The following is a 56,725-nucleotide window of genomic DNA, read 5'->3' as shown; positions in this document are numbered from 1 at the left end:
GGCGCACCGGCCAATGGCGGCTCACCGAGACCGGCTACCATGTCGACTGGATCGACGGCCCGAGCGCCGGATGGCAGATCGACGTCGAGCCGGGCCATATCGGCTACCTCGATGACGGCGGGGTCGAGCGCGGCCATGTCGCCCGCATCGTGCCCGGCGATGCCGCTGCCCTTGCCTAGTTCGAGGTCCGGCGTCCCAAGGGGCGCCGGACCCTTTGCCACGGATCGGGCGTTATGCAGCCCCAATCTCCCGAGTCGTTGCAAAAGAGGAAAATCATAATGGTCGAAAAGCTCGAGCCTGCGGCGCGCGAGGCTGCCCTTTTGAAGCTCAATGGCTGGATCTACGATCCGCAGGCCGACGCCATCAGCCACGACTTCAAGTTCAAGACGTTCTCGGAAGCCTTCTCGTTCATGACGCGGGTGGCACTCGCCGCCGAGAAGATGGACCACCATCCGGAATGGTCGAACGTTTACAACAAGGTCCGCATTACGCTGACCACCCACGCGGCCGGCGGCCTGACCGACAAGGACATGAGGCTCGCCGAAAAGATCGACCGGCTGATGGTCTGATTGGCGCCGGCAAGGGGGCCTTTGCCCGCGGACCGGCTTGTAACATGATAGTGCGAACGAGAGGGCATCGGGATGCGGGCAGTGCGGCTACAGGCGCCGGAACGGCTGATCATCGAAGACGTGCCGCGGCCGACACCCGGTCCGCATGACCTTCTGGTCCGCATCGAAGCCTGCGGCATCTGCGGTTCGGATCGCCATATGTTCCGCGGCGAGTTCCCGACCAGCAAGCCGGTGACGCTGGGGCACGAGTTCTCCGGCATTGTCGAAGAAGCCGGCGCGGCGGTCGAGGGCTTCCGCATCGGCACCCGGGTTACCGGCGATCCCAATATCTGCTGCGGCCACTGCGCCGATTGTCTCGGCGGACGGCCGAACCTTTGCGCCGGCCTCAGTGCCATCGGCGTCCATCGCGATGGCGGCTTTGCCGAATACGTGCTGCTGCCGGCCGGGCAGGCAGTGGCGCTGCCGCCTGGGCTCGATCCGCTGCATGGAGCATTCTGCGAGCCGGTGTCGTGTTGCCTCCATGCCATCGACGTGGCGCGCATCGCCCCCGGCGTCTCGGTGGTGATCCTCGGCGGCGGGGTGATCGGGCTGCTGATGGTCGAACTGGCGCTGCTCGCCGGGGCCGGCACGGTGGTGCTGTCGACGCGGCAGGAGCCGCGGCGTGCGCTGGCGCTCGAACTCGGCGCGCATCATGTGGTGGATGCCGGCGCCGATCCGGTCGCGGCGATCGCGACCCTGCTACCGCGCGGCGCCGATGTGGTGTTCGAGTGCGCCGGGGTCGGTGAGACCGTGCGGCAGTCCATCGCGATGGCGCGGCGCGGCGGCACCGTGGTGCTGTTCGGTGTGGTGCCCGAGGGCGAAGAGGTGGCGCTGGCGCCGTTCGAACTGCTCACCAAGGAGCTCAGGCTCGAGAGCGCCTGGCTCAACCCGCTGACGCATGAGCGCGCCGCCGAGCTGATCGCGGCGGGAGCGCTGTCGCTCGACCAGCTGATTACCCGCACCATCCGCCTCGACGAGGTGCCGGCGGCGATCGCGGGCGCCCCGGCATTTGGCGAGATCAAGCTGGTGATGGCGGGCTGAGCCTCGGCCCGCGTTCGCCGGGCGGCGGTGAAGCCGCGCTTTCGACGAAAGTCGGAGAGATTGTCCAGCACCCACATGATTTTGCCGCAGTTTTCCCGGTCTCATTGGGTTGCAGCGAGGCGGCCAATGCCGCATCTTCGAGGCTCTCACCGCTTTCAACCAGTTTTGGGGTAATTCCCGCCGGAGGTCCTGCCGATGCCGCACAGCACACCCCTGATCTCGACGATCGTTGCGGGTCTGGTGCTGGCATTCATTCTCGGCGCCATCGCCAATCGCCTACGCATGCCGCCGCTCGTCGGCTACCTGGTCGCCGGCGTGCTGGTCGGGCCGTTCACCCCCGGCTTCGTTGCCGACGCCGAGCTCGCCAACGAGCTCAGCGAAATCGGCGTGATCCTCCTGATGTTCGGCGTGGGCCTGCATTTCTCGCTCAAGGACCTGTTGAGCGTCAGGGCTGTCGCCATCCCCGGCGCCATCGTCCAGATCGGCGGTGCCACCATCATGGGGCTTGGCCTTGCGACCTTGCTCGGCTGGGGGCTCGGCGCCGGCCTGCTGTTCGGCCTGGCGCTGTCGGTCGCCTCCACCGTGGTGCTGCTCAAGGCGCTGCAGGACCGGCACATGGTCGACAGCGAAAAGGGCCGCATCGCCGTCGGCTGGCTCATCGTCGAGGATCTGGCGATGGTGCTCGCCCTGGTGCTGATCCCGGCCATTGCCTCGATCAACGGCGTTGAAGGCGCGGCGCTGCACGATCCGTTCGTCGACTTCGTCGAGAACATATTCGGCATCCATCTCGATGTCTTGGGCATCCTGGCAGTGACGGTGGTGAAACTCGCCGCGTTCGTCGGGTTCATGCTGGTGGTGGGGCGCCGGGTGATCCCGTTCATTCTCCACTACACTGCCCATACCGGCAGCCGCGAACTGTTCCGTCTCGCCGTGTTGGCCATCGCGCTGGGCGTCGCCGCTGGCGCCGCCTACCTGTTTGGCGTGTCGCTGGCGCTTGGCGCCTTCTTTGCCGGCATGATCCTTTCCGAAAGCGAGCTCAGCCACCGTGCGGCGCAGGAAAGCCTGCCGCTACGCGACGCTTTCGCGGTGCTGTTTTTCGTGGCCGTCGGCATGCTGTTCGATCCGATGATCCTCGTTACCGATCCGCTGCCGGTGCTGGCGACGGTGTTCATCATCATCTTCGGCAAATCGATCCTCGCCTTCCTGATCGTGCTGGCGTTCAAGCGCCCGGTGGGTACGGCGCTGACCATTTCGGCGAGCCTGGCGCAGATCGGCGAGTTCTCGTTCATCCTCGCGGCGCTCGGCGTCGGGCTCGGCATCCTGCCGGTAGAGGGGCGCGACCTGATCCTCGCCGGGTCGATTATCTCGATCATCCTCAACCCGCTGATCTTCTTCGTGCTCGACCTGCTGCGTCCCGCGCTGGAGAGCCGCTTTGGCCGGCCGGAGTTGGTGGCAGCCGCCGCGGAACGCACTGAGCCGGACCTCGTGGCCAGTGCGCCGCGCGCCGCCGCCCCCGACGTGCCGCAGGAGACCGAGGCGACGCAGGTGCCCACCGGGCAGTCGGGTCACGTCATCATTGTCGGTTTCGGCCGCGTCGGCTCGGTGGTGGGTGAAGCGCTGCTCGAAGCGAAGGGGCCGTTCCTTGTGGTCGAAGACGCCGAGGGACGCGTCAACGCTGCGCGGGCGCTCGGCATCGAGGTGGTGGTCGGCAATGCCGCGGCGTCCAAAGTGCTGACCCTCGCCAATGTCGCCGGAGCGACCACGGTGGTGATCGCCATCCCCAATGCTTTCGAGGCGGGGCAGGCGGTCGAGCAGGCGCGGAAGCAGAACGCCAAGGTGCTGATCGTAGCCCGCGCCCATTCCGACGAGGAAGAGACGCACCTCAAGACGCTCGGCGCCGACGTGGTGATCCTGGGCGAGCGCGAGATCGGCCTTGGCATGGTCGATGTCATCAACCGCGACAGCCAGGCGGTGGCCGAGATCACCGCATCGGACGCCGTCGCGTCGGTGCTGGCGCCGCTGGTCGCCGCAGCGGCCGCGACGACGCCAAAACTGCCATCCGACCCGAACCTGCTGGCCGAGGCGATCGAGGCGGCGCAGGCCCAGGTGCAGCACCCCGACAGCGGCCCTGCCGAACCGCCGGCCCTGGTCTCGGCTTATGGCGAGGAGCCCGACAAGGCTTTCGATGCCGAAGAGACGTTCGAGACACCGGCCGACCCCGACCCCGAGGCGGTGGAAGCCGAGGATATCGCCGAACTCGCAGCGCTCGATGCACCCGCCGAGGACGTTGTTACCGAGCTGCCGACGCTGCCTGAGCCGGTGCCGCCGCGCCCCGACAGGCCGGCCACCACGCCCGGCATGCCGTTCAACCCGGAAGTTCCTCCTCCCGTAGCCGAAGAAGAGAAGGCGTGACGCCACGTAGCAGGACGCAATGGTTTGTTCACGCCGGGAGCGCTATAGCCAACAGTAACGGTCGAGTTGGCGACCGTTCGGGATACGGCCCGCGATGATTTCGCAGAAGGCAAAATACGCTCTGAGGGCGCTGGTGGCCCTGACCAGGATCCCGGCCGGCGAGTCGCTGATGATCTCGGAGATTTCGCGTGGCCAGGCGATCCCCAAGAAGTTCCTCGAACAGATCCTGCTCGAGCTGAAGCGCGCCGGCATCGTGATGAGCCGCCGTGGCCGCCTCGGCGGCTATGTGCTGCTGCGCGCCCCCGAGCAGGTGACGTTCGGCGAAGTGCTGCGGCTGATCGACGGGCCGATCGCGCCGCTGCCTTGCCTGTCCAAGATCGCCTATCGCCGCTGCGTCGACTGCGCCGACGAAGCGAGCTGCGAAATCCGCCATGTCTTCGCCCGTGTCACCATCGCTACGCGTGAAGTGCTGGATCGCACGACGCTGGCCGACGCGGTCAACGCCAGGGACGAGCTGGTGTAGCGGGCACAGGCGCAGAGCCTTCCTCAGTCCATCCCCTATCATCGGCCGGTGGGTGCTGCTGCTAGCAGGCATGCGCCTGCAACCCAACCAGTCCCCCGCGCGCTTACTGCGGATGCCGTGACTGAACGCGGTTTCACTTCGCGCAAACTCATGCTCATCCAAAGGCGTTGAGTCCCGGTTTGCGCAATGGTGGTGCCACTAGCAGCCTTCCTGCAGAAAGGTTTTTCGCAGCGCTGCTCCACCGCAACCAGCGCCTTCCTTGAGAATGCCGACTAACCAGATAGAGTTATGGAAGTTGATCTTCACCAGGAGGACGTGATGAAGAGAACGGCCAGAATTCTTGCGCTCGGCGGCCTCGCCGCGGCGCTCGCCTTCACCGGTGCGATCACTGCCCGCGCCCAGGACCAGACGCTGCTCAACGTGTCGTACGATCCGACTCGCGAGCTTTATGCAGAGTTCAACGAGGCGTTCGCCAAGCACTGGAAGGCTACCACCGGCCGCAGCGTCACCATCGAGCAGAGCCATGGCGGTTCGGGCAAGCAGGCCCAGGCGGTGATCGACGGGCTCTCGGCCGACGTCGTTACGCTGGCGCTCGAAGGCGACATCAACGCCATCGCCGAGAAGTCGGGGCTGATCGACGCCAACTGGCGCAGCGAATTCCCGCACAACTCGACGCCCTACACCTCGACCATCGTGTTCCTCGTCCGCAAGGGTAACCCCAAGGGCATTGTCGACTGGGGCGACCTGATCAAGGACGGCGTCGAAGTCATTACCCCGAACCCCAAGACCTCGGGTGGGGCGCGCTGGAACTACCTGGCCGCCTGGGCCTATGCCAACAAGACGTTCCGCGGCGACGAGGCCAAGAACAGCGATTTCATCAAGCAGCTGTTTGCCCACGTGCCGGTGCTCGATACCGGGGCGCGCGGCTCGACCGTGACCTTCGCGCAGAAGGAACTGGGCGACGTGCTGCTGGCCTGGGAGAATGAGGCGTTCCTGGTGCTCGACGAATTCGGCGCGGACAATTTCGACGTCGTCTATCCGCCCAGCTCTATCCTCGCCGAGCCGCCGGTGGCCATCGTCGACAAGAATGTCGAGGCGCACGGCACTGCCGATCTCGCCAAAGCCTATATCGAATACCTCTACTCGCCCGAGGGCCAGACGCTGGCGGCCAAGAACCACTACCGCCCGTCCGACCCATCTATCGTCACCGAGCAGGCGCTGGTCGAAGCCTTCCCAAAGATCGATCTGATCTCCATTGACGATCCGCTTTTCGGCGGCTGGAAGACGGCGCAGCCCAAGCATTTCGGGGATGGGGGCATCTTTGACCAAGTCTACACCCCCGCGCAGTAATACGGTGGCAGGAGCGCCCCGCGGGACCTCCCGGAACCCATCCCACCCGGCGCGAGCGGGGTGGAGCTTTGTAAAGCCCAGCGTCATCCCTGGGTTCGGGCTGACTTTCGGCTACACCATCCTCTATCTCAGCCTGATCGTCCTAATCCCGATCGCCGGGCTGTTCCTCAAGGCGGCGACGACGCCCATCGATCAGATCATCAGGATCGCCACCTCGCCACGTACCCTCAAGGCGCTGGAGGTGAGCTTCGGCTCGTCGTTGATCGCGGCGCTGGTCAACGTGGGGTTCGGCATCATCGTCGCCTGGGTGCTGGTGCGCTACAGGTTCCCCGGCCGCCGACTACTCGACGCCATCGTCGACCTGCCGTTCGCGCTGCCGACGGCCGTGGCGGGCATTGCGCTGTCGACGCTTTACGCGCCCAAAGGCTGGGTCGGCTCGCTGTTTTCCGACAAGGGGCCGCTGTGGCAGTGGTGGCACGGCCAGACCTGGCTGCCATTCGGGCTCAGCGAGTTCTCGCTCAACTTCAAGATCGCCTATACCCCAACCGGCATCGTCATCGCGCTGATCTTCATCGGCCTGCCCTTCGTGGTGCGCACGGTGCAGCCGGTGCTCGAGGAGTTCGAGCAGGAGCTCGAGGAGGCCGCGGCAACGCTCGGCGCCAACCGCTGGCAAACCATTACTGCGGTGATCCTGCCACGGCTGACCCCGGCGCTGCTCACCGGCTTTGCGCTGGCCTTCGCCCGCGCCGTCGGCGAGTACGGCTCGGTGATCTTCATTGCCGGCAACCTGCCGAACATCTCGGAGATCGCGCCGGTGCTGATCGTCATCAAGCTCGAGGAGTTCGACCAGGCGGGAGCGGCGGTGATTGCCGGCATCATGCTGATCATCGCCTTCGTCATGCTGCTGGTGATCAACCTGATCCAGGCCTGGGCGCGGCGGAGGTTCGGCAATGTTTGAGCCCGATGTGATCTATGACAGCCGACGACTGATCCCGCCGGAGGAGCACACCCGCCCCACCACCGAGCGGGTGTGGATCCGGCGGCTGCTGATCGCCATCGCCTTGGTGTTCATGGCGATGGTGCTGGTGCTGCCGCTGGTGCTGGTGTTCACCGAAGCGTTCCGCAAAGGCGCCGACACCTATTTCGCGGCATTCGCCGACCGGCAGTCGCAGCAGGCAATCATCCTGACCCTGCTCGTCGCCGCCATCGCAGTGCCGCTCAACCTGGTGTTCGGTGTCGCCGCTGCCTGGTGTGTCGCCAAGTACGAGTTCTGGGGCAAGAGCTTCCTCACCACGCTGATCGACCTGCCGTTCTCGGTGTCGCCGGTGGTTTCGGGCATGGTCTATGTGCTGCTGTTCGGGGCGCAGAGCGTTCTGCATCCGCTGCTCAAGGCCTACAATATCGAGATCATCTTCGCGGTGCCGGGCATCGTACTGGCGACCATTTTCGTCACGTTCCCGTTCATCGCCCGCGAACTGATCCCGCTGATGCAGGACCAGGGCAACACCGACGAAGAAGCGGCTCTGTCGCTGGGCGCCACCGGGTGGCAGACCTTCACCCGGGTGACGCTCCCCAACATCAAGTGGGGGCTGCTCTACGGGGTGTTGCTCTGCAATGCCCGCGCCATGGGCGAGTTCGGGGCGGTGTCGGTGGTTTCAGGCCATATTCGCGGCAAGACCACCACCATGCCGCTCGATATCGAAATCCTCTACAACGAGTACAATTTCACCGCCGCCTTCGCCGTTGCCTCGCTGCTGGCCATGCTGGCGCTGGTGACGCTGGTGTTCAAAACCATCCTCGAGTACCGCTTAGGCGACGAACTCGCTGGCACCCGCCGACACTGAAAGGTCCACAGCTTGGATATCCGCGTCGATACCGTCCGCAAGGAATTCTCGCATTACCCGGCGCTCAACGATGTGTCGCTCGAGGTCAAGTCGAGCGAACTGATCGCGCTGCTCGGGCCCTCCGGCTCGGGCAAGACCACGCTGCTGCGGCTGATCGCGGGGCTGGAGATGCCGACGGCCGGCCGGATCTTTTTCGGCGACGAGGATGCCTCGTCCAAGACCGTGCAGGAACGCAATGTCGGCTTCGTGTTTCAGGCCTATGCGTTGTTCCGCAACATGACTGTGCTCGACAATGTCTCGTTCGGGCTGAAGGTACGGCCGCGCTCGAACCGCCCGCCCAAGGCGGAGATCCGTCGCCGGGCGATGGAATTGCTCGAGTTGGTGCAGCTCAATGGGCTCGAGACGCGTTTCCCGCAGCAGCTGTCGGGCGGCCAGCGGCAGCGCGTGGCGCTGGCCCGGGCGCTCGCCATCGAGCCGCGCGTGCTGCTGCTCGACGAGCCGTTCGGGGCGCTCGATGCGCAGGTGCGTAAGGAGCTGAGGAAGTGGCTGCGCGAAATCCATGACCGCACCGGCCACACCACGGTGTTCGTGACACACGACCAGGAAGAGGCGCTGGAGCTGGCCGACCGGCTGGTGGTGATGAGCCAGGGCAAGATCGAGCAGGTCGGCACGCCCGACGATGTCTACGACCGGCCCAACTCGCCGTTCGTCTTCTCGTTCATCGGCGAGTCGAGTTCGATGCCGGTGACAGTGGAGAACCATGAGCTGTGGGTCGGCGGCCGCGCCATCGGCTTGCCGGCGCCCAACGATGCGGCGGGTGAAGCCGGCCTGTTCTTCCGGCCGCACGATGTGGAGCTGGTCGAGGATGGGGTCGGCGCCGCGCTTGCCGGCGTGGTCGTCGCCTCGCGCCGCGTCGGCGGCACCCGCCGCGTCGAGCTCGAGATCGGCGGCAACCCCAACCGGGTGGAAATCGACCTGCCGTTCGACCACCCGGCCGGTGAGAAAACCCGCATCGCCTTCAGGCCGAAGCGCTGGCGAGTGTTTCCGGCCTCTGCCTGAGTGCTTGGCTGCCCCTCACCCCGACTCTCCCAGAGGGGCGAGGGGGCGTTGCGGCACAGCCGGTGCGTCTATCGTCCCCTCGCCCCTCCTAGGGGAGCGCAATAGCGCCCCCGGGGGGAGAGGGCTAGGGTGAGGGGCGCCCCGCGACGGGACTTCGCGCCGCGGCCGTCACCATCCAGATCCCCACGCTGACCAGCAGCAGCGCGGCGAGGTTCTTCCATTCGAAAATGCTCTCGCCGAGGAACAGGCCGGCAAGCAGCACGCCGAAGATCGGAATGGCGCAGTTGAAAATGGCGATCGAGCCGACCGGATTGTGCTTGAGCAGCACGCTCCACAACGCGAAGGCCGCCGCCGACAAAGCCGCGAGGTAGGCCAGCAGCAGCGCCGCCTCGAGGCCGAAGGCATTCAGTCTGCCACCGAGGGCGAAGCCGGCAATCGCGAGCATGGCGCCGCCAAGCAGCAGTTGCCAGCCGGTCATCACGCCCGCGTCCATATCGGCGCTCAGCCCCTTGCCGTAGACGCCACCCACCGAGAACAGCAGTGCGGCGATGACGATGAAACCTTCCCCGAGCAGGCTGACATTGAGGTCGATGCCGGTCGCAGCCAGGTTCACCGCCACAACGCCGGCAAAGCCGAGCAGGCAGCCGAGGATACGGCGCGGCGTGAGCTTGTCGTTGACATAGAGGAAATGCGCGATCAGCACCGAAAAGAACGTGCTGGTCGAGGTGGTGATCGACACCTTGACGCCGGTCGAGTGGGCCAGCCCGATGTAATAGAACAGGTACTGCCCGGCGGTACTGATCAGCCCGAGCAGCGCCAGCTGTCCCAGCCGCCGCGGCTGCTGCGCGACGGGCTTTCGTGCCAGCGCCGAGTAACCCAGCAGTATCAGGCCCGACAGGAAGAACCGCGCCCCGGCGAACAGCATCAGCGAGGGCGTGTCGGAGGGGGCGATGGCGAACAGCCCGTAACCGATCTTCACGGCTGGCACCGCACTGCCCCAGAGCAGGCAGCAGAACAGAGCGATGGCGACGACGATGCGACGGTCGGAGAAGGGGGAGGAGTGGTTCACCGCCGGGTTGTGAGGGATTTGCCGGGGTAGGGCAAGGGCGTCTGCTTCAGTCAGCGCCACTAAGCCGCCTTGGCAAACTCCTGGCGCGCTTCGCGGATCGCCGGGAAGTGCTCGAAGGCCCAGTCGACCATCGCCGAGAGCGGCACGAGGAAGCTGCGGCCCATCGGGCTCAGTTTGTACTCGACGCTGGGCGGGGTGGTCGGGAACACGGTGCGCTCGATCAGCCCGTCGGCCTGCAGGTCGCGCAGCGTCTGGGTCAGCATGCGCTGCGAAATGTCGCTGATCTCGCGCTTCAGCTCGCCGAAGCGGTAAGGGCGGTGGGCCAGCGCGCTGATGATCAGGACGCTCCATTTGTCACCGAGCTGGTCGAGCACGTTGCGCACCGGGCACTGCGAGGGATCGGAATACTCGGCCATCATCTGGCTCAGCGGGGCAATCGGGCTATCCGGCAATAGGTGGTTCCTTTGGGGTAACCAGGGGCGTTGAAACTGCCGTCTTGCGGCAATCGATGTAGTTCCTATTGTATACGTAGTCTCAAAAAGAGACAAGCTATCGGGACTATCGGAGTTTCCTCACATGACCACCTCACCCACCCTGTTCGTTGCCGGCGCCGGCGGCAAGCTGGGCCGTCGCGTCGTCGAGCTGCTGTTGGAGCGCGGCTATGCCGGCAAGATCATTGCCGGCTCGCGCCACCCGGAAAAACTGAACTTTGCCGGCGTCGAGACGCGGAAGGCCGACTACGGCGACGTGACCGGCTTCATCAAGGCGCTGGATGGCGTCGATCGGCTGCTGCTGATCTCGATCGACGTCCTCGGCCCCAGCCGCACCGCGCTGCAGACCAGCGCGGTCGCCGCGGCCAAGGCGGCCGGCGTCAAGCACATCGTCTACACCTCGATGCCGGCGCCCGAGCCCGCGTCGCCCATCCCCTTCGCGCCCGAGCATTTCGGCACCGAGGAAGCAATCAAGGCTTCCGGCGTCGGCTACACCATCCTCAGGATGAACTGGTACGCCGAGAACCTCTTGGGTTCACTCCCCTCGGCCCTCAAGTCGGGCAAGTGGTACACCTCGTCCGGCGCGGGCACGCTGGCGCATGTGTCGCGCGAAGACACGGCACGGGCCGCGGCCGGGGCACTGCTGTCGGGCGATGCAAGCCGGACGCTGACCGTCACCGGCCCGGCGGCGCTGACCACGCGCGAGATCGCGGCCATCGCCACGGAAGTCACCGGCAAGCCGATCGAGGTGGTCGATGTCACCGACGAGCAGTTGGCCGCCGGGGCCGTCGCGGCGGGGGTGCCTGAGCCGGTGGTGCACGGTTTCATTGTGCCGTTCGATGCCAATACCCGGCTCGGCCGCGTGGCGCTCACCACCAATGCGGTCGAGACGCTGTGGGGTGAGAGGCCGCAGGGGCTGAAGGCGTTTCTCGAGGCGAACAAGGCGGCGCTGACGCAGACGGCCTGATCCCAGAAGGCCCCCTCACCCGCCGCTCCGCGGCGACCTCTCCCCCAAAGGGAGAGGTGTGAGGGAGGCCAGATCGTGACACAGCTTCACCTCTCGCTTGGGGACGCGGTAGCGCCCCGGGGACGCGGTAGCGCCCCGAGGGGACGCGGTAGCGCCCAGGGGGGACGCGGTAGCGCCCCGGGGGGCGAGGTCCGCCTGCAGGGCCGGGTGAGGAGGCCTTACCGCCCTCAGCCGAACACCACCGTCTTCCTGCCGTTCAGCATCACCCGGTTCTCGAGGTGAAGTTTTACGGCCCGGGCCAGCACCCGGCTTTCAACATCGCGCCCGGCGGCCACCAGGTCGTCGGGGCTCAGGGCGTGGGTCACCCGCGCCGTTTCCTGCTCGATGATCGGGCCCTCGTCGAGCTCGGGCGTCACGTAATGCGCCGTGGCGCCGATGATCTTGACGCCGCGCTCGTGCGCCTGGTGGTAGGGCTTGGCACCCTTGAAGCTGGGCAGGAACGAGTGGTGGATGTTGATGATCTGCCCGTAGAGCCGGGTAGCGAACTTGTCGGACAGGATCTGCATGTAGCGGGCCAGCACCACGAGGTCGGCGCCGGTCTCCTTGAACAGGGCGATCACCTGCTCTTCCTGCGCCGCCTTGTTGTCCTTGCCGACCGGCAGCAGGTGGAACGGGATGCCCTCGTAGTCGGCGGTCTTGCGGCTGTCCTCGTGGTTGGAGACGATCGCCACCACCTCGGCATCGAGCCAGCCGACACGGATCTGGTAGAGCAGGTGAAGCAGGGTGTGGTCGAACTTCGAAACCATCACCAGGATCTTCTTCTTTCTCGCTTCATCGACCAGGGTGGTGCGCATGCCGAAGCGTTCGATCGCCGGCTTCAGCCCGCGCTCCAGCGCATCGCGATCGACGCTATCGGGGGTCGTGAAGGCCAGCCGCATGAAGAACTGGCCGGTTTCCTTGTCCCAGAACTGGTTGGATTCCGCGATGTTGCAACCGAGGCCCGCCAGTTCCGTGGTCACCGCGGCAACGATCCCCGGCCGATCGGCGCAGGAGAGGGTGAGGACGAAATTGGACGACATCTAGAGCGCTCCGGGAAACAAAGTCGCGGAGCGATGCACGCGGGGGCGCGCGGGGTCAAGGGGGAGGCGGTAGTCGGCAGTAGGCAGTAGGCAGTAGAAAGCGGCTGCTGCGGAGACGCGACTGCCGACTGCCGATTGCCGACTTACGCCTTCAGCATCCACTCATGCTCGGGCGCATTGTAGAACTTCCAGGTGCGCTTCGGGCCGGCCATGACGTTGAGATAGTAGATGTCATAGCCCGCTACCGCGGCCACCGGGTGGTAGCCCCTGGGCACCATCACCACGTCGCCATCCTCGATCAGCATGGTTTCGTCGAGCGAACGGTCGTCGGTGTAGACGCGCTGGAAGCCGAACCCCTGTGGCTTCGAAAACCGGTGGTAGTAGGTCTCCTCGAGGAAGCTCTGGCGCGGCAGGTCGTCTTCGTCATGGCGATGCGGCGGGTAGCTCGAGGTGTGGCCACCCGGGGTGATCACTTCGACCACCAGCAGCGAATCCGCCGGGGCGGTTTCGGGCAGGATGTTGGTGGGGTAGCGGGTATTGGTGCCCGTGCCGCGGGTCAGCTTCTCGACATCGCCGGGGCCGATCACCCGCGGCGGCCGGGCGCCGCGCACGCCGGGCGCCGAGCAGACCGCGACCTCGAGTGGCGTCAGCGCCTCGATGCGCCAGTTGGCGCCCGCCGGGGCATACACCGAGTGACCGGGGCCCTCGAATGGGCTCATGCGGCCGCCGACGAGGAAATCCTGGCCGTCGATGGTCACCTTGGCGCGGCCCGATATCAGCACGATGCAGACCTCGCGGTCGTCACCGCCGCCGCGCGCCAAATCGCCGACATTGGGCAGCTTGTGCAGGTCGAACCCGACATAGGTCCAGCCGGCACTCTCAGGGGTGATGTGGTGGACGTGGCCCTGTTCGGCCGCCGGCCTAGCTTTTAGGTTTGCCATCGGTCTTGTTGAGCTCGTTCTCGAAGTTGATGAAGAAGGTCCAGACGCCATAGGCCAGCGCCGCCAGGGTGATCAGGCCCCAGAACTGATCGTGGTTGTAGAGCCATTCCCAGGCGCACCACAGCGCGATGATGGCGATGACGATCACCCGCCGGTACAGCGGCTTGAACCACCCCATGGTGAACAGGCCTGGCTTCTTGTTTTCTTGGTTGTCTTCGCTCACGCCGATGCCTCCGGAAAGACCTGAAACTAGTCCGGATCGCCCCATCCCCGCAAACGCCTGATCTCAGCGGTTGGGAAAACCCTGGGTTTCCACGGTGTAGCCGGCGAGCGTCATAACCCGCATCAGTTCCCTGTGACCCACCTCGGCCATGCGCTGCGGCGGGTTGGCCTTGGGGTCCTGCTCGGCCTCGACCACGAACCAGCCTTCGTAGCCATAGTCGGCGAGCTTTCTGACGATCGCGGCGAAATCCAGCGAGCCATCGCCCGGCACGGTGAAGGCGCCGAGCGCCACCGCGTCGAGAAAGCTCTGCTTCGTCCGATCCAGCCCATCGACGACGGCGCGGCGGATGTCCTTGACGTGCACGTGGCTGATACGGGCGTGGTGGTTATCGATGGCGCGCAGCACGTCGCCGCCGGCAAAGGCCAGGTGCCCGGCATCGAGCAGCAGCGGGATGCCGGGGCCGGAATAGCGCATGAACGCGTCAAGCTCCGGCTCGGTCTCGACCACCGCTGCCATGTGGTGGTGGTAGCTCAGCGGCATGCCTTGTTCTGCGCACCATTCGCCGAACTGGGTGAGCTTCTTGGCATAGGCCTGCATCTCGTCGTCGCTCAGCTTCGGCTTGGTGGCCAGCGGCTTCGTGCGGTCGCCCTGGATCGAGCGCCCGACCTCGCCATAGACGATGCAGGGCGCATCGACCGCCTTGAACAGCTCGATCATCGGCGCGATCCGCTTCTGGTTGGCCGCCATGTCCTCGTTGACCAGCGTGCCGGAGAACCAGCCGCCGCACAGCGTCACGTCGGCCGCCTTGAGGATCGGCAGCATGATTGCCGGATCATCTGGGAAGCGCCGGCCCTTCTCCATGCCGGTGAAGCCGGCCGAGCGCGACTGGCGCAGGCACTCCTCCAGCGACACATCATCGCTCAGCTCCGGCAGATCGTCGTTCCACCACGCGATGGGGGACATGCCCAGTTTGGCTTTCAAAGTCGTCACCTGTTCGTTCGTCGTTTTGTGCATGAGGAAGGCCCCCTGACCCGGTCCTTCGGACCGACCTTTCCCCCAAGGGAGAGGTGATGCATGGGCATCTCGCCTCAGCTCCACCTCTCCCTTGGGGGAGAGGTCGCCGCGCAGCGGCGGGTGAGGGGGCCTTGCCGTGGCCCCAATGTCTACAGCCGCTGACCCTTCAGTGCTTCCTCATATTCCTTGCGCGCCGCGTTCACCTGCGGCCGCGCCGAAACTTCCGGCACGGCCACATCCCACCAGTGCCCGCCGGCCTCGGTGGAGATCAGCGGGTCGGTGTCGATCACCAGCACGGTGGTGCGCTCGACCTTGTCGGCTTCGACCAGCGCGCTTTCGAGCTCGGCAATCGAGGCGGCCTTGCGCACCCAGGCGCCCATCGATGCGGCGTGGGCGGCGAAGTCGATCTCGGGCAGCGTCTCGTGGAAGGTGTCCTTGAGCAGGTTGTTGAAGTTGGCGCCGCCGGTTGCCATCTGCAGCCGGTTGATGCAGCCGAAGCCGCGATTGTCGAGCACCACGATGGTCAGCTTCTTGCCCAGCATCACCGAGGTGGCGATCTCGGAATTCATCATCATGTAGCTGCCGTCGCCGAGCATGACGATGACATCGTCATGCGGCTTGGCCAGCTTCACTCCGAGCCCGCCGGCGATCTCGTAGCCCATGGTCGAGTAGCCGTATTCCATGTGGTAGCTGCCCGGTGCGCCGGCCGGCCAGAGCTTGTGCAGCTCGCCCGGCAGGCCGCCCGAGGCGCAGACCAGCGTCGCGCCCGAACCGCGGGCCCGGTGCACCGCACCGATCACCTGCGCGTCGGAAGGCAGCGCATTGGTCGGGTCGGTCACCGCCTTGGCGGAAACCAGCCATCTGGCCTTGGCTTCCTTGGCGGTTGCCTGCCAGGCGTCGCTGGCGTGCCAGGGGCCGAGTTTGCCATCGAGCAGGTCGAGCCCGGCTTTGGCGTCGGCGACGAGCGGCATGGCGCGGTGCTTCGTGGCGTCGAACACCTGCGTGTTCAGCCCGATGATCCTGACATTGTCGGCCTTGAACAGCGCCCACGAGCCGGTGGTGAAATCCTGCAGGCGCGAGCCGACCGCCAGCACCAGGTCGGCCTGCTCGGCCAGCAGGTTCGATGCCGACGACCCCGTTACGCCCACCGATCCCATATTCAGCGGATGGTCATGCGGCAGGCTGGATTTGCCGGCATTGGTCTCCATGACCGGCACGCCGTGACGTTCGGCAAAGGCGCGCAGCCCTTCAGCGGCCTCGGAGTACAGCACGCCGCCGCCGGCGATGATCACCGGCTTCTCCGCGGTCCTGATGGCAGCCACCGCCGCATCCAGCTCGTTCGCATCCGGCATCGGCCGGCGCGGCGTCCACACCCGCTCGGCGAAAAAGGCTTCGGGATAGTCATAGGCCTCCGCCTGAACGTCCTGGCAGAGGCTGAGAGTCACCGGGCCGCACTCGGCGGGGTCGGTCAGCACCTGCATGGCGCGGTTCAAGGCCGGGATGATCTGCTCGGGCCGGGTGATGCGGTCGAAATAGCGGCTGACCGGGCGGAACACGTCATTGGCGCTCACCGTGCCGTCGCCGAAACTTTCCACCTGCTGCAGCACCGGGTCGGGGGCGCGATTGGCGAACACATCACCGGGCAGCAGCAGCACCGGCAGGCGGTTGACATGCGCCAGCGCGGCCGCGGTCACCATATTGGTGGCGCCCGGCCCGATCGAAGAGGTGGCGGCCATGAAGCGGCGGCGGAAGCTCGCTTTGGCAAAGGCGATGGCCGCATGCGCCATGCCCTGCTCGTTATGGGCGCGATAAGTCGGCAGTTGCTCGCGCACCTGGTACAGCGCCTCGCCGAAACCGGCGACATTGCCGTGCCCGAAAATGGCGAACACACCGCCGAAGATCGGCACCTTGTTGCCATCGATGATGGTCATCTGCCGGGTCATAAACCGCGCCAGCGCCTGCGCCATGGTGAGGCGGACGGTATTGTTGGTCATTGAAGTTCTCCTCGGGCAGACGGCCCCCTCCCATCCTCCCCCACAAGGGGGGAGGTGCCGCATCCAGTGTTTGGCACGATCCAGCCACAGCCTCGACTCTTCACCTCCCCCTTCATGGGGGAGGCCGGGAGGGGGCCGTCTCTATCAGTCATCACTCGCCCCAGATCCCCACCAGCGCCTGGAACCGCGCCGCCATGTCGGCCACCGCCTGCTCGTCACTCATCGTGCCAGCAAACCATGCCTTGGCAGCTTCGCCAAATATGGTGCGGCCGACGGCAAAGCCGCGCACCGTGCGGGCCGATCGCGCAATGGCGAAGCCGCGCGCCAACTCGTCCTGCGGCGCATCGAGCCCGAGCAACACGACGCCGCGGCAGAGCGGATCGTTCGCTTCGATCACTTCGTCCACTGCAGCCCACGCAGCAGCGCTCGGCTGCGATTCGAGCTTCCACCAGTCGGGTTTCAGGCCGGCCGCGTAAAGCTGCGTGAGCGCCCGAGCGGTGGTCGTGTCATCCACTGGTCCGACCTTGGACGGAATGATCTCGATCAGGATGTCGCGCCCGACCTTGCGGCAGGCATCATGCGCAGTGCGCAGCTTCTCGAGCTGGGCGGCATTGATCCCCGAGGGGTCATCGGGGTGCCAGAAGCACAGTACTTTCAGCGCATGGTCGACCGGCCATTCGACCAGCCGGCTGCCGATATCCTGCGAGAACTCGAACTCGAGGGGGATCGAGCCGGGCAGTTCCACCGGACGGGCGATCCAGAAGTTCTTGGGTACCTCGAACAGCGCGTCGCGGCCCCATTTGTCGTCAAGCAGCATGCCGAAGCCCGGCCGGCCAGCGGCGATCTGCACGGCGGCCTTCACCGCCAGGGTCTTGAAGGCAGGGATGCGGTCGGCCTTGTCGCCGGCAATGTCTTCGATCTGCTTGCGATGATCGATGGCGAAGGCGGTGAGGCGCGGCCAGTGCTGCCGGCGGGTTGTTGCCCAATGCAGGTGGTTGAGGTCTTCGTCCTTGCGCAGGGCTTTGAACTTGCTGCCGTGCTCGAGGAAATAGTCTAGCTCGGTCCAGCTCGGATATTCCGGGGCGCAGAGCAGGCGGCTGACTGCGAAAGCGCCACAGGCATTGGCCCAGGTGGCCGAGGTCTGGTGGCTCTCGCCCCTCAGCCAGCCGCGGAGGAACCCCGACATGAAGGCGTCGCCGGCGCCGAGCACATTGTAGATCTCGATCGGAAAGCCCTGGCCAACGATGCCCTGCTCGAGGTCGTCGCCGATTGCGCCGTCATAGACGATGCAGCCCTTGGCGCCGCGCTTCAGCACCACGGTGGCGTCGGTGACCGAGCGGATTGCCTTGAGTGCCGCAAGCAGGTCGCTCTCGCCTGCCGCCACCAGCACCTCTTCCTCGGTGCCGACGATCAGGTCGCAATCTTTGAGCACCGGCCGCATCTTGGCCGAGACGTAGTCGGATTTCACATAGCGCTCGAAGCCGGCGGCGTGGCCGGCGAGGCCCCAGAGGTTGGGGCGGTAGTCGATGTCGAACACGACCTTGCGGCCGGCCGCCTTGGCGATGCGGATGGCCTTGAGCTGTGCAGCTTCGGCATTGGGGGTGGAAAAATGCGTGCCGGTGACGACGATGGCGCTGGCCGAGCGGATGAAAGCTTCATCGATATCGGCTTCGTCGAGCGCCATGTCGGCGCAGTCGGTGCGAACGAAGATCATCGGCGAGACGCCTTCGGCCTCGACGGCGAGCAGCACCAGGGCGGTCAGGCGCTTGTCGTCAGTGGCGATGCCCGAGATGTCGACGCCTTCGCGGCTCAGCTGCTCCTTGATAAAACCGCCCATCTGCTCGGCGCCGACCCGGGTGATCAGCGCCGATTTCAGCCCGAGCCGGGCGGTGCCGACGGCGATGTTGGCGGGGCAGCCGCCAACCGATTTGGCGAACGAGCCGATATCCTCGAGCCGGCTGCCGATCTGCTGGCCGTAAAGGTCCACCGACGAGCGCCCGATGGTGATGACATCGAGCTTGGCCTCCGGCATGATCTCCCCCCGCGTCGACTGACTGGACAGCATTCAGCGGCCGTTGTATCCCTCGCGCGAATGAAACGTCAATTCCGAAGTGAGTGTTTTCGGAATGAACGTTCTATGTATCGATCCATCATGAACAGGCGCGCCGGGCGCGTGCATCAAGGAGACAATCCCGTGGTCAGGTTTGGCATTCTGGGGGCGGGGCGCATCGGCAAGGTACATGCGGGGACCATCGCCAATTCCAGCCGGGCGAGCGTCGCCTATGTGGCGGACGCCATCGCAGAGGCTGCCGCCGGGCTCGCCGCGTCGGTCGGCGCCAAAGTCGCCTCGATCGACGAGATCCTCGCTTCGGACGTCGAGGCGATCCTCATTGCCACGCCCACAGACACCCATGCCGATCTGATCGAGCAGGCGGCGCGGGCCGGCAAGGCGATTCTCTGCGAAAAGCCGGTGTCGCTGTCGGTGGAGCGGATCGAAGCCTGCCTGCCGGTGGTCGAGACGGCCGGCGTGCCGCTGATGATCGGCTTCAACCGCCGGTTCGACCCGAACTTCGCCGCGGTGCAGCAGCGGATCAGGGGTGGTGAGGTCGGCGAGGTCGAGATCGTCACCATCATCTCGCGCGACCCGGCGCCGCCGCCGGTCAGCTATATCGAGCGCTCGGGCGGGCTCTATCGCGACATGATGATCCACGATTTCGACATGGCGCGCTTTCTCGTCGGCGAGGATTTCGTCTCGGTGCATGCGCTGGGCAGCGCGCTGGTCGATAAGGCCATCGGGGTGGCCGGCGATGTCGATACCGCGGCTGTGCAGATGCAGACTGCCTCGGGCAAGATCGCCGTGATCACCAATTCGCGCCGCGCCAGCTATGGCTACGACCAGCGCGTCGAAGTGCATGGGTCGAAGGGCATGCTGCGCGCCGGCAACGTCCACATGACGACGCTCGAGCGGGCCGACGGCGCAGGCTTCACCCAGGACGTGATCCAGAATTTCTTCATCGACCGCTATGTCGCGGCTTATGCAGCCGAAGTGAACAGTTTCATCGACGCGATGAGCAAGGGCACGACGCCGACGCCGTCCGGGCGTGACGGATTGCAGGCGCAGAAGCTGGCGGAAGCGGCAACCAGGAGCTCGCAGACCGGACAGGTGGTGCGGGTGTAATACGACGTTGTGGGGTTTCCACTGCTCCGATGCAGGACGCCGTAGGCGCACTTGCCACCGGACAGCACCCCAAACTCGATATCATCCCTCACGAAAGCAGGGACCCAACTCGCCAAAGCGCAAGCGGATGAATGGGTCCCAGCTTTCGCTGGGATGACAGCCGGTGGGTGGGGCAAGAACTTAGCGCATATACGTCGTCGCGGGGATGACGCCGGTGGGGCGCCGATGACTGCCGTAGCGCTGTGCGCTGGCGCTTGCACCGTGCCCCCCAAATCCCTAGTGTCCGGGCGCTTTCCTTACAGAATTTGAGTCCCGACATGACTGAGAATGCCTCTGCCCAATTTGCCGGCAAGATTGCCGTTGTCACGGGGGCCGCGCAGGGGATCGGCGAGGCGACGGCCCGGTTGCTGGCACAGCGCGGGGCGGCCGGCGTGGTGCTGGTCGACCGGCAGGCCGACAAGGGCGAGGCGGTCGCCAGATCGCTGAGCGATGCCGGCACCAAGGCGATCTTCGTTCAAGCCGACCTGGCCGATCCGGCAGCGGTGGCGCAGGTCATCCCTGCTGCCGACAAGGCGTTTGGGCGGGTCGACATTCTTGCCAATATCGCCGGCCTCACCGATCGAGGCACCATTCTCGATACCGATATCGCGCTCTATGACCGGATGTTCGCCATCAATGTTCGGGCGCCGTTCTTCCTGATGCAGGATGCCATCAAGGTGATGCAGCGCGAAAAGCTCGAGGGGACGATCGTCAATATCCTGTCGGTCAACGCCTATATCGGCTCGCCCAATCTCGCGGCTTACAGCGCCTCGAAGGGCGCGCTGATGACGCTGACCAAGAACACGGCCAATGCCGTCAACCTGATGCGCATCCGGGTCAACGGCATCATTCTCGGCTGGGCTGACACGCCTGGAGAGCACGTGACGCTCAAGACCTTCCACGATGCGGCGGATGACTGGCTGGTGAAGGCCGAAGCATCGCGGCCGTTCGGCAAGCTGATCAAGCCCGAAGACGTGGCGCGGCTCATCGCCTTTCTCGGTGGCCCGGAATCGGCGCCGATGACCGGCTCCTGCGTCGAGTTCGAGCAGACCGTGGTTGGCGCCGGCGGCGGCGGGCTGGCGACCGGGTATCCGGTGAAGAAGGGCTGATCGGGAACTGCCCCTCACCCGGCCGCTTCGCGGCCACCCTCTCTCAAGGGGAGAGGGAAGGAGAGGCGAGATCTTGCCCCACGCCGCCCCTCTCCCCTTGAGGGAGAGGGTGCCTCGCGTAGCGAGGCGGGTGAGGGGCAGTTTTGGCGCTACCTCTCGCCGCGCCGGCTGGCCACGGCCACCGTCAAGGTCATGGCCAGCGCCATGGTCGCCGCCATCGAGCGGAACCCCTCGAAATCGGCCTCCACGATCTCGAGCCAGGCGTCGGCGATCGGCGCGATGGGCGAAAAGATCGAGTCAGTGATCGACACCACTTTGGCGTGACGCGCCTTGGCGGCATGGGCGAGGTTCACCGTCTCGCTGGCATAGGGGGTGAAGCTGATCGCCAGCACCGCGTCGCGCGGCGAGATGAAGCCGATCTGCTCGGCGCCGAGCCCGGCAATGCCGTCGACCAGGAGGTTACGGATGCCGAGCTTGCCCATGGCATAGGCCATGTAGCTGGTGATGGGGAACGAGCGGCGTAGCCCGACCAGGTAGATGGTCTCGGCCTTGGCGAGGATCTCGACGGCCGTATCGAGGGTTGCCGGGTCGAGCTTGAGACGGAGGTCGGCGACCGAGCGCTCCGCCGCATCGGCAAAACCCTGCAGCAGCAGGCCACTCTTGCTGCCGCCATGCTCGCGCAGCTGCTTCAACCGCTCTTCGTAACTCGGCACGCGATCGCGCAGCCGGGCCCGGAACACTTCCTGCAGGTCGGAAAAGCCCTGGTAGCCCAGCGCCTGGCTGAAGCGCACCAGGGTCGAAGGCTGCACACCCGAACGCTGCGCCACGCTTGCCGCGGTGCCGAAAGCGATATCGTCGGGGTTGTCGAGGGCGAAGCTCGCCACCTGGGTCAGGCGGCGGGGCAGGGTCGGGGCCCGGGCGGCGATCAGCGCGCGCAGCGCGGGAAAGTCCCGCGGCACCGGCTCGTCCAGCTCGATTTCCCCATCGTCCATTCCGGCCTCTTAGCGGCTCAGGCGGCAAAGTCCAACAGAACCAGGGCTGAAGTCCATGACCTTCTGCCGACGCCATCAGGTTTTCCAGGATTCCTAACAGGAACACTGCCCAATTAGGAACGCATGGTGCTTGACGATCAAACTTAGAATGGAATAAACATTCTATCAACAGGGAATGCAGCACCATACGTTCCATTCAACGAGAGCGGGCTGCAGCTTAGGTCGGGGAGGACCAAGGCACATGGCGGCCATGCTGCTCGAAGCCAGGGGCATATCGAAATATTTCGGAGCCATCACGGCGCTGCGCGACGTGAACTTTCACGTGGCGCCGGGCGAGGTGCTGGGGGTGGTCGGCGACAACGGCGCCGGCAAATCCACGCTGATGAAGATCCTCAGCGGGTTGTTCACCCCGTCAGAGGGCGAACTGGTGTTCAACGGCGCGCCGGTGAAATTCTCCAGCCCCAAGGATGCGCAGAAGCTCGGCATCGAGATGGTCTACCAGGACTTCGCGCTCGCCGGGAACATGGCGATCTACGAGAACATCTACCTCGGCCGCGAGCCCGGAACCAAGTTCGGGCCGCTCACCGTGGTCGATCACAAGCGGGCCCGGCGGATGGCCTCCGATCACCTCGATCGGCTGCACATCCACGTCAAGTCGGTGGAACAGAACACCGAGGATCTCTCGGGCGGGCAGCGGCAAGCCGTCGCCATCGCCCGCGCCACGGCTTTCGACGCCAAGCTGGTGATCATGGACGAGCCGACTGCGGCGCTCGCCATCAAGGAAGTGGGCAAGGTGCTCGACCTGGTGCGTTCGCTCAAAGAGCACGGCGTCGCGGTGATCATCATCTCGCACCGCATGGACGATATTTTCTACTGCTGCGATCGGGTGATGGCGCTCTACCAGGGCACCAACTTCGCCGAAGCCGAACTCGGCAAGACCTCGCGCAACGAGGTCATCGGCTGGATCATGGGCACCAAGGGTCATACGGCGACCCTCGCCCATGACAACATGCATTGAGGGGTGGTGATGAGCTGCACTCCCTTCCTCCAAAAGGCCCCCTCACCCGGCGCTGACGCGCCGACCTCTCCCCCCAGGGAGAGGTGGTTGGTGGGCGAGATAGTGCCGCAGCTTCACCTCTCCCTCTGGGGGAGAGGTCGGTCCGAAGGACCGGGTGAGGGGGCCTTTCTCCCAGCAGACGTGGGAGCAGCATCATGAGCGACACCCCCGCCACCAAATCCGGGTTCTCGCTGCGTGGCCCCGGCATGTCGAAATTCCTCGAGGTCTACGGCATCATTCTCGTCGTCGTGGTGATGATGGCGGTGCTCGCTGCCATCAAGCCCGATGTGTTCCTGTCGGCGCAGAACCTCACCAATATCCTCAAGCAGAACGCCTCGCTGGCGCTCCTGGCGCTCGGCATGTACGTGGTGATCGTCACCGCCGGCATCGATCTGAGCGTCGGCTCGATCATGGGTCTTTCGATGGTCTGCCTGGCGGTTGCCAGCAAGGCAGGGGTGCCGTGGCCCGTCGTTCTGCTGATCGGGCCCGCCATCGGGCTGCTGGTCGGCTGGGTGAACGGCGTCGGGCTGACGGTGCTGAAGCTGCCGCATCCGTTCATCATGACGCTGGGCACGCTGAACGTGGCGCGCGGGCTCACTTACCTCATCTCCAACGGCGCGCCGATTTCGGGGCTGCAGCCGGAGGTGCGCTATATCGGCCAAGCCTATTTCGGGCTCGGCCTGGCCCCGCCGGCGGGCATTCCGGCAAGCCTGATCCTCGTCGCGGTTTGCGCCTTCGGGCTGTGGTTCTTCCTGGAAAAGACCAATATGGGCCGGCACATCTTCGCCATCGGCGGCAATCCGCATGCGGCGCGGGTCTCCGGCATCAATGTCGATCAGACCCTCGTGGTGGTCTACATGATCTCGGGCTTCATGGCCGGGCTCTCGGGCCTCTTGCTCGCCGGGCGCACCGATAGCGGTTTCCCCAACGCGGGCATCGGCATCGAGCTCGACGCCATTGCCGCGGTGATCATCGGCGGCGCCTCGTTCTTCGGCGGGCGCGGCACGGTGCTCGGGGTGCTGGCGGGTGTGCTGATCATGGGGATCCTCCGCAACGGGCTCAACATCAACAATGTCTCGGCGTTCTGGCAGCAGATCCTGATCGGCCTCGTCATCATCATCGCCGTCTATATCGACGTGCTGCGGCGGCGCGCCGCCGTCCGCAGATAACTGGGGTTTGAGCCAGGCCGTGTCTCCCGGCCGGGGTCTCGAAGGGAACGGAGACAGTAAATGGTCAGGGAGGACCAAAACCCATGAAGAAACTGCTGCTTACGGGCGTTGCGCTGAGTGCGCTGCTCGCCATGGCCGGGTCGGCCAATGCCGCCTATGTGCTGGGCATGAAGGGCCCGGGCGCCGGCAATCCGTTCTGGGCGGCGGTGGAAGCCGGCGCCAAGGCCAAGGCCGCCGAACTCGGCGTCGAAGTGATCGTCGTGGCGCCGCCGGCCGAATCCGATGTGCAGGCGCAGATCACCCAGATCGAAGACCTGATCGCGCAGAAGGTGGAGGGCATCGCCCTGGCGCCGACCGATCCGAACGCGCTCGCTCCGGTGGTGGACGCGGCCAAGGCCGCCGGCATCCCGGTGGTGTTCGTCGATACGCGCGGCACCAATGAAGGCGTCACCTTCATCGGCACCAACAACGAAGTGGGCGCCGCGCTCGCTGCCAAGTACCTGTGCGACAACCTCGCGGCCGGCTCGGAAGTGGCGATCCTGCAGGGGCTGATCTCGCAGTCGACCGGGCAGGCCCGCGCCGACGGCTCGAAGAAGGGTCTCACCGATTGCGGCCTCAAGGTCGTCGCCGAGCAGACTGCCGAGTGGGACCGCGCCAAGGGCCTGTCGGTGACCGAGAACATTCTCGCCGGCAATCCCAACATCAAGGGCATCTTCGGCTCGAACGACAATATGGCGCTGGGTGCTTCGGAAGCGGTGAAGGCCGCGGCCCGTACCGACATCACCATTGTCGGCTTCGACGCCAACCCCGATGCGGCGGCGGCGATCCTTGCCGGCGACATGGCGGCAACCATTGCGCAGGCGCCCGGCAATATGGGCGGCTTCGGCATCCAGGCGCTGGTCGACCTCAAGGCCGGCAAGACGCTCGAGCCGTGGATCGATACCGGCACGGTGCTGGTCACCAAGGACAATGCCGCGGACTACAAGTAAGCTCTCCTCCAGAGCGCCTGGCGCCCGGGGTCCGCAAGGGCTTCGGGCGTTTTCTTGGGGGCCGGTGTGCTTGGCGCCCCTCACCCTTTCCCGAGAGGGGCGAGGGGACGCACTTTGCACCGGCAGTGCCACATCGCCCCCTCGCCCCTCTGGGGAGAGGGCGGCGGAGAGACCGAAGGCCTCGCCGCGGGGTGAGGGGCGCCAAGCACTCAGAATGAAGAGGGGTCAAATGACAACCATCGGCGTCGGTCTGATCGGCACGGGCTATATGGGCAAGTGCCATGCGCTGGCCTGGAACGGGGTGAAGCCGGTGTTCGGGGATGGGCCCAAGCCCAGGCTGGTCCACTTGGCGGAAGTGTCACCGGAACTGGCGGCGCGGCGGGCCGAGGAGTTCGGGTTCGAGAAATCCACCTCGGACTGGCGGGCGCTGATTGCCGATCCGGAGGTCGAGGTGGTGTCGGTGACGACGCCGAACGCCTTTCACGCCGAGATGGCGATCGCAGCGCTGGAGGCCGGCAAGCATGTCTGGTGCGAAAAGCCGATGGCCGTCGGGTACGCCGAGGCCGAGCGCATGGTCGTGGCAGCGCGGGCCTCCGGCAAGGTCACGGCGCTCGGCTACAACTACATCCAGAACCCGGTGATCCGGCACATCAGGAAGCTGCTCGACGAAGGCGCCATCGGGGTGGTGAACCATGTCCGTTTCGAAATGGACGAGGACTTCATGGCCGACCCCGAGGCGCTGTTCTACTGGAAGAGCGAGGCGTCGTCCGGCTACGGCGCGCTCGACGATTTCGGCGTGCACCCCCTGAGCCTGATGCAGTTCCTGTTCGGCGGCGTGACCCGGGTGATGGCGCAGCTGTCAAAACCCTATGCCGACCGGCCGAGCCGCGATGGCGGGCGACGGGCGGTCGAGACCTGGGACATTGCCTCGGTGCTGCTCGAGCTCAGGAATGGTGCGTCGGGCGTGATGGCGCTCGATCGCTCGGCCTGGGGACGAAAGGGGCGGATCGCGGTGCAGATCTTCGGTTCGAAAGGCAGCATCGCCTACGATCAGGAGCGGATGAACGAGTTCCAGCTGTTCGAGGCCCGCGACCACGCGGCGGAGCAGGGGTTCCGCACCATCCTCACCGCGCCGGTGCACGCACCATACGACCGGTTCATTCCTGCGCCGGGGCACGGGTTGGGGTTCAACGAGCTGAAGATCATCGAGTGCCACGAACTGCTGAAGGCGATTGGCGGCGATGGGGCGGCGCAGATCGTCGGGTTCGAGCAGGGGCTTGAGATCGAGCGGGCGGTGCACGCGATGGCGCAGTCGCATCGCGAAGGGCGGTTGGTGGAAGTCGACTGAGAGAGACTTCCCCCTCCCATCCTCCCCCTTGAAGGGGGAGGTGCCTGCCGGTGCGTCTGGCACGATCCAAGACAGAGCCTCGACTCTTCATCTCCGCCTTCAAGAAGGAGGCCGGGAGGGGCTGTCTCTATCGGTCGGAAACGAGCGGACGACGGCTCCGGACGAGGTAGGCCTCGCCGAGGGCCGTCGCCGCGGGGGCCGCAGTCACGGCGGCCCCGGGGCCTGAGGGCGTGCAGCGGCCTCAGGCGGTGGCGAGGGTCGGGGTGCGGTTGCGGCTCTCGACCCAGTAGATGAACACCGAGGCCGCGACGATCAACGCCGCGCCCGGCCAGAACCAGACCGACGGCATCTGCCCCAGGGCGATCCAGCCGACCAGCGCGCTGAGCGGTACCTTGAGGTCGGCGAAGGGCTGCAGGTAGGTGGCGTCGGCGGTCTTGTAGGCGAAGGCCATCAGGTACTGGGCGAGGCCAGTTAGGACGCCGAGCAGGGCCAGCAGCCACAGCCCATCGCCGGTCGGGAGCGCGAACGGGAAGCCAGTGGCAAGGCCAGCGGGCAGCAGCCCCGGCACCAGCCAGCTCAGTGCGTTGACGACCAGGAGGATCAGCAGGTGGTTCGGGGTCACCAGCACCAGGAGCGAGATGGTCAGCGTTTCGGGGCTCTCGCCCTGCAGCGTCAGGTACTTGGTGAGCACATCGGTGGTGGCCCAGAGCGCCGCGGCAGCGATCGGGATCAGGGTGTGCCAGCCGAGGCTCTCGCTGCCGACGCCGGAGACGATGATGGCGCCGGTGAAACCGACCAGCGCCGCGACGAGACGGGCGGCGGAGGCGCGTTCGCCGAGGAAGATGGTCGAGCCGAGGATGATGAACAGCGGGCCGGCGGCGAGCAGGGTGACCATCTGCCAGATCGGCACGCCCGAGGCGAAACCATAAACGAAGACGTGGGCGCCGAGCGCCGAGACGAAGGCGCGGATCTCGTGCGCCAGCGGGTGGCTGGTGCGCAGCTTGTCGATGCCGATGCGGAAGATCAGCGGCAGGCTGATTACGCCGGCGATCAGGTACTGCCAGAACACCATGCCGGTGGACGCCATGCCGAAGCCGCCATACTCGACGGGGGTAGGCAGCACCGACTGCAACACATTGGAGCCGGCGAAAGCGACAGCGGCGACCAGCATGAAGATGGCGCCGGTGGTAGCGGCGGAGTTGGTAGTCGAGGAAACCTGGCTCATCAAACGATCCTTTCCGTAGCCTGTTTCCTCAGGGTTACGGGGAATCGCGATGGGGAATGGCGACGCGGAAACCCTCTGCAATGAGGGGCCGCGCCGGCAGAGCCAGCGTAAATCCCGTTCTCTTTCATCCGGACTATACCGTCGGCTCCGGAGTTACACCGGATCTGCTGACCCCTGTGGCGGAAGCCACAAGGCGCTCGCGGGCTTTGGGCTTTCACCCATCTACCGCCGGTGGGGAGTTGCACCCCGCCCTGAGAACTTGCCGGCCGAGACGTCAGCCGACAATCGCTCACATAGACCTGTGAGCCCCGCCGCGCAAGCAGGCACAAAGGCGAAACCGAGATGGGGGCAGGTGGGAGCGCTCGTTGCACCGCTTCACCCCTCAACCGGCCTTCGAAGGGAAGGGTGCTCCCCGTCCGCTAAATCTCAGGCCCGTTTGGCCCTGCTGCTACCGCGCAGGCCGATGATGGTGGCGCCGAGGACGCCGAGCGCCACGATGCCGATGATGATGGTGGCGAGGGCGTTGACGTCGGGCGAGACGCCGAGCTTGATCTTGGAAAAGATCACCATCGGCAGGGTCGACGAGCCCGGACCCGAAACGAAGCTGGCGATCACCAGGTCGTCCAGCGACAGGGTGAAACCGAGCAGCCAGCCCGAGACCAGTGCCGGCGCGATGATCGGCAGGGTGATGTCGAAGAACACGCGGAAAGGCGTGGCGCCGAGGTCCATCGCCGCTTCCTCGAGGCTCAGGTCGAGGTCGGAGAGGCGCGACTGCACCACCACGGTGATGTAGGCCATGCAGAACGTGGTGTGGGCGATGATGATGGTGACGATGCCGCGCCCTGCCGGCCAGCCGAAGATCGACTCCATGCCGACGAACAGCAAGAGCAGGGCCAGGCCGGTGATCACATCGGGCATCACCAGCGGCGCCGAGACCGTGCCGGCGAGTACGGTGCGGCCGCGGAAGCGCTTGAAGCGCACCAGGGCGATGGCGCAGAGCGTGCCCAGCACCAGCGCGAAGCTGGCGGAAAAGAACGCGATGCGGAGGCTCAGCCAGGCGGCGCCCAGCATCTGCGGATCGGCGAACAACTCGCCATACCACTTGGTCGAAAACCCCGACCACACCGTCACCAGACGGCTCTCGTTGAACGAGAACACCACCAGCGAGATGATCGGCAGATAGAGGAAGGCGAAGCCGAGCGTCGCCGCGATAGGAAGGAACCAGCCCCGCCGCATCTACTTGCCCTTCTCGACCACGGCATCCTGCGCCTTCTGCAGCAGCAGGATGGGAATGACGACGACCACCAGCATGGCGACGGCAACCGCCGCGGCGCGCGGCCAGTTGGTGGCGCCGAAGAACTCGTCCCACAAGACGCGCCCGATCATCAGCGTCTCGGGGCCGCCGAGCAGCGAGGGAATGACGAACTCGCCGATCGCCGGAATGAATACCAGCATGGACCCGGCGACAATGCCCGGCAGCGACAGCGGCAGGGTGACGGAGAGGAAGGTCTGCCACGGGCGCGAGCCGAGATCGGCCGAGGCCTCGAGCAGCGAAGTGTCGAGCTTCACCAGCGTGGTGTAGAGCGGCAGGATCATGAAGGGCAGGTAGGTGTAGACGATGCCGACATAGACGGCGAAATCGGTCTGCATCATCACCAGGGGCTCGATGCCGAACACTGCCAGCACCTGGTTGATCACGCCATTGCCGCGCATGAAGCCGCTGAGCGCGTAGACGCGGAGCAGGAACGACGTCCAGAACGGCAGGATCACCAGCATCAACAGGATATTGCGCCATTTGTCCGGTGCGCGGGCAATGGCATAGGCCATCGGATAGCCGATGAAGAGGGTAATCACCGTGGCGATCAGCGCGATGCGGATCGAGCTCAGATAGGCCGCGACATAGAGCGGATCGGTGAACAGCTTGAGGTAGTTGGACAGGTGCAGCGTCAGCTGCACGGTGCCGCCCTCGGTGGTCAGTAGCGGCGAGTAGGGCGGCCGGCCGAACTGCTTGGTGGCGAGCGAAATGCCGAACACCACGAACAGCGGGACGAGGAAGAACACGGTCAACCAGATCGCCGGCGCGGCGATCACCAGCGTGCGGCCGGAAATGCCGACGTCGCGCAGCCGACGCTCCAGCCCGCTCCAGGGGCGGAGGCGACGCGGCGGCGGCAACTGGTTGCCGGCAAGGGTCATGGCGAGACACCGCAAACGGAGGTTCCCGCTTTCGCGGGAATGACTGCGTGGGGGCCAAGCTGGAGCATGGCCCCGTTCATACCGTCAGCACCGAGCCGGAGCTGTCGCCCCAGGTGACGTAGACCTGTTCTTCCCAGGTGATGGCGTCGGGATTGCCGCGCGCCGTGTTGGTCTGACTGACGCGGATGCGTTTGCCGCTGTCGAGCAGCACCTGGTAGACGCTCATATCGCCCAGGTAGCCGATCTCCTCGACCACGCCCTTGGTGACGTTGGCGTCGTGCAGCGCCTCGGGCTTCTCACGGCTCAACATCATCTTCTCGGGGCGGATGGCCCACCACAGGATCTGGTCGGGCGCGCAGTCGACGCCGTGGCCGACATAGATGTCGCAGCCGAGTTCAGGCGAGCGGATGCGGACATGATCCGGCTCGTCCTCGGTGACGATGCCCTCGACCATGTTGGCCGAGCCGATGAAGCTCGCAACGAACCGCGAGTTGGGGAACTCGTAGATGTCGTGCGGCTCGCCGATCATGGCGATCTCGCCCTGGTTCATCACCCCGATACGGGTGGCGAGCGTCATCGCTTCTTCCTGGTCGTGGGTGACGACGATGAAGGTGACGCCGAGCGATTCCTGGATCTTGACCAGTTCGAACTGGGTTTCTTCGCGCAGCTTCTTGTCGAGCGCGCCGAGCGGTTCGTCGAGCAGCAGCAGTTTCGGGCGCTTGGCCAGCGAGCGGGCAAGCGCGACGCGCTGGCGCTGGCCGCCCGACAACTGGCTCGGTTTGCGCTTGCCGTAGTCCTGGAGCTTGACGAGACTCAAGAGCTCCGCGACGCGGTCGGCGATCTCGGCGCGCGGCATGTTATCGCGCTTCAGCCCGTAGGCGATGTTCTGTTCGACATTCATATGCGGGAACAGCGCATAGGACTGGAACATCATGTTGACCGGACGCTGGTAGGGCGGCACCGCCGTCATGTCCTGGCCGTCGATTTCGATGGTGCCGGAGGTCGGCTGCTCGAAGCCGGCAAGCATCCGCAGCAGCGTCGACTTCCCCGAGCCCGAGCCGCCGAGCAGGCAGAACAGCTCGGACTTGTAGATGTCGAGCGAGACTTCGTGCACCGCCGAGACGTCGCCGAATTTCTTCGAGACGTTGCGGATGCGCACAAACGGCTTGGCCGACGGATCGCGCCAGGGGCGCGTGTCGATGGCGAGCTGCGGCTTCTTGGCCATGCGGCACCTGGGAAAGACTGAAGGGGGCAGCGAATGCCGCCCCCCAAAGGAAAGTTACAGACCGGTTTTGATGCGCGTCCAGGTCCGGGTCAAGACCTCTTCGAACTCAGGCGAGTGCGCCTTCATCACGAAGGCCTTGGCGATGGTCTCAGCCGGCGGATAGATGCCGGGGTTCGACTTCACTGCCTCGTCCACGAACTCCAGCGCCGGTACGTTCGGGTTGGCGTAGAACACGTAGTTGGTGATCGCCGCCACGACCTTGGGCTCGAGGATGTAGTTGATGAACTTCAGGGCGTTGTCCGGATGCGGGGCATCGGCCGGGATGGCGAGGAAATCGAACAGCGTCGCGGCGCCTTCCTTGGGGATCAGGTAGGTGATCTCGTTGCCCTGCGCGGCCTGGGCCGCGGCATCGGCGGCAATGAAGATGTCGCCCGAATAGCCCAGCGCCAGGCAGATTTCGCCGTTGCCCAGGTCGTCGATGTACTGGCTCGAGTGGAAGTAGCGGATCGACGGCTTGATGCTGGTGAGCAGCGCCTCGGCCTTGGCCAGGTCTTCCTCGCTTTCCGAGTTCGGATCGAGCCCGAGATAATGCAGCGCGATGCCGGTGACTTCCGACGGGCTGTCGAGCACGGCGACGCCACAATCCTTGAGCTTGGCGACCACCTCCGGCTTGAACAGCAGGTCCCAGCTGTCGACCGGTGCAGCATCGCCGAGCGCTGCCTTCACCTTGGCGACGTTGTAGCCGAGCCCGATGGTGTTGATCATGTAGGGCACGCCGTGGGCGTTGTCCGGATCCTGCGAGGTGGCCGTCGCCATTACTGCCGGATCGAGATTGCCCAGGTTCGTCAACTTCGACTTGTCGAGCGGCAGGATGAGCCGGGCCTTGATCTGGCGTTCGAGGAAGCTGCCCGAGGGAACCACGATGTCGTAGCCGGAATTGCCGGCCAGCAGCTTGGCGTCGACGATCTCGTTATTGTCGTAGACGTCGTAGTTCACCTTGATGCCGGTTTCGGCCTCGAAATTGGCGATGGTGTCTTCGGCGATGTAGTCCGACCAGTTGTAGATGTTGACCACATTGTCCTGCGCCAGGGCGGGGGCAGCGACGAGCAGCGCTCCCAAAGCCGCGGTAATTTTGGCGATGAGCATCGGTTTGTGCATGGGTGTTCTCTCCTTGATCAGTACCGCGGGTGGCCAGCGGTCATGCCTCATAGTCGGGTCGCGTGTGGCGCCCGTTGATGGATCGTGGGCGCGGGGCCCGGCGAATAGCGATGAATGGGTTCGGACGGCTCAGGTGGTGAAGATGTCGGGGAGCGCGTACGCGGGAGGGTAGGCCAAGCAGCGCGGATATCGCGCCGGGAAAATTCGGGTTCGCAATGTGCCCGGAGCCGGGCGCGCATCGATCCGGTGGAGGCTCCGGATCAACAATGACAGTAAGCAGCGACGTGACCCCTCGCGACAAGCCTTCGGCCGGGCGGAAACCTAGTGGGAATTCCGAACTGGGGCAAGGGTTTTGGGGGCATTTTGGGCGCGCGACGAAGGGTCGAATGCGGGCCGCCGGTGGGGGTCGGCTCGCGCCGGCTTCCCGGGAGTTGAACTCCGGACGATTTCGGTTCAAGTGGGGGCAAAGCCTCGTACCGAAAGAGCATCCCTTGAGCCTCAAGAAGCACCTCTCCATCTCGCCCGCGGTCAAGAAGGCGCTGGACGCCGGCCAGCCGGTGGTGGCGCTCGAATCCACCATCATCACCCACGGCATGCCGTATCCGCAGAATCTCGAGATGGCGCAGAATGTCGAGGCAGTGATCGAAAAGCACGGCGCCGTGCCGGCGACGATCGCCATCATGGATGGCAAGTTCAAGGTCGGCGTGACGGCCAAGGATCTCGAGCGGCTGGCGCAGACCGGCGGCAAGGCCGCCAAGGCATCGCGCCGCGATGTGGCGGCGCTGCTTGCCTCGGGGGAAGTCGCCGGCACCACCGTCGCGACGACGATGATGGCGGCGGAGGCTGCGGGCATCCAGGTGTTCGCCACCGGCGGCATCGGCGGCGTGCATCGCGGCGCCGAGACCACCTTCGACATCTCGGCCGACCTCGACGAGCTCGGCCGTACCCAGGTGGCGGTGGTGTGTGCGGGCGCCAAGTCGATCCTCGATATCCCGAAAACGCTGGAAGTTCTGGAGAGCAAGGGCGTGCCGGTGCTGGGTTTCCAGACCGCAGACTTCCCGGCGTTCTGGGCCCGCCAGTCGGGCGGCAAGGTCGACCACCGGGTGGAGAGCGGCAAGGACGCCGCCAAGGTGATCGCGCTGCAATTCGCGCTGGGGCTCGGCGGCGTGCTGGTCGCCAATCCGATCCCCGAGAGCGCGGCGCTCGACAAGGATGAGATCGAAGGCCGGATCAACGAGGCGATCAAGGGTGCCGAAAAGGAAGGGGTGAGCCGCAAGGAGCTGACGCCGTTCCTGTTGAAGCGGATCTTCGAGTTGACCGACGGCAAGAGTCTGGTCGCCAATATCGCCCTGGTCGAGAACAATGCGCGCGTGGCGTCGGAAATCGCAGTGGCTCTGGCAAAGCTGAAGAAATGAGCGACAGCACCGGCCGGGTCATCGTCATCGGCGACGTGATGACCGACGTCATCGTGATACCCGAGGGGCCGCTGGTGCGCGGCTCGGACCGGCGGGCGCAGATCACGCAGCGCCCGGGCGGCTCGGGCGCCAACCAGGCGGTATGGCTGGGCTCGATGGGCACGCCCGTCAGCTTCGTCGCCCGCGTCGGGGCGCGCGACAAGCCGCATCTCGAGGCGTATCTGCGCGGCTTCCATGTCGATCCGGTGCTGATCGCCGATCCCGTCAAGCCGTCAGGCATTCTGGTGGTCATCGTCGATGCGGAGGGCGAGCGGAGCTTTCTCACCGATCGAGGGGCGAACCTCGATCTCTCCCATTCCGACATGCCGGTGTGGCTGCTCGAAGAGACGCGCTACGTGCTGGTTTCCGGCTATTCGCTGTTCGCGGAAAAGCCGCGGCATGCGGCGCGCTGGATGGCTGGCGAAGCGCAATCGCGCGGCATCCCGGTGGCGGTGGACGCAGCGTCCGTTGGGTTCGTCGAGGAGGTCGGGGCCGACAGGTTCCTCGAGTGGACCAAGGGGTTTTCGACGCTGTTCGCCAATGCCGACGAGGCGGTGGCGCTGGCGGGCACCGATAATCTCGAGGCGCAGATGCGCGTGCTGGGTCCGAACTACGGGCGCGTGGTCATCAAGCTCGGCGCCGGTGGCGCCGCGGTGGGCGATGCATCGGGTGTCAAGCTGAAGCTGCCGGCGCCGGCGGTGAAGGTGGTCGATACGACGGGCGCGGGCGATGCCTTCGCCGCGGCGTTCGTTTCGGCGGAATTGCGCGGCGTCGATCTCGAAACCTGCCTGAGGCGGGGGATCGAGGCGGGGTCGGCGGCGGTGACCAAGGTGGGCGGGCAGCCGGACTAGGGGGTGAGAGCTACGCGCCCCGGGTTAGCCGCATAAACCGGCCGTCATCCTGGTGCAGGCCTATGCGCCCTACGTTATGGTCGTGCCCACCCACCGGCTGTCATCCCAGCGAAAGCTGGGACCCATCTATCCGCTTGCGCTGCGGCGAGTTGGGTCCCTGCTTTCGCAGGGATGACACCGAGTTTGGGGCGCCGTCTGGTGGGCCCGCTTCGCTGGGATGACAGCCGGAGCGTGGCCGATCGGGAACCCGGCTACTCCACTTCCATCCCACACCAATCCAGCGGTTCCGTCTCGTACTTGCCGCGCGTGCCCTCGATGTCGCCGAGTTCGGCGATCAGATGCGAGCGGACGTCGTCGACCGTGGCGTGCGGTGCGGTGAGGCCGCAGCCGCGGGCGAGCTGGTACTTGTCGTTGTCGATCGCGGCCACTTGTTTGCCGTCTTCGGTGATGCGCTTCAGCAGTTGCAGCAGGTGGCCATCGGGGGCGAAGTAGAGGCGCCCCTCGCGGGTGATGGCGGGGCCGCTGGCGCCCTCGGCGACGTTGGGGGAGACCATCGCCGAATAGATGAAGGCGAGGCTGCCGTCTGGGCGGAAGCAGGAGGTGTCGGTCTGGGTGGCGATGGCGTCGATCAACCAGGTCTGCACCAGCACCGAGGGGGCATCGTCGCCACCATCGTGGAACTCGAAATGGTCGGAATACCCGCCATCGAAATTGCGGCGCCAGCCGGTCCAGTCGTTCGGCGCGGTTTCGAGCAGCGCCGTGCAGGCGGCCCAGGCAGCACGAACCTCCTCGATCTGCGGCTCGGCGGCTTGCACGGTGGGCGCGAGCAGCAGGGTGAAGGCGAGAAGCAGTCGGCGCATGGCGGTCTCCGTTCTTGCGGGACGGTAGAGCATTTCGCGGACGAACTGCACTACCCGCGGTGTCATCCCCGCGAAAGCGGGGATCTCCGTTTGCGATGGTGCCGTAGGCCAGAAAGCAGAGGTTCCCGCTTTCGCGGGAATGACCCGGTGGGTGGGGCGAGAGCTGGAACCTAACCTTCGGGAAAGCGCAACCACGAAGCGCTTAGTCGATCATTCCTCGCGCAGGAAGCTCGCCGGGCGGGTGGAGAGCGCTGACCAGGTGGTGAGCATGCCGACGGCGATGGCGAGGACGATCGTGCCGACGGTAACCCAGATGAGCAGGGCCGCATCGGCCCAGAAGTCGATCTCCAGCACGAACTCGACGAAGGCCCAGGTGCCGGCGAGGCCGAGCAGCGCTGCCAGCGTGGCGGCGAGCAACCCGAGCAGGCCGTATTCGACGAGATAGGCCCGCACGACGTCGCCGCGGGTGGCTCCCAGCACTTTCATTACCACGGCGTCGGACTCGCGTTGCTTGCGCCCCGCGGCCATGGCGCCGGCGAGCACCAGCACGCCACTGACCACGGCTAGGCCGCCGATCACCTCGACGGCGGTGGTGACGTTGGCGAGGATGGCAGCAAAGGTTTCGAGCGCTTCGCCGACGGGCAGGAACAGCAGGTCGGGAAACTCGGCGACGAGCCGCTGTTGCACCGCGCCTTCGGCACCGGGGACGGCCTTCAGCAGGCCGAGATAGCTCAGCGGGTAATCGGCGAGGGCATTGGGCGACAGCACGAAGCCGAAATTCACGCTGCCCGAGCGCCAGGCATAATCGCGAAAGCTGCCGATCTTCACCTTCACCGGTTCGCCGAAGATGCGGAAGGTGAGGATGTCGCCGAGCTTCAGGCCCAGCGGCTCCTTCAGGCGCTGGAACACCGAAACCTCGGGCGGGCCGATAAAGCCGGAAGGCCACCAGCTGCCTTCGGTGATGGTCGACTGATCGGGAAGGGTGTCGGAGGCGGAGAGCGGAATTTCACCTTCGAGAACGAAGGCGAACTCGGCGGGTGGCTTGCGGTTGAGCTCGCCGATCGGGGTGTCGTTGATCGCTTCGATGGCGCCGGTGACCATGGGCAATGACGAGAACGTCTCGACCGATTTGTCGCCGACGGAAAATTGCTTCAGCGCCTCCACCTCGTCGTCGAACAGATCCATGAACACGAAGCTCGGGGCATTGGGGATCGACTCGCGGGCCAACTGGTGGCGGAGGTTGCCGTCGATCAGCGCGATCAACAGCAGGAGAGCGAGGCCGAGCCCGAGTGACAGGATCACCACCGGGGCGGGGGCGCCGGGGCGCCAGATCGATTTGATGGCGTTGCGCAGCGCCGCGTTGGAAAGCGGCGGGATCAGCCTGAGGCTGCGCTGCAACAACGCGGCGGCGCCGCGGAGGATCAGGAAGGCGAGGAAGATGCCGACGGCGTACCACAGCACCAATAGCGGCCTGCCGGTGGTGAAGGCGGCAAGCCCATAGATGCCGGCCGCGGCGAGCCCGAGCGGCAGCCACAGGCCCGGCTTCAGCAGGTCGCGCCAGCCGAGCCCGCCCTCTACGGCCGAGCCGGCTGAGCGGAACAGCAAAGCCGGTTTCAGCTTTTCGGCGCGGCGCAATGGCAGGTAGCCGAAGGCGAAGCCGGTGAGGGCGCCGAAGCCGGCGGCGGTCCACAGCGTCACCGGGTCGACCACCGGCGGCAGCCCGAGGCCGAGCAGGCCACCGAGGATCGGCAACAGCACCATGGTGAGGAACGTGCCGAGCAACAGACCCAAAATGATGCCGGCAAGCGTCAGCAGCATCACCTGGGTGAGGAAGTGGACGAGGATGCGTGGGCCGGTGGCGCCGAGCGCCTTCATGGTGGCGATGGAGCGCTGGCGTTCGGTGACATAGGCCGAAATGGCGTTGGAAACGCCGAGCCCGCCGACCAGCAGCGAGGACAAGCCGACGATCGTAAGGAAGCGCGCGAACATGTCGAAGAAGCGCGCCAGGTCAGCCGTGGCATCCTTGGGGCCGGCCAGCTTCCAGCCGGCCTTGGGGAACTCCGTCTTGATCGCCTCCATCGCCGCATCGGGGTCGGTGCCGGGGAGGAGGATCTTGTAGCGGTAGCTGGCGAGGACTCCGGGGGCGAGGATGCCGGTGGCGTTGAGCGCTTCGACCGACATCAGCACGGGGAGACCGAACTGCAGGCCCGCGGTGATGCGGTCGGGTTCGGTGCCGATGATGCCGGTGAGGGTGAAGCTGGCGTCGCTGATGGTGAGCTGGTCGCCGAGCTTCAGGCCCAGCCGATCGAGCAGCAACTGGTCGGCGACGAGGCCGAAGCTGCCATCGCCGCGGGGGGCGAGCAACTCGGGCAGGGGCGCCTCGGCATCCTTTACGGTAACCGTCCCGATCAGCGGATAGTTGGCATCGACGGCGCGGATGGCGAGGAAGCTGTTGAGGTCGCCGGCGTCGCCGCGCCCCATCACCTCGATCACCTCGCCGAGCTTGCCCAACCGCTCGAACGCCTGCCGCTCCTCGGGGTTAGCGGCGCGATAGGAGAGCTGGGCCTCGATATCGCCGCCGAGCAGGGTGCGGGCATCGCGTAGCAGTGCCGATTGCAGCGCCGCGCCCACCGAGCCGACTAGCGTGATGGTGCCGACGCCGAGCGCCAGGCAGGCCAAGAGGATAGTGAAACGGCGGAGGTCGCCGCGCAGGTCTTTCAGCGCGACCCGCAGCCAGCCGCGCAGCGTCGCGGCAACGGCACTCACGCCGGCACCCGCTCGCTGAGATGGCCCTCGTTCATGCGCAACTGGCGATCCGCCTTGGCGGCAAGCGAGGGATCGTGAGTGATGAGCAGGATGGCGGCACCACGTTCGCGGGCGATGCCGAACATCAGCTCGATGACATGGGCGCCGGTTTCCTGGTCGAGATTGCCGGTGGGTTCATCGGCCAACAGCAGCTTCGGGTTGCCGACGATGGCGCGGGCGAGGCCGACACGCTGTTGCTCGCCACCGGACAGTGCGCTCGGCAGATGGGTCAGGCGGGCGCCCAGCCCGACATCGCCGAGTGCGGCGGCGGCGCGGCTCTGGATTTCGGCCCAGGGCAGCGATGGCTCGGCTATTTCGAGGGTGAGGGCGACATTCTCGAGAGCGGTGAGCGAGGGGATGAGGTGGAAGTTCTGGAACAGGATGCCCAGCGCGTTGCGCCGGAAGATGGCGAGCTGGTCTTCATTGAGCTTCGCGATGTCGGTGCCCGCGACGGTGATGGCGCCGGAACTCGCCTGTTCGAGCCCGGAGAGCACCATCAGCAATGAGGTCTTGCCGCTGCCAGATGGCCCGACAATGGCGGTCACTTCACCGGGCTGCAGTGTGAGGTCGACGTCCCTGAGGATGTGCAGCGACGTCGCGCCGCTCTTCAGGTGCAGGTTGATGCCTTTGGCATCGACGACGGGAGCGGACATGGGAGGGCCGGGTTGCTGCGATTACAAGCACATAGTGTGTCGCCGGTGCCATTCAATGGAAAGGCCCGGTGACACTAAATCGCAGCGGGCGGTTCTGGGTTCCGGTGGGTGGTGCGAGGCAGCGCGGGACAGGCTGGTGCGAAAAGAGTACCCCCACCCCTGTCCCCTCCCCGCAAGGGGGAGGGAGACGCTCACGCTGACGCCAGTGTTTTGGTCTCCTCCCCCCTTGCGGGGGAGGGACAGGGTGGGGGGGTACTCTTTCCGCACCGGACTATGGAAAAGGCTCAATACTCCGTCATCGCCAGCAAGAACCACGCTGCGTGCGGGAGCCATTGCTCGCTCCAGCGCCAGGATTGGAACGGGTCCTCGGTTTCGCAGAAGCCGATGGCGGTTTCGTCCGATAGCGACGAGGTGATGCCGTTGCAGATGCCGCCATCGGCATTGGGGAATTTGGTCGGCCCGTAAATCGCCCAGTTGCGGCCGAACCCCTGCAGCATCGACGCGTGGTAGGGGTTGAGGCCGAGGATCCAGTCCAGCGCCCGCTGCGACTGGACGCGTGCAAGTTCGGCGGTTTCCGCATCGATATGCGGCATGGCGCGGCGCAGCGCATAGGCGAGACTGCCGAGCCGGGCGTTCTCGCCCTGCCACCAGTAGCCGCTGTCATTGCCGTGCGGGTAGAAGAACTGCGTACCGATCTCGCCATCGCTTCGCCGCACCAGCTGGCGCGGGTAGGCGAAGGGATTTGCGACCTCGGCAGTGATGCCGGCGAGATGGCGGACCACCTTGCCGAGGGCAACGGAGACGCGGGCCTTGTCAGCCTCGGGAGCGATGGCGAGGTAATCCACCAAAGCGGCGATCGGCAGGCCTTCGTCCGAGGCGTGGAAGAACGGCCGGGTGCCGTTATCGGCGCGCCACCAGCCATCATAGCCATGGCCGCCGGTCAGCCGGTCGAGCAGGCTCGTGGCGCGTTCGCCGGCTTTGACCAGATACTCGGGCTTCCCGGTTGAGCGGCTGAGTTCGGTGGCGGCGAGCAGCGCGCAGTAATCGTCGATGATGTTTTCTTCGCCATTGTCGAGATACTCGAGGTTGTGCACGTCGAGATGCGCGAAAGCGCGCTCAGCGGTCGCCAGATACTGCGCAGCGGTGAACTCGCCGTCCTGCTTGAGCCGGGCGGCGCGGGCGAGAGCGGCAATGGCCATGCCGCCGCCCTGGCGGTAGCCGGCTTCCCAGCTGTCGTGCTTGTGGCCCTTCTGCGTTGAGTACGAGCAGATCTCGCGCTGCGCCGATTCGCCCGACCAGCGATCGAACACCGTCATGTAGAACATCCCGGCCGGATCGCACATGCGCACCAGGAAATCGGCGCCCCACAGCGCCTCGGCGCGGAAGTCCGCATGCAGCGGCTTATCGATATGCGGACAGATCGCGGCCTTCGACAGCGCCCACACCACCAGCGGGGTCTGCTGCGGGTTCATGAAATTGGCATAGCTCAGGTGGCTCAGGTATTTCGACACGTCGCCCGAGGCGTCGTACCAGCCGCCATGCACGTCGGCGCGGGCGTTGCGCTTGTTGCCGATGAAGCCGACGGCGCGGTCGGCGCCGAGATAGGGCTCGGCGGTGCGCTGGCTATGGAAATAACCGAGCAAGGCGGCGGGGAAGCGCGCGGCGTAGAGCTTGGCGGCGATCTCGAACGGCTCCGAGACGAGGCGGGCGCCCGTGGCATCGAGGGCTTCGAGCAGGAAACTGCCGGTGCCGGTGAAGGCGGTGAACTCGGCACCCTGCCAGCGCTGGGGCTTCCAATTGTCGACGCCCGTGGCCTCGGCGGGCGTGGTTTCGAAGACGATCTCGCCGGTCGCCGCATCACGCAGCCGTAGGGCGATGAAATCGGGACCGCCACCGAGGGCGAGGACAGCGAATTTCGGGCCGGCCGCCTCGTAGCCGACCTGGTTGGTGGCGATGGCTCGGCTCGAGAACAGCGCAGGATACTGGGCGTTGATCGCCAAAAGCTGGTTCATTGGAAGGTCCGGTCAGAGGTCGTGGCAACTAGAGGTGGTGGCAGCGCGCCATGTGGCTGTCGCCGACGGGCGTGGGGTCGGGCATCATCTCGCGACAGATGTCGGTGGCCCGCGGGCAACGCGGTGCAAACGGGCAGCCGCGGCTTTCGGCGGTCCAGAGCGGGATATCGGTGGCACGACGCACCGCAGCGCCGCTGATCTTGTTTTTCGGGTTGGGCACCGCCGCGATGAGCAACTGGGTGTAGGGGTGACGGGGGTGGTCGGTGATCGCCTCGCTCGGACCCTGTTCGACCAGGTGGCCGGCATACATCACTGCAGTGTCTTCGGCGAAGTAGCGTGCGGTGGCGATGTCGTGGGTGATGTAAAGCGCGGCGAGGTTCTTCTCGCGCTTCAGGTCATCGAGCAGGTTAAGGATGCCGAGGCGCACCGAGACGTCGAGCATCGAGGTCGGCTCATCGGCCAGCAGCACGGTGGGGTTCACCGAGAGGGCTCGGGCGATGGCGACACGCTGGCGCTGCCCGCCGGAGAGTTCATGTGGACGGCGCTTCAGATATTCCGGGGCCGGGACGAGGCCGACCTGGGTGAGCAGGGCTTCGCTCTGGGTCCGCACCTGTTTGCTGCTGAGCTCGGGCCGATGGAGGCGCAGCGGCCGCTCGAGGATGTAGCCGATGGTCTGGGTCGGGTTCAGCGAGCCGAACGGATCCTGAAAGATCATCTGCACCTGGGCGCGATAGTCGGTGAGCGCCTTGCCGCTAAGCCTGCCGATATCGGCGCCGCGGAAACTGATCTCGCCGGCGGCCGGTTCGTAGACGCGGGCCAGCATGCGGGCGCAGGTGGATTTGCCGGAGCCGGACTCGCCGACGAGGGCCAGGGCGCGGCCGGGAGTGAGCTTCAACGAAATGCCCGACAGCGCCCGTAGCGTGGTGCGCTTGCCGACGAGGCCGCCAAGCGTAAAGCGCATATCGACATCGTGCATCTCGAGGATCGGTGCCTCGCTCATGACAGCAGATGACATGCAGCTTCTCCTCCGGTGGCGGGGGTGGGGCGAAGTTCGGGGGCAAGCCGCACGCAGATCGGGATGGCCTCGCCGCAGCGTGGCGAGAAGCGACAGCCCTCGGGCAGGGCGCTGAGGCTGGGCGGCGAGCCGGCAATGCCCTCGAGGCGGACGCGCGGCCCGCTGAGCGGCGGGAACGAGCGGCCAAGCGCCCGGGTATAGGGGTGCTGCGGGGCGGTGAGGATGGCGCTCGCCGGCGCCACTTCCACCAGTTCGCCGGCATACATCACGCCGATCCGGTCGCAGAACTCGATCATCAGCCCGAGATCGTGGGTGATGAACAGGACCGAGAAGCCGAAGCGGGCTTTGAGCGCACAGATCTGCTCGATGATGTCGCGCTGCACCACCACGTCGAGCGCAGTCGTGGGCTCGTCCATGATGATCAGCCTGGGCTCGAGCGCCAATGCCATGGCGATGCAGATGCGCTGGCGCATACCGCCCGAGAACTGGTGCGGATAATCGTCAAGGCGGCGCGGGCTGATGCCGACCAGTTCGAACAGTTCGGCGGTACGGGCCAGAGTTTCAGCGCGGCTGGCCTTCGGCCGATGCGCGAGGATGGCGTCCTCGATCTGCTCGGAGACCTTGATCACCGGGTTCAGCGCGTTCATCGCCGACTGGAAGACGAAGCTGACTTCGCTCCAGCGATAGCGGCGCAGCCGCTCGGCGGAAAAGCTCAGCACGTCCTCGCCCAGGAAGCGAACGGCGCCGCCCGAAACGAGGCCGGGCAGGCGGGTGAGCCGGGCCAGCGCGAAGGCGACGGTGGATTTGCCGCAGCCGCTTTCCCCGGCGAGCCCGAAAGCTTCGCCGGGGCGGATATCGAAGTCGATGCCGTTGACGGCACGCGACACGGTGTTGGCGCCGACATAGTCGACGGTGAGGTTGCGGACTTCGATCAGGGGAGGCGTCAGCATGGGTTCTTCCTGCTTGATCGATGGATGCCGTCGGCCTCCAAAAAGGCCCCCTCACCCGGCCCTTCGGGCCGACCTCTCCCCCAAGGGAGAGGTGTTGCTGCGGCACCGCCGTGCCCCTCTTCACCTCTCCCTTGGGGGGAGAGGTCGCCGCGCAGCGGCGGGTGAGGGGGCCTTTTGCCCGCACCGGTCTTTTCGATCGCGTCAGACAAAATCGGCACTCCGGTTGCGGCGCTTGAGGAACCGGCGGATGGGGCCGATGCGGCGGGTGGCAGCGAGCTGCGGGTTGGTGATTTCGTCGACGGCGAAGTTGACCATGACGAGGGCCGCGCCGGTCAGCATGATGGCGATGGCAGGGGGCCAGATTTCGTACCAGGCGCCGGTCTGCAGGGCCTGGGCCCGCATGGCCCAGTAGAGCATGGTGCCCCAGGTCACCGAGTTGGGACTGCCCAGCCCGATGAACTCGAGCGCCGCCTCGGCGAGGATGCCGTAGATGGTGGCAAGCACGAAGCCGCCGACCACGAACGAGCTCATGTTGGGCAGGATCTCGCGGACGATGATCCGCCACTTCTTTTCGCCCATCAGCTCGGCGGCGAGCACGAATTCCCGGTTCTTCAGCGCCAGGGTCTGGGTACGGATGGTGCGCGCACTCCAGCCCCAGCCAGTCAAGGCAAGAACGAGGCCGATTACGGTCGGCGACGCCTCCTCGATGAAGCTGGCGAGCACGATGATCAGGGGCAACGCCGGCAGCACCAGTGAGACATTGACGAAGAAGGTCAGCACCTCGTCGGTCTTGCCGCCGAAATAGCCGGCGGAGATGCCCATCGCGAGGCCGATCAGGGTGGCCGAGAGGCCGGCGATGAAGCCGACGGTGAGGCTGGAGCGGCTGCCTTCGAGCAACTGGCTGAAATTGTCCTTGCCCTGGCGCGAGGTGCCGAGGAAGTGCTCGACCCCCGGCTGCACATGCGGCTTGCCGGCACGGCGATAGGGATCGTAGGGGGTGATCAGCGGCGCCAGCAGCGCGAGCAGCACGAAGATCGCGAGGATGGTGAGCCCGACCATGCCCTTCTTGTTGGTGACGAACAGTTGAGCCCAGCCGGGGAGTTTGGCGAGGAGACGCGAGCGCGGCTTGACGCCGAGCTCGGTCATCAGTTCGCGCTGGGTCGGGGCGGTGAGCTCGGCCCGCGGGGCGGCCGTGGCGATGGCGGGGAGGATGTCGGTCATGGGGTGAACCTCGTGGCCGGTGGCGGTGGACCCCCACCCCTGCCCCCTCCCCGCAAGGGGGAGGGTGTCCTGCGCTCCCAAGTCTTCGCCCCACGCACACCAAGCCAGTGTTGGCGTCTCCCTCCTTCTTGCGGGGAGGGGGCAGGGGTGGAGGTCAGCAAGCACCAGCCCATCATCATGCCCTCCCCGCCGAACGAAGCCGCGGGTCGAGGATGATGTTCAGCACGTCGGAGGCGAGGTTGGCGACGAGCACGCTCATGGTGAGCAGGATCAGTTGCGCCTGGATGAAGGAATAGTCGCGGGTCTGGATGGCGTTGAGGGTGAACTTGCCGAGCCCGGGATAGTTGAACACCACCTCGGTGATGAACGCGCCGCCCAGCACGAAGCCGATCGACAGCGCCAGCGAGGTGATTTGCGGCAGGATGGCGTTGCGCGCCACGTAGCGGTTGCGGATACGCCGGTCGGAGAGGCCCTTGGCCTTGGCAAGGAGGACGAAATCCTCGTTGAGCAGGTTGATCATGGTGTTGCGCATGCCCAGGTGCCAGGCGCCGAAACTGACGATGACGATCGAGGCCACCGGCAGCACGGCATGCCAGGCGACGCTCAGCAGCGTTTCGAGGTTGAAGCCGGGGGTGAGGTTCATTTCGTGGGCGCGGCCGAGCGGGAAGATCGGCCACTGCATGGTGAAGGCGTACCAGAGCAGCAGCGCCACGACCGCCGGGGTGAAGGCGTTGAGCATCACATTGATCGGGGTGAAGAAGGTGTCGAAGAAGCCGCCCCGCCGCCAGGCCGACCATATGCCCATGGTGATGCCGATGCCGAAGGACAGCGCGGTGGCGGCGCCGACGAGGACCAGGGTCCAGCCGGCTGCGTAGAACAACAGGCTAGCCGTCGGCTCGGGGAAGTTGACGGTCGAGATGCCGAAATCGAAATGCGCGAGGCGCCAGAGATATTGCAGGTACTGGTCCCACAGCGAGCCCGAAAAGCCATAGGTCTTGCGGATGGCGTCGATCTGGTCGGGCCGGAGCTTGCCGCGCAGCGACAACAGGATTCGCGTCGCCGGATCGCCCGGCATCAGCCGCGGGATCAGGAAGTTGAGGGTGATCGCGACGAAGAACGCCCCGAAATAGAAGCCCAGCCTGCGTAGAAGGAATGCCATTTTATGCCGTCCTGCCCCTCACCCTGACCCTCTCCCCAGCGGGGAGAGGGGACGCATGTCGCACTGCCCTTGCCCCCATCGCCCCCTCTCCCCACTGGGGAGAGGTTAACGGATGAGGGCCGGATGGCCCTCACCGCGGGGTAAGGGGCAGAAGTCCTCAGCCTACTTCGCCACCGGTGTCAGGCTCAGCAGCACCTTCACCCGTTCGTGGATGCCGGCGGGGTTGTTGGGGCGGGCCCAGGCGTTGGACTCGTCCGGCCAGCCGGTAAAGTTGCGGGTCGAATACTCGTACCAGGCGGGGTTCGAGAACAGCGTGATGACCGGCAGATTCTCGGCCACCTGCGTCATCACCGAGGTGATCTTTGCCTTTTGCACGGTAACATCGGCGGTGGCGCTGATGGCGGCGAGGTCGGCCTCGATGCACGGGATCTTCATCTGGTGCATGGCCTGCTCGTTGAGCGTGCCGGGCACCATCGAGCGCGGGTTGAACATCGAATAATAGGTGAACCAGGGGGTCGAACTCAGGTTGGTCCACATGATGTAGACGTCGAAATTGCCGGTCGGGATGTTGTCGAACCAGGCGCCTTCCTCGGGGGTCTCCATCTCGCCGTTGATGCCGACGTCCTGGAGGTTTTCCGAAACGGTCTGCAGGGTATTTACCCAGTCGTCCCAGCCGGCCGGCACCGCCATCTTGAAGGCGATCGGGGTGCCATCGGGGTTGTCGCGCCAGCCGTCGCCATCCTTGTCGACGAAGCCGGCGTCATCGAGCACTTTCTTGGCCGCCTCCGGGTCGTACTGCATCAGGTACTGGTAGGGCGCCAGCGCCGCGGTATCGATCCAGTCCTTGTAGAACATGCCTTCGCCGATCGGGTACTCGGCCGGCGTGGTGAGCCCGAAGGTGGCGATATCGACCAGCGTGCCCCGGTCGATGGCCATCGACATGGCCTTGCGGAACTCGAGGTTGTTGAACGGCGCCTTGGTGGTGTTGAGCTGGAGGTTGGTGCCGGCATCGGGCGGCAGCCAGTAGTGGTTGTCCGGGCTCTTCGATGCATAGGTGATCTCGGGATCGGTGATGCCGTCGGTGGCCCAGTCGAGATCGCCATTGGTGATGGCGGCGATGACCTGCAGGTTGTCGGAAAGCTGCGGGTACTCGATGCAGTCGACCTTCACCTCCGCCGCTTCGCGATAGAGCGGGTTCTTGCAGAGCTTGAAGGCATTGCGCGAGAAATCGCGGACCTCGGTGAAGGGGCCGGTCGCGACCACCTTGGGGTTGGCGTAGTTCACCGGGTCGGCGATATCCTTCCAGATATGCTCGGGCAGCGGAAAGACCGGGCCGATATTGAGCCGCGCCAGCGAGTCGGCGCTCTTCAGCTCGAAGCGGACGGTCAAGTCGTCGACCGCCACCACGTCGACGATCGAGCCGGTGTCCTTTTCGGCGCTGTAGATGTCGTAGCCGATGGGGAAATCGAGGTGCGCCTTGGCGTAGTTGAAGGTGAAGACCACGTCGGCGGCAGTGAACGGCTCGCCGTCGGACCACTTGACGCCCTCACGCAGGTGGTAGGTGACGCTCTTCAGGTCGGCGCCGACCTCGTAGGAGGTGGCGAGCGCCGGAAAGTCATTGTCCGGATGCCAGACATTGTCGATCCACAGCGGCTCATAGGCGAAATCCTGCACATAGGCGTGCGGGCCGGTGAGGTTGTAGGGGTTGTAGTTCTCGACATGCGCATCGGTGTGTACCGGGGCGATGCGGATGATCACCTCGGCTTCGGCGGTGGTCGTAAGGGCGGTGCCGGCAAGCGCCGTGGTGGCGAGAAGGGTCAGTAAACGCAGTCGGTGCATGGCTTTGTCTCTCCCTGTGAGATCGATCCCATATCGATCAGCCGTTTGCAGTCGAAGAAGCTCCTGAGGCGTAGTCCTTGTGTGTCGCGAGATCCTGGTCTCGCTCGGGTCAGCTGGCAGTCAGCGCCGGCGCGGCAGTGCGGGACGTCGGCGAGAGGCTCCGGACCGGGCCGACGCTCTGGCGCATGATCAGCTCGGTGGGGATGGTGATGATCGGCGTGGCCACGGGTTCGCCATCGAGGATGGAGAGCAAGAGCCGAGTGGCGACGCGGCCAGCCTCGTCGACCGGCTGGCGCACCGTGGTGAGCCCGGGGGTCAGATGGCGGGCGTGGAAATTGTCGTCGAAGCCGAGCAGCGAGATTTCCTCGGGGACGCGCTTGCCGGCGGCTTTCAGCGCCAGCAGCGCGCCGGCCGCGACGTCGTCGTCGCCGGCGAAAATCGCGGTGGTCTGTGGACGATCGAGCAGCAGACGCGTCGTCGCTTGCTGGCCGAAGGTCTCCGAGAAACTGCCATGTTCGACATAGATGTCGTCGCGGCTGAGCCCGAACCCGGCCAGCGCCGCGTCGATCCCGCTGAGGCGCTCGTAGGTATCGCGATAGATGGTGCCGCCAGAAAGATAGGCGATGTGACGGTGCCCCGCCTCGAGCAGCAGCCGCATGCCGGCCTCGGCCCCGGTAACGTTGTCGATGGTGACGCGGGCCCGGGCCGGCGGGCACTCATTGCCGCCGACGGTGACCACCGGGGTCCTGGAGCGGGCGATGATCTCCAGCACGTCATCGCGGAGCGCATTTTCGAGGTAGAGAATCAGCCCGTCGCAGGCACGGTCGAGCAGCTCGATGATGGCATGCGCTTCCTCGTCACGATCGGCGTAGCCGGAGGCGACGATGATGCTCTTGCCGGCGCCGCGCGCCGTTTCCTGCATGCCACCGATCATCTGGGCGTAGAACGGGCTCGAGACGTTGACGACCACCCCGCCGATAATGTCGGATCGGTTGGAGCGAAGGCCGCGCGCCATGGTATTGGGTCGATAGCCGAGTTCCTGGATGGCCGCTTCGACGGCCTTCCGGGCTTCGTCCGAGACGTAGCCATTGCCCGCGATCAGCCGTGAAACGGTGGATCGGGAAACGCCGGCCTTCTTCGAGACGTCGGTAATCGTCGCCATGGGAACTCGACATGAGATCGATCCCACATATGAGCGCGACGGTGGCAGAGTTGTCAACGGGGGAACACGATGGCGGGGTTCAAGGTGCAGCGGCTCGACACCAGCACATGGCCGGCCTTTGCGGCGCTGGTCGAGCGCAATAACGGCGTGTGGGGTGGTTGCTGGTGCATGTCGTTCCACCCCGAGGGTGTCGGCAAGGGCCGGGCGCCGGGGCAGAATCGCGCCGACAAGCAGGCCCGCGTCGAGCGTGGCGAGGCGCACGCCGCATTGGTGTTCGACGGCGAGATCTGCGTGGGCTGGTGCCAGTTCGGCTCACCGGCCGAACTGCCGCGGATCAAGGCGCGGCGCGCCTATGAAGCGGAGCCGACGCCGAGGGCGGATTGGCGCATCACCTGCCTATTCGTCGACAAGACGCAGCGCCGGCGCGGCGTTGCCGCCGCAGCGCTGGCCGGTGCGCTGGGCGAGATCGCCCGGCTGGGCGGCGGGACGGTCGAGAGCTTTCCCGAGGACACCGAAGGCCGCTCGGTGTCAGCGTCGTTTCTCCACAATGGCAACCTCGCGATGTTCGAACAGGCCGGGTTCACGCGGCAGCGACGGCTGGGCAAAGACCGCTGGCTGGCAACGGCGGTGGTCAAGCCCTGACATCCGGCGCGGCTCGACGCTTCCCCGCTCAGTTCGAACTGAGAGACAAGGGCCGCAGGGTCGGCAGATCGTGCGACCGGCACCAGTCGCCCAGCATGTCGTTGACCAGAGCGGGGTATTCGAGCGGGGCGCAATGGCCACATTGCTCCAGCGTGACCAGCCGAGAGCCCGGCACCCCGGCGTGGATCTCGCGGGCGCACTCGGGCGGGGTGACGGTGTCGCTGTCGCCCACCAGCACCAGGGTCGGGCAGTCGATCAGCCGCAGCATCGGCCGCGCGTCGGGGCGATTGATGATCGCCTGCTGCTGGCCGCGATAGGCCTCGAAACCCAGCTCCACCGACGCATCGCGCAGCCCGGCGCGGATCTCGGGGTCGAGGGCCTCGAAATCGAGACAGGCCTGCGACATCGTCCTGGGGTTGGCCACCGCCATGCCCTCGCGCTCCGCCAGTTCGAGGATCTCGATGCGTCGCGCCGTGCTGGCCGGATCTTCCGGTCGCGCCGAGGTCGAGATCAGCGTCAGGCTCAGCATGCGGCCGGCGAGTTGCGGCAGCAACTGGAAGGCGATGTAGCCGCCCATAGACCAGGCCGCCAGGTGGAAGCGCGGCGGCAATTGCTCGAGCACGTGCTCGGCCATGGCGGCGATGCTGTCGCAATGCTGGTGCCGCTGCGGCACGATGACCGGCCGCAGGCTCTCGAAGTAGCGGGTCTGGTTGACCCAGGACCGATGGTCGGACTGCAGCCCGGGAAGAAGAACGAGCGGCTCAGGCATGTACGACCTCTGGTGCGTCTGTCGGCAGGTAAAGCGTCTGGGCGTGATGGCAGGCGACGCTGCGGCCGCCGACCTCGCGCAACGCCGGCGCCGCTTCGGCGCAGAGTGCGGTGGCGTGGGCGCAGCGGGTGCGGAAATGGCAGCCAGAGGGCGGCGATAGCGGGCTGGGCATTTCGCCGGCCGGCGCCGTCCGCCTGCCACGGGCGGCTGGCGTTGGTGTCGGCACCGCCGCCAGCAGGGTGCGGGTGTAGGGATGGAGGGGGCGGGAGAATATCGTATCGGTGTCGCCCAGTTCGACGATGCGGCCCAGATACATTACCGCCACCCGATCGGCGACATGGGCGATCACCGACATGTCGTGCGACACGAAGATCAGCGTCAATCCCAGTTCCGCTTGCAGCCGGATGATCAGGTTGAGAATCTGCGCCTGGATCGAAACGTCGAGCGCCGACACCGCCTCGTCGGCCACGATCAGGCGCGGGTTCAGCGCAATGGCGCGGGCAATGCCGATGCGCTGGCACTGGCCGCCGGACAGTTCATGCGGAAAGCGGTCAAGCAGATGCGCACCAAGCCCCACCTGCCGGGCCAGCTCTTCCACCCGCGCCGCGACCTCCGCGGCCGTTCCCATGCCATAGTTGTGCAGCGCCTCGGCGATGATGGCGCGCGCCTTCATGCGTGGGTTCAGCGAGGCATAGGGGTCCTGGAACACCATCTGGAAGTCGCGGCGGGCTCGCTTCAGTGCCGATTTGCCCAGCTTGGCGAGGTCCATGCCGTCGAGCGAAACGCTGCCCTGGCTCGGCGCTTCGAGCTGCATGATGAGGCGGGCGAGCGAAGACTTGCCGCAACCGCTCTCGCCGACGAGGCCCAGCGTCTCGCCTTTTGCCACCTCGAGCGAGACGTCATCGACGGCACGCAGCGTGCGGCGGGGCTGAAACGGGCCGCGCCGGGCCAGCGGGTAGTCCTTGCCGACATGGCTGAGGCTCAGCAACACGCTCATCTCCAGCTCCTCACGATGTCCAGCCCTTGACGATGTCGTTGTCGCGCATGGCATCGAACACCGCCGCCTCGCGGATGCAGGCTGAGCGGTGGCCGGCCTCCACCTGTCGAGATGGTGGCAGTGATGCGCTGCAGGCGGCTTCGGCAAAGCCGCAGCGCGGCGCGAAGAGGCAACTTGCAAGCTGTCGGTCGAGCCTCGGAACCGTACCGGCGATCTCGGTCAGCCGACCGCGGCGGCCGGTACCGTGGCCGGGCAGCGAGCGGAGCAGGGCGGCGGTATAGCCGTGCGACGGACGGGCGAAGATGCGCTCCACCGCACCCTCCTCGACGATGCGCCCGGCATACATCACCATCATCCGATCGGCAGTCGCTGCGACGACACCCAGATCGTGGGTGATCAGCAGCACGCTCATCCCCAGTTCGGCCTTGAGATCGGCGATCAGTTCGAGAATCTGCGCCTGCACCGTGACGTCGAGCGCCGTGGTCGGCTCGTCGGCGATCAGCAGCTCCGGGTCGCAGGCCAGCGCCATGGCGATCATCACGCGTTGCCGTTGCCCGCCCGACAGTTCATGCGGGTATGCGGTCAACCGGTTTCCGGCATCGGGGATCCGAACCAGGTCCAGCATCTGGCGAGCCCGCTGCATCGCCTCTGTGCGGCTCACCGGCTTGTGCCGCCGCACTGCCTCGGCAATCTGCATGCCGATTGTGTGCACCGGGTTGAGCGAGGTCATCGGGTCCTGGAACACCATGCCGATGCGGTTGCCGCGGATCTGCTGCAGTTGCCGTTCCGGCAAGCCGACAAGCTCGGTCCCGGCCATGCGGATGCGGCCCGAGGTGATACGGGCGCTGGCTTTGGGCAGCAGCCCCATCATGGCCATGGCGGTCACGCTCTTGCCGCAGCCGCTTTCCCCAACGAGGCTCAGCGTCTCGCCCCGCGCCACCGAGAACGACACATTGTCGAGGGCGTAGACGCGCTGTTCGCCGCTCAGGAACTCGAGGCTCAGGTTCTCGACGTCGATGATGTTGCTCACAGGGTCGACCTCCGCGATTTGCGCGGGTCGAGCGCGTCGCTCAACCGGTCGCCGAGGATGTTGACCGCCAGCACCAGCAGCGACAGCAGCAGGCCGGGATAGAGCATCAGCACCGGGTGGATGCGGAACTGCTGGCGCGCGTCGGCCATCATGCCGCCCCAGCTCGGCACCTCGGGCGACAGTCCGACGCCGAGGAAGCTGAGCACGGCCGAGGCGATGATCGCCGAGGCACAGGCATAGGTCGCCTGCACCAGCACCGGCCCCAGCGTGTTGGGCAGGATATGGCGCCAGACCAGCGGCAGCCCCGAGGTGCCGATCGAGATGGCGGCGGTGACGTGCAGTTGCTGCCGCACCCCCAGCACCACCGATCGCACCAGCCGCACCATGCGGGGCACCTCGGGAATGGTGATGGCGATGATCACCGTCAGCAGCCCGGCATTCATCAGCGAGGCGAAGGCGATGGCGAGGAGGACGGCAGGGATGGCCATCATCGCGTCGGTGAGGCGCATCACCACTGCGCCACCGATCTGGCTCAACCCCGCGTAGATGCCGATCGAGACCCCAAGGATGGTGACGAGGATAGCGACCGAGAAGCCGACCAGCATCGACACTCGCGTGCCGTAGACGGCGCGGGCATAGACGTCGCGGCCCAGGTGGTCGCGACCCCAGATCGCGGTGTCGCTGGGTGGTTTCAGCCGCTGCGCCGGGTCGATCTTTATGGGATCGCCGGCGAGCAACGGAGCGAAGATCGCAATCAGCACGAAGCCCAGCAGCAGCGCGCAGCAGATCACCGTCGCGGGGTTAAGGCGGGCATGGTGCAGCGCGCGCGACAGGGGCGTGGGGGCCGGGTGGGCGGTATCGGCGAGGCTCATTCCCTTAGCCCCGCACGCGCGGGTCGAGCAGCGCGTAGCTCATGTCGACCAGGATGTTGATGACGATCAGCACGGCAGCAAAAAACAGGATCACCCCCTGGACGATCGGATAGTCGCGCCGGGTGATGGCATCGACGGTGAGGCGGCCGATGCCGGGGATGTTGAACACCGATTCCGTCACCACCACGCCGCCCACCAGGGTGGCGATGCCGATGCCGATCACCGTCACCACCGGGACACCGGCATTTTTGAGGGCATGGACGATCAGGATGCGCAGCGTCGGCAAGCCCTTGGCGCGTGCGGTGCGGATATGGTTCTCGGTCAGCACTTCGAGCATGGCGGCGCGGGTCACCCGCGCGATCAGTGCCGCGAACACCATGGCCAGCGCCACGGCCGGCAGCAGCACGCTGCGCAAGGTGTCGAGCGGCCCGTCGGCCAGCGGGCTGTAGCCCTGCACCGGAAACCATTTGAGGTTCACCGAAAACACATAGGCGAGCAGGTACCCGATGACGAAGACCGGCACGGAAAAGCCGAGTACCGCAAAGCCCATGATGGCGCGGTCGATCCAGCTGTTGGCCTTCCAGGCGGCGATGACGCCGAGCGGCACGGCCAGCAGCACGGTGATGATGATGGTGACCGCCGCGAGCACGAAAGTCGGCTCGATGCGCTGGGCGATCAGCCTCGTCACCGGTTGGCCGGAATAGATCGAGGTGCCGAGGTCGAGCTGCAGCGCGTTGCCGGCCCAGATGGCGAACCGCGTCGGCAGCGGTTCGTTGAGGTGCAGGCGCTCGCGGATCTGCTCCACCTGCGCCGGGGTGGCGTTGTCGCCGGCAATCAGCAGGGCCGGATCGCCCGGCGTCAGGTTGACCAGCGAAAAGATGAAGATGGCGACCAGCAGCAGAATGGGGATGGCCGAGAGCACCCGGCCAGCAAGATAGGCGAACACGAACAACCTCCCTGGCAGGCGCCGCCCGGAACCGGTCCGGGCGGCGCAGAAAGCCAGCTTACTGCTTGCGGCTCACATTCCAGAAGAACGGCACCGGGCTGTCGATGAAGCCTTCGAGGTTGGAGGCGACGCCCTGAGCGAGCGAGGCCTGCCCGAGCGGCACGAACGGCACGAGGTCATAGGCGATGGTCTGCATCTGATCGGCCAATGCCTTCTGCTCGGCAGCGTCCGAGGTTTCGGCGAACGTCGTGCGCAGGGCGCGCAACTCGGCGGAATCGGCCCAACCGAACCAGCCGTCGAGGCCGGCGCCGGCGACGTAGACGTTGGTCATCGGGTTGGATTGGTCGACATAGCCCCAGCCGGTGAAGAACAGGTTCCAGCCGCCATTGGCAACGGGCTCCTTGCTGGCGCGACGGGTCGAGACCGAGGCCCAGTCGGTCATCTGCTCGTCCACCACGAAGCCGGCTTCCTCGAGCATGGGTTTGAGTACCGAATAGGCGTGGTCGTGAAACGGGATATCGGTGACGTGCGGCAGGAACACCGGCGTGCCGTCATAGCCGGCCTCGGCCAGCAGCGCCTTCGTCCTGGCCGGGTCGCGGGTCATGATGCGGTCGGTGTTGGCCGTGCTTTCGTAGGGCGAGCCGCAGAAGAAGATAGCGACGCAGATCTGGTAGAGCTGGGTCTGCTCGCCGAAGATCGCCTGCATGAACGGCGTCGGTTCGAGCGCCCATTGCAGCGCCTCGCGCACCCTCGGGTTATCGAAGGGCGGGTTGAGGTGGTTGACCACCAGCTGCAGGCTGTTGCCGGCCTGCGGATTGGCGAAGACATGGGCGGACTCGCTGCCCTCGAACAGCGGGATCAGGTCGGCGGCGACGTCTTCGATCCAGTCGATCTCGCCGTTCAGCAAGGCGTCCACAGCCTGTGACGAGTCCGGAATGTAGCGGATCTCGATGCGGTCGAATTTGGCGACCTTGCCACCGGCCGCCATGCTGGCGGGCTCGGAGCGGGGCACGTAATCGGCGAACTTTTCATAGACCGCGACGCTGCCCGGCACCCACTCCTCGGCAACCATGCGGAAGGGCCCCGAGCCGATGGCTTCGGTCACCGGGGTGGTCGGATCGTTGGCGGCAAGGCGGGCCGGCATGATGAACGGCACGTTGGACGAGATCTTGCCCAGCGCCGGCAGTACCTGAGCCCAGGGCTCCTTCATCTTGAGCACGATGGTCTTGTCGTCGGTGGCGGTCAGCGACTCGTGCTTGGAGAACAGGATCTTGCCCAGCCCGTCGACCTTGCCCCAGCGCTCAAGCGAAGCCACGGCGTCGGCGGCGGTGACGGCGGCGCCGTCGTGGAACTTCAGCCCGTCGCGCAGGGTGATGGTGTAGGTCAGCTGGTCGTCGGAGATGGCGACGCCCTCAGCCATCTGTGGCTGCACCTTGAAATCGGCGTCGAGCGCGAACAGCGTGTCGTAGATCAGGTAGGCGCTGTTGCGGATGGTGAAATTGGTCGTGGCGATCGGGTCGACCGAGTTGATGTCGCCATTCATGCGCAGTCGCAGCACCTCCTCGGCGGTTGCGCCGAAGGTGCCTGCCATCAGCATGGCGGCAAGGCCGGCTATGGCCAGTGATTTCAGTCTCATGAACTTCCCTCCCAACCGCCCGGTTCGGCGGCACAAAACGTTACGTTATCCTCGCGTCGCTTCCGGCGATTTGTTCAACGGAATGTCGATTTCGTCTACGCGTAACGTTTTGTGTCTAGCCTTGCTGCAATGGATGCGCAAGTCCCCTTAGGTCGTATGCGCCCCCTGCGCCGGTGAGGAATCGGGCGAATCCTGGGAGCAGAGTGGCCGTCCGGCGTTGACGTAACGTTTTGTGTGGGGTTGAAGAGGCAAGGTTCGGAGTGCCGCATGCCCACCATTCGCGACGTCGCGCGCATCGCCAATGTCTCGATCACCACGGTGTCGGCCACGCTCAACGGCACCGCACCGGTGAGCGAGGAGCTGCGAGCGCGGGTCTGGGCGGCGGTGGAAGAGGCGGGCTATCATCCCGATCCGGTGGCGCGAAATCTCCGAAGAGGCGTCTCCGATACCGTAGGCCTGATCGTGCCCGATATCGCCACGCCGTGGGCGGCGCATCTCGCCAAGGCGATGCAATCGGCTTTGTCGGGCCGTGGCTACAACATGCTGTTCGCCAGCAACGAGGATGATCCGGAGCGCGAGTTCCGCGAGATCGAGCTGTTCTCGGCCCACCGGGTCGCCGGCCTGATCGTCGCCCCGACCAGCCACGGCCCGGACTATGCCACGCGGCTCGCCGCGGCGATCCGCACGCCGGCCGTGCTGGTCGACCGCGTCATCCCGGGCAGCCGGTTCGACGCGGTGGCCGACGACAATCACCTGGGGGCCCAGCTCGTTACCCGGCACCTGTTGACGCTGGGGCACCGCAATATCGCATTTCTCGTCGGGCGGCCGGGCATCTCGCCGTCGGACGAGCGCTTCGACGGCTTCTGCGAGACCATGGCGGCAGCCGGTGTCCCGGTCCGTGAAGATCTGGTGCGGCGCTCCTGCTACAAGTTCGATCATGCCTTCACGGCGGTGCAGCAGCTGATGAACATCGGTGCGCCGCCCACGGCGATCGCCTGTATCAATATCGCGCAGCTGCTCGGCACCATGGCGGGGCTGAAGAATATCGGACTGTCGGTGCCGCACGACGTCTCGGTGATCAGCTTCGACGGGTTTCATCCGGCCGAGGGCTGGGCGCCGAGCATCACCTCACTGCATCAGGACATCGCCACCATCAGCGCCCGCGCCTCCGAGCGGCTTTTGGCGCGGATCGCCGGCGACGATGCGGCGCCGGAGGTGATCCGCATCCCGCCGCGTCTGCAGATCCGCGAGTCGTGCGTGGCGGTCTAGCGGGCGCGAAGCCTTGCGACGTCTGGTGTCGTCAACGATCGGAAGGTCCGCTGTGAACACCAGGCGCCATGGTGTCTTTCGGCTTGCATCCGGTGTCGGCACTTGGCCCGCGGTCTCGAGCCGAGCCCTACTACACGACCGCAGGCGCGGCGCCTGTGGTGAGGCCCCGCAACCTCTCGGCGTCCAGACTGGGAGGGGCGCCGAACTGTCGGCGATACTCGCGGCTGAATTGCGAGGGGCTTTCATAGCCGACCCGGAAGCCAACACCTGCCACATCATCAGGATG

The 56,725-nt window shown here is 65.9% G+C and carries 50 protein-coding genes, 1 pseudogene and 1 riboswitch (2 of these 52 cut by a window edge); of the genes and pseudogenes, 20 read left to right on the top strand and 31 right to left on the bottom strand.

The features are described from left to right. The 9 genes and pseudogenes from VGV07_RS21705 to VGV07_RS21665 all read left to right on the top strand — a co-directional run. Nucleotides 1-179, top strand: the 3' portion of a protein-coding gene (locus VGV07_RS21705; protein ID WP_326870822.1) for a hypothetical protein. 139 nt of this gene lie to the left of the window's left edge; 179 of the gene's 318 nt are visible here — the last part of the coding sequence; its start codon lies off the left edge, out of view; the stop codon is at nt 177-179. Between the two features lie 99 nt (nt 180-278). Further along, nucleotides 279-569 (top strand): 4a-hydroxytetrahydrobiopterin dehydratase, encoded by a 291-nt coding sequence (locus VGV07_RS21700; RefSeq protein ID WP_326870821.1) that lies wholly within the window; start codon nt 279-281, stop codon nt 567-569. Nucleotides 570-641: 72 nt separating this feature from the next. After that, nucleotides 642-1,649, top strand: a complete 1,008-nt coding sequence (locus VGV07_RS21695) for a zinc-dependent alcohol dehydrogenase family protein (protein WP_326870820.1) — start codon at nt 642-644, stop codon at nt 1,647-1,649. Between the two features lie 195 nt (nt 1,650-1,844). Beyond that, nucleotides 1,845-3,596 (top strand): annotated as a pseudogene (locus VGV07_RS21690) (cation:proton antiporter); the annotation flags it as partial. A gap of 559 nt (nt 3,597-4,155) precedes the next feature. Next, nucleotides 4,156-4,584: an Rrf2 family transcriptional regulator gene (locus tag VGV07_RS21685; protein ID WP_326870819.1), complete on the top strand. Its 429-nt coding sequence runs from the start codon at nt 4,156-4,158 to the stop codon at nt 4,582-4,584. Between the two features lie 318 nt (nt 4,585-4,902). Continuing rightward, the gene (locus VGV07_RS21680) at nt 4,903-5,934 is read left to right on the top strand and encodes a sulfate ABC transporter substrate-binding protein (RefSeq protein ID WP_326870818.1); all 1,032 of its coding nucleotides are present in this window, start codon (nt 4,903-4,905) and stop codon (nt 5,932-5,934) included. Nucleotides 5,935-5,938: 4 nt separating this feature from the next. Further along, a complete protein-coding gene (locus VGV07_RS21675; RefSeq protein ID WP_326870817.1) occupies nt 5,939-6,892 on the top strand; it encodes a sulfate ABC transporter permease subunit CysT in 954 nt (317 codons plus the stop codon). Beyond that, nucleotides 6,885-7,778: a sulfate ABC transporter permease subunit CysW gene (gene cysW, locus VGV07_RS21670; RefSeq protein ID WP_326870816.1), complete on the top strand. Its 894-nt coding sequence runs from the start codon at nt 6,885-6,887 to the stop codon at nt 7,776-7,778. Before VGV07_RS21675 ends, cysW begins: the two co-directional genes overlap by 8 nt. 12 nt (nt 7,779-7,790) lie before the next feature. Then, nucleotides 7,791-8,837: a sulfate/molybdate ABC transporter ATP-binding protein gene (locus tag VGV07_RS21665; protein ID WP_326870815.1), complete on the top strand. Its 1,047-nt coding sequence runs from the start codon at nt 7,791-7,793 to the stop codon at nt 8,835-8,837. A gap of 124 nt (nt 8,838-8,961) precedes the next feature. Here VGV07_RS21665 and VGV07_RS21660 read toward each other — a convergent pair whose 3' ends face one another. Further along, the gene (locus tag VGV07_RS21660; RefSeq protein WP_326870814.1) at nt 8,962-9,906 is read right to left on the bottom strand and encodes a DMT family transporter; all 945 of its coding nucleotides are present in this window, start codon (nt 9,904-9,906) and stop codon (nt 8,962-8,964) included. A gap of 59 nt (nt 9,907-9,965) precedes the next feature. Continuing rightward, nucleotides 9,966-10,325: a helix-turn-helix domain-containing protein gene (locus VGV07_RS21655; protein WP_326870891.1), complete on the bottom strand. Its 360-nt coding sequence runs from the start codon at nt 10,323-10,325 to the stop codon at nt 9,966-9,968. Nucleotides 10,326-10,482: 157 nt separating this feature from the next. On the opposite strand from VGV07_RS21655, the gene VGV07_RS21650 reads away from it, so the two are divergent. After that, nucleotides 10,483-11,364 carry an NAD(P)H-binding protein gene (locus VGV07_RS21650; RefSeq protein WP_326870813.1) on the top strand — a complete coding sequence of 294 codons (882 nt, stop codon included), beginning with the start codon at nt 10,483-10,485 and terminating at the stop codon, nt 11,362-11,364. 227 nt (nt 11,365-11,591) lie between these two features. Here VGV07_RS21650 and purU read toward each other — a convergent pair whose 3' ends face one another. The 6 genes from purU to VGV07_RS21620 form a co-directional block, all read right to left on the bottom strand. Continuing rightward, nucleotides 11,592-12,443 (bottom strand): formyltetrahydrofolate deformylase, encoded by an 852-nt coding sequence (gene purU, locus VGV07_RS21645; RefSeq protein WP_326870812.1) that lies wholly within the window; start codon nt 12,441-12,443, stop codon nt 11,592-11,594. 143 nt (nt 12,444-12,586) lie between these two features. After that, complete coding sequence (iolB, locus tag VGV07_RS21640; protein WP_326870811.1) at nt 12,587-13,384, bottom strand: 5-deoxy-glucuronate isomerase; 798 nt, start codon at nt 13,382-13,384, stop codon at nt 12,587-12,589. Then, nucleotides 13,365-13,607, bottom strand: coding sequence for a hypothetical protein (locus tag VGV07_RS21635; protein ID WP_326870810.1), 243 nt, complete (start codon nt 13,605-13,607; stop codon nt 13,365-13,367). The genes iolB and VGV07_RS21635 overlap by 20 nt, the downstream gene beginning before the upstream one ends. A gap of 63 nt (nt 13,608-13,670) precedes the next feature. Beyond that, entirely contained in the window at nt 13,671-14,588 is a 918-nt protein-coding gene (iolE, locus tag VGV07_RS21630; protein ID WP_326870890.1) for a myo-inosose-2 dehydratase, read from the bottom strand. Between the two features lie 182 nt (nt 14,589-14,770). Then, nucleotides 14,771-16,615 carry a 3D-(3,5/4)-trihydroxycyclohexane-1,2-dione acylhydrolase (decyclizing) gene (gene iolD, locus VGV07_RS21625; RefSeq protein ID WP_326870809.1) on the bottom strand — a complete coding sequence of 615 codons (1,845 nt, stop codon included), beginning with the start codon at nt 16,613-16,615 and terminating at the stop codon, nt 14,771-14,773. A 151-nt stretch (nt 16,616-16,766) separates the two neighbouring features. Then, entirely contained in the window at nt 16,767-18,647 is a 1,881-nt protein-coding gene (locus tag VGV07_RS21620) for a bifunctional 5-dehydro-2-deoxygluconokinase/5-dehydro-2-deoxyphosphogluconate aldolase (RefSeq protein WP_326870808.1), read from the bottom strand. 162 nt (nt 18,648-18,809) lie between these two features. On the opposite strand from VGV07_RS21620, the gene iolG reads away from it, so the two are divergent. Beyond that, entirely contained in the window at nt 18,810-19,793 is a 984-nt protein-coding gene (gene iolG, locus VGV07_RS21615; protein WP_326870807.1) for an inositol 2-dehydrogenase, read from the top strand. A gap of 317 nt (nt 19,794-20,110) precedes the next feature. Next, a complete protein-coding gene (locus VGV07_RS21610; RefSeq protein ID WP_326870806.1) occupies nt 20,111-20,941 on the top strand; it encodes an SDR family oxidoreductase in 831 nt (276 codons plus the stop codon). A gap of 149 nt (nt 20,942-21,090) precedes the next feature. Here VGV07_RS21610 and VGV07_RS21605 read toward each other — a convergent pair whose 3' ends face one another. After that, nucleotides 21,091-21,933 (bottom strand): MurR/RpiR family transcriptional regulator, encoded by an 843-nt coding sequence (locus VGV07_RS21605; RefSeq protein WP_326870805.1) that lies wholly within the window; start codon nt 21,931-21,933, stop codon nt 21,091-21,093. A 241-nt stretch (nt 21,934-22,174) separates the two neighbouring features. Here VGV07_RS21605 and VGV07_RS21600 point away from each other — a divergent pair, with 241 nt between their 5' ends. The 4 genes from VGV07_RS21600 to VGV07_RS21585 all read left to right on the top strand — a co-directional run bounded on the left by VGV07_RS21600 (nt 22,175) and on the right by VGV07_RS21585 (nt 26,496). Next, complete coding sequence (locus VGV07_RS21600) at nt 22,175-22,951, top strand: ATP-binding cassette domain-containing protein (RefSeq protein WP_326870804.1); 777 nt, start codon at nt 22,175-22,177, stop codon at nt 22,949-22,951. Between the two features lie 194 nt (nt 22,952-23,145). Beyond that, complete coding sequence (locus tag VGV07_RS21595; RefSeq protein WP_326870803.1) at nt 23,146-24,159, top strand: ABC transporter permease; 1,014 nt, start codon at nt 23,146-23,148, stop codon at nt 24,157-24,159. A gap of 83 nt (nt 24,160-24,242) precedes the next feature. After that, entirely contained in the window at nt 24,243-25,148 is a 906-nt protein-coding gene (locus VGV07_RS21590) for a sugar ABC transporter substrate-binding protein (RefSeq protein ID WP_326870802.1), read from the top strand. A gap of 229 nt (nt 25,149-25,377) precedes the next feature. Beyond that, on the top strand, nt 25,378-26,496 hold the full coding sequence (locus VGV07_RS21585; RefSeq protein WP_326870801.1) for a Gfo/Idh/MocA family oxidoreductase: 1,119 nt from the start codon (nt 25,378-25,380) through the stop codon (nt 26,494-26,496). 241 nt (nt 26,497-26,737) lie between these two features. On the opposite strand, the gene VGV07_RS21580 is transcribed toward VGV07_RS21585, so the two are convergent. The 5 genes from VGV07_RS21580 to VGV07_RS21560 all read right to left on the bottom strand — a co-directional run bounded on the left by VGV07_RS21580 (nt 26,738) and on the right by VGV07_RS21560 (nt 32,285). After that, on the bottom strand, nt 26,738-27,721 hold the full coding sequence (locus VGV07_RS21580) for a DMT family transporter (protein ID WP_326870800.1): 984 nt from the start codon (nt 27,719-27,721) through the stop codon (nt 26,738-26,740). A gap of 112 nt (nt 27,722-27,833) precedes the next feature. Then, a riboswitch (FMN riboswitch) is annotated at nt 27,834-27,984 on the bottom strand. Between the two features lie 163 nt (nt 27,985-28,147). Continuing rightward, on the bottom strand, nt 28,148-28,957 hold the full coding sequence (locus tag VGV07_RS21575) for an ABC transporter permease subunit (RefSeq protein WP_326870799.1): 810 nt from the start codon (nt 28,955-28,957) through the stop codon (nt 28,148-28,150). Then, nucleotides 28,958-29,914 (bottom strand): ABC transporter permease subunit, encoded by a 957-nt coding sequence (locus VGV07_RS21570; RefSeq protein WP_326870798.1) that lies wholly within the window; start codon nt 29,912-29,914, stop codon nt 28,958-28,960. Between the two features lie 76 nt (nt 29,915-29,990). Next, a complete protein-coding gene (locus VGV07_RS21565; RefSeq protein ID WP_326870797.1) occupies nt 29,991-31,139 on the bottom strand; it encodes an ABC transporter ATP-binding protein in 1,149 nt (382 codons plus the stop codon). Between the two features lie 54 nt (nt 31,140-31,193). Beyond that, nucleotides 31,194-32,285: a polyamine ABC transporter substrate-binding protein gene (locus VGV07_RS21560; RefSeq protein ID WP_414649987.1), complete on the bottom strand. Its 1,092-nt coding sequence runs from the start codon at nt 32,283-32,285 to the stop codon at nt 31,194-31,196. Nucleotides 32,286-32,788: 503 nt separating this feature from the next. Between VGV07_RS21560 and VGV07_RS21555 the strand changes: the two genes are divergently transcribed. Then, nucleotides 32,789-33,712: a pseudouridine-5'-phosphate glycosidase gene (locus tag VGV07_RS21555; protein ID WP_326870795.1), complete on the top strand. Its 924-nt coding sequence runs from the start codon at nt 32,789-32,791 to the stop codon at nt 33,710-33,712. After that, nucleotides 33,709-34,602 (top strand): carbohydrate kinase family protein, encoded by an 894-nt coding sequence (locus VGV07_RS21550; protein WP_326870794.1) that lies wholly within the window; start codon nt 33,709-33,711, stop codon nt 34,600-34,602. The genes VGV07_RS21555 and VGV07_RS21550 overlap by 4 nt, the downstream gene beginning before the upstream one ends. Before the next feature lie 251 nt (nt 34,603-34,853). Here VGV07_RS21550 and VGV07_RS21545 read toward each other — a convergent pair whose 3' ends face one another. The 10 genes from VGV07_RS21545 to VGV07_RS21500 form a co-directional block, all read right to left on the bottom strand. Further along, the gene (locus VGV07_RS21545) at nt 34,854-35,462 is read right to left on the bottom strand and encodes a hypothetical protein (protein ID WP_326870793.1); all 609 of its coding nucleotides are present in this window, start codon (nt 35,460-35,462) and stop codon (nt 34,854-34,856) included. 210 nt (nt 35,463-35,672) lie between these two features. Next, a complete protein-coding gene (locus VGV07_RS21540; protein WP_326870792.1) occupies nt 35,673-38,228 on the bottom strand; it encodes an ABC transporter permease in 2,556 nt (851 codons plus the stop codon). After that, nucleotides 38,225-38,920 carry an ABC transporter ATP-binding protein gene (locus VGV07_RS21535; RefSeq protein WP_326870791.1) on the bottom strand — a complete coding sequence of 232 codons (696 nt, stop codon included), beginning with the start codon at nt 38,918-38,920 and terminating at the stop codon, nt 38,225-38,227. The genes VGV07_RS21540 and VGV07_RS21535 overlap by 4 nt, the downstream gene beginning before the upstream one ends. Nucleotides 38,921-39,204: 284 nt before the next feature. Beyond that, complete coding sequence (locus VGV07_RS21530; protein WP_326870790.1) at nt 39,205-40,932, bottom strand: glycoside hydrolase family 9 protein; 1,728 nt, start codon at nt 40,930-40,932, stop codon at nt 39,205-39,207. Between the two features lie 28 nt (nt 40,933-40,960). Next, nucleotides 40,961-41,947 carry an ABC transporter ATP-binding protein gene (locus VGV07_RS21525; protein WP_326870789.1) on the bottom strand — a complete coding sequence of 329 codons (987 nt, stop codon included), beginning with the start codon at nt 41,945-41,947 and terminating at the stop codon, nt 40,961-40,963. Next, nucleotides 41,929-42,894 (bottom strand): ABC transporter ATP-binding protein, encoded by a 966-nt coding sequence (locus tag VGV07_RS21520; RefSeq protein ID WP_326870889.1) that lies wholly within the window; start codon nt 42,892-42,894, stop codon nt 41,929-41,931. The genes VGV07_RS21525 and VGV07_RS21520 overlap by 19 nt, the downstream gene beginning before the upstream one ends. A gap of 204 nt (nt 42,895-43,098) precedes the next feature. Beyond that, the gene (locus VGV07_RS21515; RefSeq protein WP_326870788.1) at nt 43,099-44,118 is read right to left on the bottom strand and encodes an ABC transporter permease; all 1,020 of its coding nucleotides are present in this window, start codon (nt 44,116-44,118) and stop codon (nt 43,099-43,101) included. A 175-nt stretch (nt 44,119-44,293) separates the two neighbouring features. After that, on the bottom strand, nt 44,294-45,277 hold the full coding sequence (locus VGV07_RS21510) for an ABC transporter permease (protein WP_326870787.1): 984 nt from the start codon (nt 45,275-45,277) through the stop codon (nt 44,294-44,296). Between the two features lie 162 nt (nt 45,278-45,439). Further along, a complete protein-coding gene (locus VGV07_RS21505) occupies nt 45,440-47,116 on the bottom strand; it encodes an ABC transporter substrate-binding protein (RefSeq protein WP_326870786.1) in 1,677 nt (558 codons plus the stop codon). Between the two features lie 109 nt (nt 47,117-47,225). Beyond that, nucleotides 47,226-48,278, bottom strand: a complete 1,053-nt coding sequence (locus VGV07_RS21500) for a LacI family DNA-binding transcriptional regulator (protein ID WP_326870785.1) — start codon at nt 48,276-48,278, stop codon at nt 47,226-47,228. A 69-nt stretch (nt 48,279-48,347) separates the two neighbouring features. On the opposite strand from VGV07_RS21500, the gene VGV07_RS21495 reads away from it, so the two are divergent. Next, on the top strand, nt 48,348-48,920 hold the full coding sequence (locus tag VGV07_RS21495; RefSeq protein WP_326870784.1) for a hypothetical protein: 573 nt from the start codon (nt 48,348-48,350) through the stop codon (nt 48,918-48,920). Between the two features lie 28 nt (nt 48,921-48,948). Here the strand turns inward: VGV07_RS21495 and VGV07_RS21490 are convergent, their stop codons facing one another. From VGV07_RS21490 to VGV07_RS21465, 6 genes are read right to left on the bottom strand one after another with little or no spacing between them, the layout of a single operon-like run. Then, on the bottom strand, nt 48,949-49,689 hold the full coding sequence (locus VGV07_RS21490) for an alpha/beta hydrolase (protein ID WP_326870783.1): 741 nt from the start codon (nt 49,687-49,689) through the stop codon (nt 48,949-48,951). After that, nucleotides 49,682-50,686 carry an oligopeptide/dipeptide ABC transporter ATP-binding protein gene (locus VGV07_RS21485; RefSeq protein WP_326870782.1) on the bottom strand — a complete coding sequence of 335 codons (1,005 nt, stop codon included), beginning with the start codon at nt 50,684-50,686 and terminating at the stop codon, nt 49,682-49,684. Before VGV07_RS21485 ends, VGV07_RS21490 begins: the two co-directional genes overlap by 8 nt. A gap of 10 nt (nt 50,687-50,696) precedes the next feature. Next, the gene (locus VGV07_RS21480) at nt 50,697-51,716 is read right to left on the bottom strand and encodes an ABC transporter ATP-binding protein (protein WP_414649986.1); all 1,020 of its coding nucleotides are present in this window, start codon (nt 51,714-51,716) and stop codon (nt 50,697-50,699) included. Continuing rightward, complete coding sequence (locus tag VGV07_RS21475) at nt 51,713-52,588, bottom strand: ABC transporter permease (protein WP_326870781.1); 876 nt, start codon at nt 52,586-52,588, stop codon at nt 51,713-51,715. The genes VGV07_RS21480 and VGV07_RS21475 overlap by 4 nt, the downstream gene beginning before the upstream one ends. Before the next feature lie 4 nt (nt 52,589-52,592). Then, nucleotides 52,593-53,534 carry an ABC transporter permease gene (locus tag VGV07_RS21470; protein ID WP_326870780.1) on the bottom strand — a complete coding sequence of 314 codons (942 nt, stop codon included), beginning with the start codon at nt 53,532-53,534 and terminating at the stop codon, nt 52,593-52,595. A 58-nt stretch (nt 53,535-53,592) separates the two neighbouring features. Further along, complete coding sequence (locus VGV07_RS21465) at nt 53,593-55,170, bottom strand: ABC transporter substrate-binding protein (protein WP_326870779.1); 1,578 nt, start codon at nt 55,168-55,170, stop codon at nt 53,593-53,595. A 267-nt stretch (nt 55,171-55,437) separates the two neighbouring features. On the opposite strand from VGV07_RS21465, the gene VGV07_RS21460 reads away from it, so the two are divergent. Beyond that, nucleotides 55,438-56,439: a LacI family DNA-binding transcriptional regulator gene (locus tag VGV07_RS21460; protein ID WP_326870778.1), complete on the top strand. Its 1,002-nt coding sequence runs from the start codon at nt 55,438-55,440 to the stop codon at nt 56,437-56,439. 130 nt (nt 56,440-56,569) lie between these two features. Here the strand turns inward: VGV07_RS21460 and VGV07_RS21455 are convergent, their stop codons facing one another. Further along, on the bottom strand, nt 56,570-56,725 hold the 3' end of the coding sequence (locus tag VGV07_RS21455; protein ID WP_326870777.1) for an AraC family transcriptional regulator. It continues 777 nt past the right edge of the window; the window shows 156 of its 933 coding nt (coding positions 778-933); its start codon lies off the right edge, out of view — the gene reads right to left on this strand; it ends in the stop codon at nt 56,570-56,572.

Origin of the sequence: Devosia sp. (assembly GCF_035944845.1) — a bacterium.
Lineage (GTDB): Bacteria > Pseudomonadota > Alphaproteobacteria > Rhizobiales > Devosiaceae > Devosia_A.
Note: the sequence above shows the minus strand (reverse complement) of the source record. Positions and strands in the feature narration are given on the sequence as shown.

Coding starts and splice junctions, on each gene's coding strand:
- iolB (WP_326870811.1), bottom strand. CDS start 13,384: ATGGCAAACCTAAAAGCTAGGCCGGCGGCCGAACAGGGCCACGTCCAC.
- VGV07_RS21500 (WP_326870785.1), bottom strand. CDS start 48,278: ATGGCGACGATTACCGACGTCTCGAAGAAGGCCGGCGTTTCCCGATCC.
- purU (WP_326870812.1), bottom strand. CDS start 12,443: ATGTCGTCCAATTTCGTCCTCACCCTCTCCTGCGCCGATCGGCCGGGG.
- VGV07_RS21525 (WP_326870789.1), bottom strand. CDS start 41,947: ATGTCATCTGCTGTCATGAGCGAGGCACCGATCCTCGAGATGCACGAT.
- VGV07_RS21560 (WP_414649987.1), bottom strand. CDS start 32,285: ATGCTCATCGCCAAAATTACCGCGGCTTTGGGAGCGCTGCTCGTCGCT.
- VGV07_RS21590 (WP_326870802.1), top strand. CDS start 24,243: ATGAAGAAACTGCTGCTTACGGGCGTTGCGCTGAGTGCGCTGCTCGCC.
- VGV07_RS21580 (WP_326870800.1), bottom strand. CDS start 27,721: ATGAGCCAGGTTTCCTCGACTACCAACTCCGCCGCTACCACCGGCGCC.
- VGV07_RS21495 (WP_326870784.1), top strand. CDS start 48,348: ATGGCGGGGTTCAAGGTGCAGCGGCTCGACACCAGCACATGGCCGGCC.
- iolD (WP_326870809.1), bottom strand. CDS start 16,615: ATGACCAACAATACCGTCCGCCTCACCATGGCGCAGGCGCTGGCGCGG.
- cysW (WP_326870816.1), top strand. CDS start 6,885: ATGTTTGAGCCCGATGTGATCTATGACAGCCGACGACTGATCCCGCCG.
- VGV07_RS21510 (WP_326870787.1), bottom strand. CDS start 45,277: ATGGCATTCCTTCTACGCAGGCTGGGCTTCTATTTCGGGGCGTTCTTC.
- VGV07_RS21550 (WP_326870794.1), top strand. CDS start 33,709: ATGAGCGACAGCACCGGCCGGGTCATCGTCATCGGCGACGTGATGACC.
- VGV07_RS21650 (WP_326870813.1), top strand. CDS start 10,483: ATGACCACCTCACCCACCCTGTTCGTTGCCGGCGCCGGCGGCAAGCTG.
- VGV07_RS21655 (WP_326870891.1), bottom strand. CDS start 10,325: ATGATGGCCGAGTATTCCGATCCCTCGCAGTGCCCGGTGCGCAACGTG.
- VGV07_RS21545 (WP_326870793.1), bottom strand. CDS start 35,462: ATGCGCCGACTGCTTCTCGCCTTCACCCTGCTGCTCGCGCCCACCGTG.
- VGV07_RS21585 (WP_326870801.1), top strand. CDS start 25,378: ATGACAACCATCGGCGTCGGTCTGATCGGCACGGGCTATATGGGCAAG.
- VGV07_RS21570 (WP_326870798.1), bottom strand. CDS start 29,914: ATGACCCTTGCCGGCAACCAGTTGCCGCCGCCGCGTCGCCTCCGCCCC.
- VGV07_RS21610 (WP_326870806.1), top strand. CDS start 20,111: ATGACTGAGAATGCCTCTGCCCAATTTGCCGGCAAGATTGCCGTTGTC.
- VGV07_RS21485 (WP_326870782.1), bottom strand. CDS start 50,686: ATGAGCGTGTTGCTGAGCCTCAGCCATGTCGGCAAGGACTACCCGCTG.
- VGV07_RS21595 (WP_326870803.1), top strand. CDS start 23,146: ATGAGCGACACCCCCGCCACCAAATCCGGGTTCTCGCTGCGTGGCCCC.
- VGV07_RS21490 (WP_326870783.1), bottom strand. CDS start 49,689: ATGCCTGAGCCGCTCGTTCTTCTTCCCGGGCTGCAGTCCGACCATCGG.
- VGV07_RS21475 (WP_326870781.1), bottom strand. CDS start 52,588: ATGAGCCTCGCCGATACCGCCCACCCGGCCCCCACGCCCCTGTCGCGC.
- VGV07_RS21620 (WP_326870808.1), bottom strand. CDS start 18,647: ATGCCGGAGGCCAAGCTCGATGTCATCACCATCGGGCGCTCGTCGGTG.
- VGV07_RS21685 (WP_326870819.1), top strand. CDS start 4,156: ATGATTTCGCAGAAGGCAAAATACGCTCTGAGGGCGCTGGTGGCCCTG.
- VGV07_RS21600 (WP_326870804.1), top strand. CDS start 22,175: ATGGCGGCCATGCTGCTCGAAGCCAGGGGCATATCGAAATATTTCGGA.
- VGV07_RS21535 (WP_326870791.1), bottom strand. CDS start 38,920: ATGTCCGCTCCCGTCGTCGATGCCAAAGGCATCAACCTGCACCTGAAG.
- VGV07_RS21530 (WP_326870790.1), bottom strand. CDS start 40,932: ATGAACCAGCTTTTGGCGATCAACGCCCAGTATCCTGCGCTGTTCTCG.
- VGV07_RS21465 (WP_326870779.1), bottom strand. CDS start 55,170: ATGAGACTGAAATCACTGGCCATAGCCGGCCTTGCCGCCATGCTGATG.
- VGV07_RS21605 (WP_326870805.1), bottom strand. CDS start 21,933: ATGGACGATGGGGAAATCGAGCTGGACGAGCCGGTGCCGCGGGACTTT.
- VGV07_RS21680 (WP_326870818.1), top strand. CDS start 4,903: ATGAAGAGAACGGCCAGAATTCTTGCGCTCGGCGGCCTCGCCGCGGCG.
- VGV07_RS21700 (WP_326870821.1), top strand. CDS start 279: ATGGTCGAAAAGCTCGAGCCTGCGGCGCGCGAGGCTGCCCTTTTGAAG.
- VGV07_RS21460 (WP_326870778.1), top strand. CDS start 55,438: ATGCCCACCATTCGCGACGTCGCGCGCATCGCCAATGTCTCGATCACC.
- VGV07_RS21565 (WP_326870797.1), bottom strand. CDS start 31,139: ATGGCCAAGAAGCCGCAGCTCGCCATCGACACGCGCCCCTGGCGCGAT.
- VGV07_RS21695 (WP_326870820.1), top strand. CDS start 642: ATGCGGGCAGTGCGGCTACAGGCGCCGGAACGGCTGATCATCGAAGAC.
- VGV07_RS21515 (WP_326870788.1), bottom strand. CDS start 44,118: ATGACCGACATCCTCCCCGCCATCGCCACGGCCGCCCCGCGGGCCGAG.
- VGV07_RS21575 (WP_326870799.1), bottom strand. CDS start 28,957: ATGCGGCGGGGCTGGTTCCTTCCTATCGCGGCGACGCTCGGCTTCGCC.
- VGV07_RS21505 (WP_326870786.1), bottom strand. CDS start 47,116: ATGCACCGACTGCGTTTACTGACCCTTCTCGCCACCACGGCGCTTGCC.